Origin of the sequence: Actinomadura luzonensis, assembly GCF_022664455.2 — a bacterium.
GTDB lineage: Bacteria > Actinomycetota > Actinomycetes > Streptosporangiales > Streptosporangiaceae > Nonomuraea > Nonomuraea luzonensis.
In genome coordinates, this window is the sequence record NZ_JAKRKC020000001.1 from 2285673 (window position 1) to 2342093 (window position 56421).

At 71.4% G+C, this 56421-nt stretch carries 53 protein-coding genes, 1 tRNA gene and 1 pseudogene (1 of these 55 cut by a window edge); 28 read left to right on the forward strand and 27 right to left on the reverse strand.

Features of this window, described 5'->3' with window-relative positions:
• The first annotated feature begins 59 nt into the window (after positions 1-59).
• Genes MF672_RS10935 through MF672_RS10955 form a run of 5 tightly spaced genes read left to right on the forward strand, consistent with a single transcriptional unit; the run spans position 60 to position 2130 of the window.
• Entirely contained in the window at positions 60-413 is a 354-nt protein-coding gene (locus MF672_RS10935; RefSeq protein WP_242380747.1) for a hypothetical protein, read from the forward strand.
• Entirely contained in the window at positions 413-622 is a 210-nt protein-coding gene (locus MF672_RS10940; protein WP_242380748.1) for a DUF7620 family protein, read from the forward strand. The genes MF672_RS10935 and MF672_RS10940 overlap by 1 nt, the downstream gene beginning before the upstream one ends.
• Positions 615-962 (forward strand): putative phage holin, encoded by a 348-nt coding sequence (locus MF672_RS10945; RefSeq protein ID WP_242380749.1) that lies wholly within the window; start codon positions 615-617, stop codon positions 960-962. Before MF672_RS10940 ends, MF672_RS10945 begins: the two co-directional genes overlap by 8 nt.
• A complete protein-coding gene (locus MF672_RS10950) occupies positions 959-1735 on the forward strand; it encodes a peptidoglycan recognition protein family protein (protein ID WP_242380750.1) in 777 nt (258 codons plus the stop codon). The genes MF672_RS10945 and MF672_RS10950 overlap by 4 nt, the downstream gene beginning before the upstream one ends.
• Complete coding sequence (locus MF672_RS10955) at positions 1732-2130, forward strand: hypothetical protein (protein ID WP_242380751.1); 399 nt, start codon at positions 1732-1734, stop codon at positions 2128-2130. The genes MF672_RS10950 and MF672_RS10955 overlap by 4 nt, the downstream gene beginning before the upstream one ends.
• 107 nt (positions 2131-2237) lie before the next feature.
• On the opposite strand, the gene MF672_RS10960 is transcribed toward MF672_RS10955, so the two are convergent.
• From MF672_RS10960 to MF672_RS10985, 6 genes are all read right to left on the reverse strand, one after another.
• The gene (locus MF672_RS10960; RefSeq protein ID WP_242380752.1) at positions 2238-2663 is read right to left on the reverse strand and encodes a hypothetical protein; all 426 of its coding nucleotides are present in this window, start codon (positions 2661-2663) and stop codon (positions 2238-2240) included.
• On the reverse strand, positions 2663-2923 hold the full coding sequence (locus MF672_RS10965) for a hypothetical protein (protein ID WP_242380753.1): 261 nt from the start codon (positions 2921-2923) through the stop codon (positions 2663-2665). The genes MF672_RS10960 and MF672_RS10965 overlap by 1 nt, the downstream gene beginning before the upstream one ends.
• 104 nt (positions 2924-3027) lie before the next feature.
• Positions 3028-4356 carry a hypothetical protein gene (locus tag MF672_RS10970; protein ID WP_247815219.1) on the reverse strand — a complete coding sequence of 443 codons (1329 nt, stop codon included), beginning with the start codon at positions 4354-4356 and terminating at the stop codon, positions 3028-3030.
• Positions 4357-4641: 285 nt separating this feature from the next.
• Entirely contained in the window at positions 4642-5256 is a 615-nt protein-coding gene (locus MF672_RS10975) for a hypothetical protein (RefSeq protein ID WP_242383861.1), read from the reverse strand.
• Complete coding sequence (locus MF672_RS10980; RefSeq protein WP_242383862.1) at positions 5253-5501, reverse strand: hypothetical protein; 249 nt, start codon at positions 5499-5501, stop codon at positions 5253-5255. Before MF672_RS10980 ends, MF672_RS10975 begins: the two co-directional genes overlap by 4 nt.
• Positions 5498-5746, reverse strand: coding sequence for a hypothetical protein (locus tag MF672_RS10985; RefSeq protein WP_242383863.1), 249 nt, complete (start codon positions 5744-5746; stop codon positions 5498-5500). Before MF672_RS10985 ends, MF672_RS10980 begins: the two co-directional genes overlap by 4 nt.
• Before the next feature lie 91 nt (positions 5747-5837).
• On the opposite strand from MF672_RS10985, the gene MF672_RS10990 reads away from it, so the two are divergent.
• The 3 genes from MF672_RS10990 to MF672_RS11000 all read left to right on the forward strand — a co-directional run bounded on the left by MF672_RS10990 (position 5838) and on the right by MF672_RS11000 (position 9163).
• Complete coding sequence (locus tag MF672_RS10990) at positions 5838-6251, forward strand: TIGR03668 family PPOX class F420-dependent oxidoreductase (protein ID WP_242383864.1); 414 nt, start codon at positions 5838-5840, stop codon at positions 6249-6251.
• Positions 6252-6275: 24 nt separating this feature from the next.
• Positions 6276-7061 carry a GntR family transcriptional regulator gene (locus MF672_RS10995; RefSeq protein WP_242383865.1) on the forward strand — a complete coding sequence of 262 codons (786 nt, stop codon included), beginning with the start codon at positions 6276-6278 and terminating at the stop codon, positions 7059-7061.
• Positions 7062-8302: 1241 nt separating this feature from the next.
• Positions 8303-9163: an aminoglycoside phosphotransferase family protein gene (locus MF672_RS11000; protein WP_242383866.1), complete on the forward strand. Its 861-nt coding sequence runs from the start codon at positions 8303-8305 to the stop codon at positions 9161-9163.
• 57 nt (positions 9164-9220) lie between these two features.
• Here MF672_RS11000 and rpoB read toward each other — a convergent pair whose 3' ends face one another.
• Together rpoB and MF672_RS11010 are read right to left on the reverse strand one after the other, a co-directional pair.
• Entirely contained in the window at positions 9221-12673 is a 3453-nt protein-coding gene (gene rpoB, locus MF672_RS11005) for a DNA-directed RNA polymerase subunit beta (RefSeq protein ID WP_247815220.1), read from the reverse strand.
• A gap of 214 nt (positions 12674-12887) precedes the next feature.
• On the reverse strand, positions 12888-13250 hold the full coding sequence (locus MF672_RS11010; protein ID WP_242382017.1) for a MerR family transcriptional regulator: 363 nt from the start codon (positions 13248-13250) through the stop codon (positions 12888-12890).
• Between the two features lie 83 nt (positions 13251-13333).
• Here MF672_RS11010 and MF672_RS11015 point away from each other — a divergent pair, with 83 nt between their 5' ends.
• Entirely contained in the window at positions 13334-14215 is an 882-nt protein-coding gene (locus MF672_RS11015; protein WP_242382030.1) for an NAD(P)-dependent oxidoreductase, read from the forward strand.
• A gap of 211 nt (positions 14216-14426) precedes the next feature.
• Here the strand turns inward: MF672_RS11015 and MF672_RS11020 are convergent, their stop codons facing one another.
• Complete coding sequence (locus MF672_RS11020; protein ID WP_242382018.1) at positions 14427-15080, reverse strand: FMN-binding negative transcriptional regulator; 654 nt, start codon at positions 15078-15080, stop codon at positions 14427-14429.
• 35 nt (positions 15081-15115) lie between these two features.
• Here MF672_RS11020 and MF672_RS11025 point away from each other — a divergent pair, with 35 nt between their 5' ends.
• Complete coding sequence (locus tag MF672_RS11025) at positions 15116-16444, forward strand: aminotransferase class I/II-fold pyridoxal phosphate-dependent enzyme (protein ID WP_407654720.1); 1329 nt, start codon at positions 15116-15118, stop codon at positions 16442-16444.
• Here MF672_RS11025 and MF672_RS11030 read toward each other — a convergent pair.
• The 3 genes from MF672_RS11030 to MF672_RS11040 all read right to left on the reverse strand — a co-directional run bounded on the left by MF672_RS11030 (position 16424) and on the right by MF672_RS11040 (position 19120).
• Positions 16424-17821, reverse strand: a complete 1398-nt coding sequence (locus MF672_RS11030; RefSeq protein WP_242382020.1) for an MFS transporter — start codon at positions 17819-17821, stop codon at positions 16424-16426. The two genes, MF672_RS11025 and MF672_RS11030, sit on opposite strands and share 21 nt — an antisense overlap.
• Positions 17822-17927: 106 nt before the next feature.
• The gene (locus MF672_RS11035; protein ID WP_242382021.1) at positions 17928-18374 is read right to left on the reverse strand and encodes a VOC family protein; all 447 of its coding nucleotides are present in this window, start codon (positions 18372-18374) and stop codon (positions 17928-17930) included.
• Positions 18374-19120 (reverse strand): arsenate reductase/protein-tyrosine-phosphatase family protein, encoded by a 747-nt coding sequence (locus MF672_RS11040; protein WP_242382022.1) that lies wholly within the window; start codon positions 19118-19120, stop codon positions 18374-18376. Before MF672_RS11040 ends, MF672_RS11035 begins: the two co-directional genes overlap by 1 nt.
• A gap of 318 nt (positions 19121-19438) precedes the next feature.
• Between MF672_RS11040 and MF672_RS11045 the strand changes: the two genes are divergently transcribed.
• Positions 19439-21991 carry an FxsB family cyclophane-forming radical SAM/SPASM peptide maturase gene (locus MF672_RS11045; protein ID WP_242382023.1) on the forward strand — a complete coding sequence of 851 codons (2553 nt, stop codon included), beginning with the start codon at positions 19439-19441 and terminating at the stop codon, positions 21989-21991.
• Positions 21992-22011: 20 nt separating this feature from the next.
• Here MF672_RS11045 and fxsT read toward each other — a convergent pair whose 3' ends face one another.
• A complete protein-coding gene (gene fxsT / locus MF672_RS11050; protein ID WP_407654766.1) occupies positions 22012-24603 on the reverse strand; it encodes an FxSxx-COOH system tetratricopeptide repeat protein in 2592 nt (863 codons plus the stop codon).
• A gap of 220 nt (positions 24604-24823) precedes the next feature.
• On the opposite strand from fxsT, the gene MF672_RS11055 reads away from it, so the two are divergent.
• Entirely contained in the window at positions 24824-25003 is a 180-nt protein-coding gene (locus MF672_RS11055) for an FxSxx-COOH-like cyclophane-containing RiPP peptide (RefSeq protein ID WP_242382025.1), read from the forward strand.
• 70 nt (positions 25004-25073) lie between these two features.
• On the opposite strand, the gene MF672_RS11060 is transcribed toward MF672_RS11055, so the two are convergent.
• Positions 25074-27026 carry an nSTAND1 domain-containing NTPase gene (locus MF672_RS11060; protein ID WP_242382026.1) on the reverse strand — a complete coding sequence of 651 codons (1953 nt, stop codon included), beginning with the start codon at positions 27024-27026 and terminating at the stop codon, positions 25074-25076.
• A gap of 309 nt (positions 27027-27335) precedes the next feature.
• Here MF672_RS11060 and MF672_RS11065 point away from each other — a divergent pair, with 309 nt between their 5' ends.
• A complete protein-coding gene (locus tag MF672_RS11065; RefSeq protein ID WP_242382027.1) occupies positions 27336-29438 on the forward strand; it encodes a hypothetical protein in 2103 nt (700 codons plus the stop codon).
• Positions 29439-29507: 69 nt separating this feature from the next.
• On the forward strand, positions 29508-30803 hold the full coding sequence (locus tag MF672_RS11070; RefSeq protein WP_242382028.1) for an MATE family efflux transporter: 1296 nt from the start codon (positions 29508-29510) through the stop codon (positions 30801-30803).
• Here MF672_RS11070 and MF672_RS11075 read toward each other — a convergent pair.
• The 3 genes from MF672_RS11075 to MF672_RS11085 all read right to left on the reverse strand — a co-directional run bounded on the left by MF672_RS11075 (position 30793) and on the right by MF672_RS11085 (position 33921).
• Positions 30793-31479, reverse strand: coding sequence for a hypothetical protein (locus MF672_RS11075; protein ID WP_242382029.1), 687 nt, complete (start codon positions 31477-31479; stop codon positions 30793-30795). The genes MF672_RS11070 and MF672_RS11075 overlap by 11 nt on opposite strands.
• 236 nt (positions 31480-31715) lie before the next feature.
• Entirely contained in the window at positions 31716-33263 is a 1548-nt protein-coding gene (locus MF672_RS11080) for an ISKra4 family transposase (RefSeq protein ID WP_247815221.1), read from the reverse strand.
• Between the two features lie 70 nt (positions 33264-33333).
• On the reverse strand, positions 33334-33921 hold the full coding sequence (locus MF672_RS11085) for a hypothetical protein (protein WP_242384119.1): 588 nt from the start codon (positions 33919-33921) through the stop codon (positions 33334-33336).
• Between the two features lie 100 nt (positions 33922-34021).
• Here MF672_RS11085 and MF672_RS11090 point away from each other — a divergent pair.
• A pseudogene (locus tag MF672_RS11090) lies at positions 34022-34784 on the forward strand (transposase family protein).
• A 243-nt stretch (positions 34785-35027) separates the two neighbouring features.
• Here MF672_RS11090 and MF672_RS11095 read toward each other — a convergent pair.
• Together MF672_RS11095 and MF672_RS11100 are read right to left on the reverse strand one after the other, a co-directional pair.
• On the reverse strand, positions 35028-35648 hold the full coding sequence (locus MF672_RS11095) for a transposase (RefSeq protein ID WP_308210530.1): 621 nt from the start codon (positions 35646-35648) through the stop codon (positions 35028-35030).
• The gene (locus tag MF672_RS11100) at positions 35558-36103 is read right to left on the reverse strand and encodes a helix-turn-helix domain-containing protein (RefSeq protein WP_242383975.1); all 546 of its coding nucleotides are present in this window, start codon (positions 36101-36103) and stop codon (positions 35558-35560) included. The genes MF672_RS11095 and MF672_RS11100 overlap by 91 nt, the downstream gene beginning before the upstream one ends.
• 483 nt (positions 36104-36586) lie before the next feature.
• Between MF672_RS11100 and MF672_RS52080 the strand changes: the two genes are divergently transcribed.
• Genes MF672_RS52080 through MF672_RS11115 form a run of 4 tightly spaced genes read left to right on the forward strand, consistent with a single transcriptional unit; the run spans position 36587 to position 39466 of the window.
• Complete coding sequence (locus MF672_RS52080; protein WP_407654767.1) at positions 36587-36913, forward strand: effector-associated constant component EACC1; 327 nt, start codon at positions 36587-36589, stop codon at positions 36911-36913.
• The gene (locus MF672_RS11105; protein ID WP_247815222.1) at positions 36900-38345 is read left to right on the forward strand and encodes a caspase family protein; all 1446 of its coding nucleotides are present in this window, start codon (positions 36900-36902) and stop codon (positions 38343-38345) included. Before MF672_RS52080 ends, MF672_RS11105 begins: the two co-directional genes overlap by 14 nt.
• 39 nt (positions 38346-38384) lie before the next feature.
• A complete protein-coding gene (locus tag MF672_RS11110; RefSeq protein WP_247815179.1) occupies positions 38385-38930 on the forward strand; it encodes a winged helix-turn-helix domain-containing protein in 546 nt (181 codons plus the stop codon).
• The gene (locus MF672_RS11115; RefSeq protein ID WP_247815182.1) at positions 38855-39466 is read left to right on the forward strand and encodes a transposase; all 612 of its coding nucleotides are present in this window, start codon (positions 38855-38857) and stop codon (positions 39464-39466) included. Before MF672_RS11110 ends, MF672_RS11115 begins: the two co-directional genes overlap by 76 nt.
• Before the next feature lie 505 nt (positions 39467-39971).
• On the opposite strand, the gene MF672_RS11120 is transcribed toward MF672_RS11115, so the two are convergent.
• From MF672_RS11120 to MF672_RS11130, 3 genes are all read right to left on the reverse strand, one after another.
• Positions 39972-40044, reverse strand: a tRNA-Ala gene (locus tag MF672_RS11120).
• A 15-nt stretch (positions 40045-40059) separates the two neighbouring features.
• Positions 40060-40788 (reverse strand): HAD-IA family hydrolase, encoded by a 729-nt coding sequence (locus tag MF672_RS11125; protein ID WP_242382598.1) that lies wholly within the window; start codon positions 40786-40788, stop codon positions 40060-40062.
• Between the two features lie 15 nt (positions 40789-40803).
• Positions 40804-40923 (reverse strand): DLW-39 family protein, encoded by a 120-nt coding sequence (locus MF672_RS11130; protein WP_020542320.1) that lies wholly within the window; start codon positions 40921-40923, stop codon positions 40804-40806.
• Positions 40924-41315: 392 nt separating this feature from the next.
• Here MF672_RS11130 and MF672_RS11135 point away from each other — a divergent pair, with 392 nt between their 5' ends.
• From MF672_RS11135 to MF672_RS11145, 3 genes are read left to right on the forward strand one after another with little or no spacing between them, the layout of a single operon-like run.
• Positions 41316-41531 (forward strand): heavy-metal-associated domain-containing protein, encoded by a 216-nt coding sequence (locus tag MF672_RS11135; RefSeq protein ID WP_242382597.1) that lies wholly within the window; start codon positions 41316-41318, stop codon positions 41529-41531.
• Positions 41528-42463 carry a DUF8832 domain-containing protein gene (locus MF672_RS11140; RefSeq protein WP_242382596.1) on the forward strand — a complete coding sequence of 312 codons (936 nt, stop codon included), beginning with the start codon at positions 41528-41530 and terminating at the stop codon, positions 42461-42463. Before MF672_RS11135 ends, MF672_RS11140 begins: the two co-directional genes overlap by 4 nt.
• Before the next feature lie 31 nt (positions 42464-42494).
• Positions 42495-44705, forward strand: a complete 2211-nt coding sequence (locus MF672_RS11145) for a heavy metal translocating P-type ATPase (protein WP_242382595.1) — start codon at positions 42495-42497, stop codon at positions 44703-44705.
• Here MF672_RS11145 and MF672_RS11150 read toward each other — a convergent pair.
• The gene (locus MF672_RS11150) at positions 44688-45902 is read right to left on the reverse strand and encodes an MFS transporter (RefSeq protein WP_242382594.1); all 1215 of its coding nucleotides are present in this window, start codon (positions 45900-45902) and stop codon (positions 44688-44690) included. The two genes, MF672_RS11145 and MF672_RS11150, sit on opposite strands and share 18 nt — an antisense overlap.
• A gap of 67 nt (positions 45903-45969) precedes the next feature.
• On the opposite strand from MF672_RS11150, the gene pdxR reads away from it, so the two are divergent.
• Entirely contained in the window at positions 45970-47376 is a 1407-nt protein-coding gene (gene pdxR / locus MF672_RS11155) for a MocR-like pyridoxine biosynthesis transcription factor PdxR (protein WP_242382593.1), read from the forward strand.
• On the opposite strand, the gene MF672_RS11160 is transcribed toward pdxR, so the two are convergent.
• Positions 47332-47850: a universal stress protein gene (locus MF672_RS11160; protein WP_242382592.1), complete on the reverse strand. Its 519-nt coding sequence runs from the start codon at positions 47848-47850 to the stop codon at positions 47332-47334. The two genes, pdxR and MF672_RS11160, sit on opposite strands and share 45 nt — an antisense overlap.
• A 110-nt stretch (positions 47851-47960) precedes the next feature.
• On the opposite strand from MF672_RS11160, the gene MF672_RS11165 reads away from it, so the two are divergent.
• Genes MF672_RS11165 through MF672_RS51310 form a run of 3 tightly spaced genes read left to right on the forward strand, consistent with a single transcriptional unit; the run spans position 47961 to position 54144 of the window.
• A complete protein-coding gene (locus MF672_RS11165; protein ID WP_242382591.1) occupies positions 47961-51155 on the forward strand; it encodes a BTAD domain-containing putative transcriptional regulator in 3195 nt (1064 codons plus the stop codon).
• Between the two features lie 47 nt (positions 51156-51202).
• A complete protein-coding gene (locus MF672_RS11170) occupies positions 51203-51412 on the forward strand; it encodes a hypothetical protein (RefSeq protein WP_242382590.1) in 210 nt (69 codons plus the stop codon).
• A gap of 50 nt (positions 51413-51462) precedes the next feature.
• Entirely contained in the window at positions 51463-54144 is a 2682-nt protein-coding gene (locus MF672_RS51310; RefSeq protein WP_302893190.1) for a LuxR C-terminal-related transcriptional regulator, read from the forward strand.
• Positions 54145-54153: 9 nt separating this feature from the next.
• Here MF672_RS51310 and MF672_RS11180 read toward each other — a convergent pair whose 3' ends face one another.
• The gene (locus MF672_RS11180) at positions 54154-54873 is read right to left on the reverse strand and encodes a hypothetical protein (protein WP_247815223.1); all 720 of its coding nucleotides are present in this window, start codon (positions 54871-54873) and stop codon (positions 54154-54156) included.
• A 54-nt stretch (positions 54874-54927) separates the two neighbouring features.
• Between MF672_RS11180 and MF672_RS11185 the strand changes: the two genes are divergently transcribed.
• Together MF672_RS11185 and MF672_RS11190 are read left to right on the forward strand one after the other, a co-directional pair.
• Positions 54928-55386: a hypothetical protein gene (locus tag MF672_RS11185; RefSeq protein WP_242374154.1), complete on the forward strand. Its 459-nt coding sequence runs from the start codon at positions 54928-54930 to the stop codon at positions 55384-55386.
• Positions 55383-55973 (forward strand): cadmium resistance transporter, encoded by a 591-nt coding sequence (locus MF672_RS11190; RefSeq protein ID WP_242374153.1) that lies wholly within the window; start codon positions 55383-55385, stop codon positions 55971-55973. The genes MF672_RS11185 and MF672_RS11190 overlap by 4 nt, the downstream gene beginning before the upstream one ends.
• Positions 55974-56014: 41 nt before the next feature.
• Here the strand turns inward: MF672_RS11190 and MF672_RS11195 are convergent, their stop codons facing one another.
• Both MF672_RS11195 and MF672_RS11200 read right to left on the reverse strand, forming a co-directional pair.
• Positions 56015-56290, reverse strand: a complete 276-nt coding sequence (locus MF672_RS11195) for a hypothetical protein (protein WP_242374152.1) — start codon at positions 56288-56290, stop codon at positions 56015-56017.
• Positions 56290-56421: the 3' end of an ArsR/SmtB family transcription factor gene (locus MF672_RS11200; protein ID WP_242374151.1), read on the reverse strand. It continues 222 nt past the right edge of the window; the window shows 132 of its 354 coding nt (coding positions 223-354); its start codon lies beyond the right edge, outside the window — the gene reads right to left on this strand; it ends in the stop codon at positions 56290-56292. Before MF672_RS11200 ends, MF672_RS11195 begins: the two co-directional genes overlap by 1 nt.

Sequence of the window (56421 nt, forward strand, 5' to 3'; positions counted from 1 at the left end):
CTCACCAGAGCTGTGACGTCGCTTCGACGGCGCGGTCATCGTCGGAACAGGAGGAGCGGGTGGAGTGGATCCAGACGCCGATCGCGCAGCTCGGCGCGTTCGGCGGTTTCCTCGGCGTGCTGTGGCTGGTGGGTCACCTGGTGTTCCGCGGCCACCTGGTGCCCAAGACGTTGGTGCCCCGCTCGACGCTGGACGATGTCCGCGCCGACCGCGACGAGCGGGTGGCCGAGGCCAACGCCGACGCCGACGAATGGCGCCGGCTGTGGGAGATCGAGCGTGACGCGCACGAGCTCACCCGCCGCGCGCGCGATGAGGAGATCCGTGCCGCGCTGGCGGCCGCGACCGAGGGCGCGCACGTCGCCGCGTCCCTGCTGCGCGAGATCAAGTCGAGGCAGATCGAGGCGGGCCCATGATGCGTGAGCAGCCAGACGAGCGCCCTTCCCTGGACGACGCCGCCCGGCAGGCCGAGCAGTCCCGCCGCCGCGCCGAGGCCGACCTGGCCCGCGCCCGCGAGCGGGCCCGGGCCTCTCGCGGCATCGCCGATCGGCTACGGCGCATGCGCGAGGACAACCACTTCGCGCGCATGTTCGACGAGGCGCTCGGAGGGGGCCGGCATGGCTGAACTCGTGCAGATCGCCGGCAGCGTGCTGATCTGCGTCTGCGCCGCGATGGCGATCGCCAGCGCCGTGGTGTACGGGCTGTGGGCCCGCTGGTGGACCTCGGTGGCCGGCCGGCACCTGTTCTCCTTCACCAGCGTGCTCGCCGGCGGGCTGACCCTGTGGTCGGTCCGGCTGATCGGCTCGCCCACGTTCACCACGGCCGAGCCCGGCGCCTGGCCTTACATCCGGCTGGCCGCCTTCACCCCGTTCGCCTGGGTGATCGCCTGGCGGCTGGTCCTGATCATCCGCGCCCAGTACGCCGAGCGGGCCCGCCGGCGCGACCACGACCGGAGGCAGCCATGAAACTGGTGCAGGCCCGCTGGTACCACCGGGGCCGTATCTCCCCGATCCGGCTGATCGTCGTGCACTCCATGGAGTGGGTCGAACGTCCGACCACCGCCGAGGAGTGCGCGAAGATGTTCGCCACCATGAACCGGCAGGCCTCCGCGCACGCCTGCGTCGATGCCAACAGCGTGGTGCGGTGTGTCCGCGACCAGGACACCGCCTGGGCTGCGCCCGGCGGCAACGCCGACGGCCTGCAGCTGGAGCTGGCGGGGTTCGCCCGGCAGACGCGCGCCGAATGGCTGGACGCCTACGGCAAGGCGATGCTCGGCCAGGCCGCCGGCGTGATCGCCGGCTGGGCGCGCGCCCACAAGATCCCGGTCAGGCGACTGACCCGGGCGGAGCTGCGCGCGGGCAAGCGCGGGATCACCTCGCACGCCGACATCAGCGCCGTCTACCGCCGCAGCGACCACAGCGACCCGGGCGGCAACTTCCCGTGGGACGTGCTGCTGGATCTCGTCGCCGGCGAGCTCGGCGACGCCGCCGGCCGCGAGGAGGTCGAGGTGCCGGCGTGGAAGCGGCCGCTGTCGTGGCCACCCACCACCAAGGGCGACGACGTCAAGGTCTGGCAGCGGCAGATGCGCAAGCGCGGCTGGCGGCTCGACGTCGACGGCTGGTACAGCGGCGCCGACGGTGAGGCCTGCATGGCGTTCCAGGAGGAGAAGGGGCTCAAGGCCACCGGCGTGGTCGACGAGGCCACCTGGCGCGCCGCCTGGACCGCCCCGATCACGTGATCGACAGCTTGGCCTGGCTGTACCTCCTCCGGACGGCACGGGCCTTCACCTGCGGCACATCGCCGCAGGTGCCTGATTTCCGCCCCGAGATGAGGGGCACGTCCCTGAAGGAGGGGCATATGCATCCCACCCCCAAGGTTCCCTTCACCGTGCGGTATCCACTGCTGGTGCGTGGCGGCGTCGCCCTGCTGCTGATGGGGCTGACCAGGCTCGCGGTCGCGCTCGGGTGGATCCCGCCGGATTGGGAACTGGATGAGACGGGCGTCGAGCAGCTGCTGGACGGCCTGTACGTCGGCTGGGCCTGGGTCAGCGGTCAGAGAAAGGTCACCCCGGTGGCCGACCCACGCGACGACGATGGTCGCCCGATGGTCGTGCAGGGATACGTCGAGCGATAGCCCAGCACGCCGCGACACAGTTCACAGCGCCGCCGTGGGCGGCCTGTGAACGCGAGGAGCCCCCGCCCGGTGACGACCGGGCGGGGGCTCTTTCGTCGTGCGCGGGGTCAGAAGGGCGGCTCCTTGGACAGCTGCTGCCAGGGGTCGGCGTAGACCCAGCGCATCCACACCGCCTTGGCCGCGTTGTTGGCCAGCACCAGGGCCGCCTGCTCATCGGTCACCAGCTCGGCATCGGCCGGCGGCCCGGGGCCGTCGGTGACGGTGTACTCCGCCCGCATGGAGCGTAAATCATCCGAGCAGCGGCGCTGCTGCAGCTCGGCGATCACCGACGGCAGCATGTCGACCAGCAGCCGGGCGTCCTCGCCCAGCGATCGGATCTGCAGGTGCGCGGCGTCCAGCGCCGCCTCGACGGCGTCGAGGTCCACCGGCGGCTCCTGCTCGGGCTCCTCGCGCGGCCCCGGGTCGTGCATCGCGTCGACGTGCGCGTCCCACTCGCGGATCTCGGCACGGTCGTCGTGGTCGCGCTCGTCCATCACGCCGCTCCCGTCATCACGCGCATGCTGGCGGCGTCGGCCGCCGCGAGCAGCTCGTCGAGGCGCTCGTCCGTGAGGCGCACCATGATCTCGTCGTTGCCGCCGTAGACGAGGCGCACCCACCGGCCGTCGTCGCTCAGCTCGCGCTGGGCGAGGGCCAGGAGCCGGTCGAGGTCCTCGGCCAGCGCGTGCCGGCCGACGTAGCGCAACATGCCGCGGTGGTAGAGGATCACCAGCGAGACGATCGGGGGATGGGACATCGGGGTCTCCTTCGGTGAGCGCCGCGACCAGTCGCGGCGGGGTGGGCTGGCGCTTGCCGGGCGAGCGCCCGGCAAGCGGTCGGGCAAGCGGTCGGGCAAGCGGGTCACACCGCGGCGGGCGAGCGATCCGGCGAGCGCAGCTGGCGGACGTCGGCGAGCACGCCCTGGCGTTCCTGACGGATCTCGGCGAGCACCGCGCGGGCGCGCTGCTCCGACATCTGGCCGCCCTCGGCTTGGACGGCGGCCGCGGCCTCGGGCGCCCGCACAGCCGGGTCGGCTTCGAACAACCGCAGAATGATCTTCCGTTTCTCGCCGGCGGGCAGGTCGCCGGCGCGAGCGAGCCGGGCACGCGCGGCGCGCTCGGCCTCGGCCTGCCGCTCGGCCGCCTCCCGCTGGGCGCGGTCCCGCTCGGCGGCCAGGCGCTCGGCCTCGGCCAGCTCGGCGGCCGCCAGCCGCTCCGACTCCGCGCGCTCGGCCGCCAGGCGCTCGGCCCGGCGCGCTCGGCGGCCGCTGACGCTCGGCGGCGGCGCGGCGAGCGGCCGCCTCCTCGGCCGCTCGCTGCTCGGCCGCCGCTCGTCGGGCCGCCTCCAGGCGCTCGGCGCGCGCTTGCTCGGCCGCCGCCGTCTGCTGCGAGGCCGCTCGCTCGGCGCTCGCCCTCTCGGCCGCCGAGCGCTCGGCCTCCGCTCGCTCGGCCGCTGCCGCTCGCTCGGCCGCCGCTCGCCTCGGCCGCCAGACGCCTCGGCCGCCGCTCGCTCGGCCGCCGCTTGCCGCTCGGCCTCGGCCCGGGCGGCCTCTGCCTCGGCGACCGCTCGCCGCTCGCCGGCGAGGCGCTCGGCCGCCGCTTGGGCGGCCGCTCGCTCCGCCGCTGCTTCCTGCTCGGCGCGCTCGCGCTCGGCACGCCGCCGCTCGGCGGCCGCCCGCCGCTCGGCCTCCAGCGCCAGCACGCTCTCGCGGCGGTCGCGCGCGCACTCGGAGATCAGGTGCACCAGCGCGCCGAGCGCGATCGGCGGCACAACGCTGACCACGATGACGAGGGTCACCAGCACGCCGCCGGCTAACTCGATCACTTCGGCCTCGACGAGGTGGTAGGCGGCGTTACCGATCACGCCTACACCGATCGCGATGCCACTGTGCACCATGGCGTGCTGGCGGGTGGCTTCGGCGTAGGAGCGGTTGGTCGCGATGCGCGCTGCCACCGCGCCGTAGGCGTCGATGCACAGTGGCAGCAGCAGGCTCATCTTGAAGCTCACGCCGATCAGCGGCAGCTGCCAGTCGGCGAAGCCGGCGTGGCCGCCCAGCCCCTGCAGGGCGCTGAAGGACAGCACCACCGCAGCGGCGACGACAACCACCAAGCCGCCGCGCTCGATCAAGTCCGGCTGCTGCTGCGCGGGGCGGCTTGGCGTGGTCCCCGCGCTGGTCATAAGGTCTGACACGTCGGTCTCCTGGGGAAGGGGGATCGATCATCACGGGCGCCCGGCGGAACCGGGCGCCCGTTTTGTCGTTCGAGAAGGCGGCACGCTACCGCGCGGCCGCGCGCCGGTGTGGGAGGCGCGGCCGCCGGCGGTATTCCTGAGGGGCGGCGCGGGGGTGGGTGGCATGGGTCCGCGCCGCCCCGGTCTGGTGGATGGGTGACCTCCGCCTGGCCCCTCCCGACCGAGGCGGAGGCCACCCGCCCGGCGCGCCGCCATTCCGCAGACGGCGCGCCGGGAGTCTTGAACTCAGCTCACGGCCTTCATGCCGTGCAGCTCGACCACGCGGCAGGTGGCCAGCGCGCGGGCCTGATCGCGGATGGCATCCCACGCGATGAAGACGTTTCGCTTGTCGAGCGCCGGCCACTGCGTGCCCAGCAGCGGCTCGTACAGGTCGGCCAGGACGCCCGCGCTCGTGCGTCCCGCGACGGTGTAGAGGGTGTAGTCGAGCTGGAGCATCGGGCACTGCTCCAGGGCCTTGGGTATGCAGGTCCAGCAGGTCGGCGGTGCGTTGGTGCGGCCGGAGTCGGGACCGGTCTGCTCGAGTACGGTGCTGGTGAGTAGCCAGGGGATCCGTCCGGTGAGCGGGTCGGTGGCCGGGTGGCCGCAGACCTGGCATAGCGCCCGGTCCATGCAGAGCTCCTGCCTCAGCCGGTTGAGCTTGCGCATGCGCTCCGAGCCGCGCCGATCTTGCCAGTCGCGCAGGTCGAGCACGCGGGCGTGCAGGATGCCGTGCACCCAGTCACGGCGGCGCGGTTTGAGGTAGGTCAACCGCATCTCGTCAGCGTGCCGTTCGAAGGCGATCGGGTCGCTGACCAGCTCGTTGGCGTAGGCGATGGTGTAGGGGACGATCGAGTATGTCACAGCCGCGCCCCCGCGTTCGCCTGGAACATCGCCAGGTTCAACATCCCGGCGTTCTCGCACGACAGCGACTGCACGCCGGCGGGCCAGTCTTCCCGGCGGGCGTACCACTGAGGGGTAGAGCGGAACGTTCGGTCGGTCCCGAGCCGCCAGACCGTCCACCCCGGATGCGCTCGCATGAGCAGATCGATCATGGACTGTGCGTGATCCGGGTCGTCGTAGTAGGTGATCGTCTCCGCCGGCGTCATGACCCGCCCGCCGACTGCAGCAGCCAGATGCGCACCCGGTTACGGACCGCCGCCTGGGTGAGTTCTAGCCAGGTCGGCGCGGTGACCTCCTGCTGGCACTCCTTCGCCAGCAGGGCCGGCGGCAGCGGTTCGATCCAGCGCGCGTGAAACCCGCCGCCCTGGTCCTGGGACACGGCGTAGTTCAGCAGAGCGGGCCGGACGAGAACGCCATAGGCGCCCGCTGCTTCCTGGTCGGGAGGAGCCATCGTGCCCGCCTCTCGCGTCCAACTTGGATATGCATGTTTGACACTAGACTCGGGGAACATGGATATGCAAGCTGTCTGGGGAGAATGACGCATGGAACCGGATCGAGCCCGAGCGCTCTTCGCTAACGAACGCATCGCCTGCCTCGCCACCGCATCAGCGGGCGCTGTCCCGCACGTCGTACCCGTCACGTTTGCCCTGGTAGATGACCAGATCGTGATCGCCATCGACCACAAGCCCAAGAGATCGACGAACCTTCGACGCCTGCGCAACATCCACGAGAACCCGCAGGTCAGCCTGCTGGCCGACTACTACGACGACGACTGGAGCCGCTTGTGGTGGGTGCGCGCCGACGGCGCCGCCGACATACATGAGGACGGCCCCGAGAGGGAGAGGGCCCTTGAGGCACTCGCCGCGAAGTACGAGCAGTACCGTCAGCACATCCCTGCAGGACCTGTCATCGTGACGTCGGTCGGCCGCTGGTCCGGCTGGGCGTACACCGAGTAGGACAGGCACAAGTGAGGAGCACCGATGGTGCCACCATTCCGGCGGATCGCCGACGACCTCCGCACCGAGATCCTCGACGGCCGGCTCGCGCCGGGCGAAAAGCTGCCGTCCGAGAACGACCTGGCCAGCCGTTACGACACCACCCGGACGACCGTACGCAAGGCGATAGCTCTGCTGCGTGCCGAAGGGCACGTGGTGAGCTCCCAGGGCGCGAAGACGCACGTCCGCAAGCGGCCGGCGATCATGATGGTGTCGACGGGCACCCAGTGGCGGTCACGCCGAGAGGGTGGCATCGCGAGCCTCAACGTCGAGCTCGCTGATCAAGGGTTCAACGCTGAGCAGCGGCTCGTCGAGGTCACGCAGGAGCCGGCCAGCGGCGAGGTGGCCGCTGCGCTCGGCCTATCCGGCGGGCAGGCCGTCATCGTGCGCCGTCGCGAGGTGCTCGTTGACGGAGAACCGATCCAGCTCAGCGACGGCTACTATCCCGCCGACCTCTTCGCTCGGACGCCGGTGGCCGAGGCCCGGCGCATCAAGGGCGGTGTGGCCGGCTACTACGAGGACGTGATGGGCGGTCGTATCGCGCGGTTCGTGGAGCAGGTGTCCATCCGCATGCCAACTCCCGGTGAATCGGCCACCCTCCGCATACCGCCGGGTGTGCCCATCGCTCGCACCCTGCGAATCGCGTACGACGGCGAGGGCCGGGCCGTCGAGCTCCTGGACTCGGTGGTGCCGGGCGACGCGATCACGTTCGAGTACGTCATTGACGTGCCACCGCCGAAGCGTGCTCAGGAGGGATCCGCAGGGGAGTGATCACGGTTGGGCCTTTGGGAGATTTCTGGGAGAGACGATCATGATTGGGAGAAACTGAAACGAAGCGAAATGCATCAGAACGGATGCAGAAATCGCCTCTACCAGCGCGTTTCTTGATCGCCCAGGTCAGGAAGATCCGGTGACTTATCTGATAAGGAAGAGGTCCCAGGTTCAAGTCCTGGTAGCCCCACCCAGCAAAAAAGGCCCGTTCCGGTTTGTCGGACGGGCCTTTGTCGATTACCTGTGCCACCGAGGTCGGTCGGCTCAACAGGCCCGCCTGTGCGTGATCCGGAGTCTCGCCATTTCTCGCCGGCTCCGCGCGCTTGGCGTTGGCTTGCACGTCGGCCTGGTCCGCTTGCCGGCAGCGGGCTTGACCGGGTACCCGGACGAGCTTGCCCTTGCATGGCCAACGGGGCAAGCACACGCTGACCATCGAGTTGCTGGCAAAGAGCGCCAGGACCGGGGTCCGATCCGAGTCCCCTGCGTGCGGGAGGCGGAGCGTTCATCGGCCTGCCACCGTTGGGCGCCACGATCGCCCTGGCGTGCAGGAAGTAGGCCATTCGGCCGGAACCGGCACTGCCACACGCGCAGACCGGTCAGCTTGTCCTTGGACGGGGTTTGCTCGCCCGTCCGGTCGTCGTAATCCTCGCCCTCCCTCCGGGGCCCGATCTTCCCACCTGTCACGTCCAGGCAGAGCCAGGGTGGAGGAAGGGATGGAGCTAAACGACCGCTCCCGAACCGCGAGAGGGCTTCGGGGGACGCTGAAGGCGCGCTACAGACCTGGGTACGAAATAGCAGGTAACGGCTGCCAGCACCCACGCAGTCCCGAGACCGATGCCGATCCACGAGATCATAAGTGGTGTCATGAAGGATGCATCGGCTTCGGCCGGCTCGACCGCCCGGGCATGCGCCCAGCTCTCCTTCACGCCCATCTGCATGAGGATGCTAGGAATGAGGATCAAGAGCCCGATCCCCATCAGCACCCGGCTGCACGCCCGTAAAATCATTCATTTCCCTGGTCGATCAGAGTGTTCGGCCAGGGTAGCGCGACAGGTCCCCAGGAGAAAGTGACGGCACCGCCACCGCACGATCCCGCATGATCTCAACTGTCCGCACCAGGCTTTCCGTGACGTGCGCCCCACAACATGACGAGTGATCATGCGGATGAGGTGCAAGTCCTGGTAGCCCCACCCAGCATGAAGGCCGTCCAGTGCGAGTTCGTCGCGGACTATCGTTGCGGCATGAACACCCCGGCGGCCGAGGCCGACATCGACGGCGATCTCGTCGACCGCCTGGTACGCCGGCAGCATCCCGATCTGGCGGGCCCGCTCACCCTCGTCGCCAACGGCTGGGACAACGTCATCTACCGCCTGGGGACGGACCTGTCCGTACGGTTGCCGCGCCGTCAGGTCGCCGTCGACCTCATCGTCAACGAGCAACGCTGGCTGCCGGTCCTGGCCCGTCACGTCGACGTCGCCCTGCCCGTGCCGGTCAGGGCCGGGGCGCCGGGCGAGGGCTACCCGTGGCCGTGGACGATCACGCCCTGGTTCGAGGGGCGCACGGCCGCCGACGTGCCGCCGTCCGAACGCTCCGGCATCGCCGGGCCGCTGGCGGACTTCATGACCGGCCTCCACCGGCCCGCGCCGCCTGAGGCGCCCCGCAATCCCGTCCGGGGCGTTCCGCTGGCCGCCCGGGACGAGGCGGTACGGCGGCGGATGCCGTCCATCGCCCGGTCGGCGGAGCTTCTTCCGGTCTGGGAGAAGTCGCTCGCCCTCCCGCCCTGGCAGGGCCCCGCGCTGTGGCTGCACGGCGACCCGCATCCGGGAAACCTCCTGCTCGACGGCGAAGGGCTGGCGGCCGTCCTCGACTTCGGCGACCTCACCAGCGGCGATCCCGCCACCGACCTGGCCGCCGCGTGGCTGGTGTTCGACGAGAGCGCCAGGGAGGTCTTCCGGTCGCGGGTGGACGCCGACGAGGCGACCTGGGAACGCGCCCGCGGCTGGGCCCTCGCCATGGGCACCGCTCTGGCCGCGAACTCGGGTGACCACCCGACCATGGCGGCCATCGGCGAGCACGTCCTCGACCAGGTGCTCCTCACCTAGCAAGGGGTGGAGCCGGGCTCCGGCGGCGCTCGCCGGAGCCCGTGCGGGTCGTGGTGGTCAGATCTCCTCGACGCTGCTCGGCTCACGCCGGGACAGGTCGATGCCGAGCTCCTCCGCGGCGCGGAAGACGTCCTCGTCGGTGTCGCGCATCTCGATGGACATGCCGTCGCTGGAGAGCACCTCGACGTTGAGGCACAGCGACTGCATCTCCTTGATGAGGACCTTGAAGGACTCCGGGATGCCGGGCTCGGGAATGTTCTCGCCCTTGACGATGGCCTCGTAGACCTTCACGCGGCCGAGGACGTCGTCGGACTTGATGGTCAGCTGCTCCTGCAGGGCGTAGGCGGCGCCGTACGCCTCCAGCGCCCACACCTCCATCTCACCGAAGCGCTGGCCGCCGAACTGGGCCTTACCGCCGAGCGGCTGCTGGGTGATCATGGAGTAGGGGCCGGTCGAGCGGGCGTGGATCTTGTCGTCGACCAGGTGGTGCAGCTTGAGGATGTAGATGTAGCCGACGGCGATGGGGTACGGGAACGGGTCGCCGCTCCGGCCGTCGAAGAGCCGGGCCTTGCCGCTGCGCGCCACCAGCCGTTCCCCGTCGCGGTTCGGGAGAGTGCGGTCGAGCAGGCCGACGATCTCCTCCTCGCGGGCGCCGTCGAAGACGGGGGTGGCCATCGTGGTGCCGGGCTCGACCCGTTCGAGGCCCTTGTCGCGCAGGCGTTCGGCCCAGGCTTCCTTGATGCCGGTGATGTCCCAGCCGCGGGCGGCGATCCAGCCGAGGTGGGTCTCCAGGACCTGGCCGATGTTCATCCGGCCGGGCACGCCGAGCGGGTTGAGGATGATGTCGACCGGGGTGCCGTCCTCCAGGAACGGCATGTCCTCGACGGGCAGGATCTTGGAGATGACGCCCTTGTTGCCGTGCCGGCCGGCCAGCTTGTCGCCGTCGGTGATCTTGCGCTTCTGGGCCACGTAGACGCGGACCAGCTCGTTGACGCCCGGCGGCAGCTCGTCGCCCTCCTCGCGGGAGAACACCCGGACGCCGATGACCTTGCCCGACTGGCCGTGCGGGACCTTGAGCGAGGTGTCGCGCACCTCGCGCGCCTTCTCGCCGAAGATCGCGCGCAGCAGCCGCTCCTCCGGGGTCAGCTCCGTCTCGCCCTTGGGCGTGACCTTGCCGACCAGGATGTCGCCCTGGACCACGTCCGCGCCGATGCGGATGATGCCCCGGTCGTCGAGGTCGGCCAGGATCTCCTCGGAGAGGTTGGGGATGTCGCGGCTGATCTCCTCCGGGCCGAGCTTGGTGTCGCGGGCGTCGACCTCGTACTCCTCGATGTGGATCGAGGACAGGACGTCGTCCTGCACCAGCCGCTGCGAGAGGATGATCGCGTCCTCGTAGTTGTGGCCCTCCCACGGCATGAACGCGACCAGCAGGTTCTTGCCCAGCGCCAGCTCGCCCTGCTCGGTGGACGGGCCGTCGGCGACGACCTGGCCCGCTTCCACCCGGTCGCCCTCGGCGACGATGGGCTTCTGGTTGAAGCTGGTGCCCTGGTTGGAGTGCTTGAACGTGGCCAGCCGGTACGTCGTGCCGGTGCCGTCGTCGTTCCTGACGGTGACGTAGTCGGCGCAGACCTCCTCCACCACGCCCGGCTTGCCGGCGAGCACGAGGTCACCGGTGTCGGTCGCGGCCCGGTACTCCATGCCGGTGCCGATCAGCGGCGCCTCGCTCCTGAGGAGGGGCACCGACTGGCGCATCATGTTCGCGCCCATGAGCGCGCGGTTGGCGTCGTCGTGCTCCAGGAACGGGATCATGGCCGTCGCCACCGACACCATCTGGCGCGGTGACACGTCCATGTAGTGGACCTCGGTCGAGCGGACGTACTCCGTCTCGCCGCCCTTGATGCGGACCATCACCCGCGGCTCGGCGAACCGGCCGTCGGCGGCGAGCGGCGAGTTCGCCTGGGCGATGACGAACCTGTCCTCCTCGTCGGCGGTGAGGTAGTCGATGCGGTCGGTCACCTTGCCGTCGACGACCTTGCGGTAGGGCGTCTCGATGAAGCCGAAGGCGTTCAGCCGGGCGAAGCAGGCGAGGTAGCCGATGAGGCCGATGCTGGGGCCCTCAGGGGTCTCGATCGGGCACATCCGGCCGTAGTGGGACGGATGGACGTCCCGCATCTCCACGCCCGCCCGCTCGCGCGACAGGCCGCCGGGCCCGACCGCGGTCAGCCGGCGGCGGTGGGTGAGCCCGGTGAGGGGGTTGGTCTGGTCCATGAACTGGGAGAGCTGCGAGGTGCCGAAGAACTCCTTCATGGACGCCACGACCGGGCGGATGTTGATCAGGGTCTGCGGCGTGATCGCCTCGACGTCCTGGGTCGTCATCCGCTCGCGCACGACGCGCTCCATCCGCGCCAGGCCCAGCCGGACCTGGTTCTGGACCAGCTCGCCGACGCTGCGCACCCGCCGGTTGCCGAGATGGTCGATGTCGTCGACCTCCAGGGGCAGGCCCTCCGCCTCCTCGCCGGCGTGCAGCCGCACGAGGTACTCGACCATCGCGACGATGTCCTCTTCGGTGAGGGTGCCCTGGGTGATCTCGGCGTCGACCCCCAGCTTCTTGTTGATCTTGTAACGGCCGACCTTCGCCAGGTCGTACCGCTTGGCGTTGAAGTACAGATTCTCCAGCAACGTCTGCGCCGACTCCTTGGTCGGCGGCTCACCCGGCCGCAGCTTGCGGTAGATGTCCAGCAGAGCATCGTCCTGACCGGCGGTGTGATCCTTCTCCAGGGTCGCCCGCATCGACTCGTACTGACCGAACCGCTCGAGAATCTGCTCGCTGGTCCACCCCAGAGCCTTGAGAAGCACGGTGACGGCCTGCTTGCGCTTACGGTCGATGCGCACACCGACACTGTCACGCTTGTCGATCTCGAACTCCAGCCAGGCCCCCCGCGACGGGATCACCTTGCACCCGTACAGGTCCTTGTCGGAGGTCTTGTCCACGGTGCGCTCGAAATACACACCGGGCGAACGCACCAGCTGCGAGACCACCACACGCTCGGTGCCGTTGATGATGAACGTGCCCTTCGGCGTCATGAGCGGGAAATCCCCCATGAACACCGTCTGGCTCTTGATCTCACCGGTGGTGTTATTGATGAACTCCGCCGTGACGAACATCGGGGCGGAGAAGGTCATGTCCTTGTCTTTGCACTCATCGACGGAGTACTTCGGCGGCTCGAACCGGTGATCGCGGAACGACAAGGACATGGTCCCCGAGAAGTCCTCGATGGGACTGATCTCTTCGAAGATCTCTTCGAGGCCCGACTGGGTCGGGACGTCCTTGCGCCCGGCCTGACGAGCCGCCTCTACCCGGGCCTTCCACTTCTCGTTTCCGAGCAGCCAATCGAAAGACTCGGTCTGCAGGGCCAGAAGGTCAGGAACTTCGAGAGGCTCCTGGATACGCGCGAAAGACACGCGACGGGGACCAGCGGGTACGGCGGAGGCGTTGCGCGAGGCTGCCAACAGATGTCCTTCCGAGGGCTCGCGGCGGACTGGCTGCACGCATGCCGGACGCCCCACGACGCGAGCGGGCATCGGAGGGTCGTCGAAAAGAAGGCAGCGTGGAAGCACGAGCGTACTCGCTTCAAATGCATTTGTCCACGCTTACGCAGACCCTGCCTCTCGGGTCGCATTTACAGGATGACGTATGGGATGCCGCTTGTCAACCCTCTTTTTCTCAGGCGCCGACGCGCCGCTCGGTGGTCTCCAGGACGCGGCGGAGGACGCCGCGGGTGCGGGTCAGGGTGTCGATGCGCTCGTCGAGGCTGCCGAGCCGGGTGCGGAGGGTGTCCAGCAGCTCGGGGCAGGGTTCGAGCTCCGGATCGGCGCCGGTGGCGCACGGCAGCAGGAACTCGATGTCCTCGGTGGACAGGCCCGCGTCCAGCAGTTTCCTGATCTGCGTCACGGTCAGGACCGCGTCCTCGCCGTACTCGCGGTAGCCGTTCGCGCCGCGGGCGGGCCGGAGCAGGCCCTGGGACTCGTAGTAGCGCAACTGGTGGGTGTGGACCCCGGTCCGCCGGCTCAGCTCACCGATCAGCACGCGCGCTCCCCCTTGACCTTCATACCGGTGTGAACGTTGAGGATTCTGCCATCACCATCGATCCGTACAAGGGGGCCGCAGTGATGGACAATTCCGGCGACGACCGCACGCCCGTGTCGGTCATCGGGCTGGGCATGATGGGGCAGGCGCTGGCCGGCGCGTTCGTGCGGGCCGGGCACCCGACCACGGTGTGGAACCGCACCGCGGGCAAGGCCGATCAGCTCGTCGCGCTCGGCGCGCGGGAGGCCGGCTCGGTGGCGGAGGCCGTCGCGGCCGCCCCGCTGACGGTCGTGTGCGTGCTGGACGAGACCGCGGTGGGGGCGCTCGTCGAGCCGCTGGAGGCGGTCGTCCGGGGGCGGGTGCTGGTCAACCTCACGTCGGGGACGTCGCAGGGGGCGCGGGAGCTCGGCGAGCGGGTGGAGCGGTGGGGCGGCCGGTACCTCGACGGCGCGATCATGGCGGTGCCCCAGGCGGTCGGGACGGACGAGGCCGTGCTCGTCTACAGCGGGGCGCGGGACGCGTTCGACCGGCACGCGGAGGAGCTGCGAGGGCTGGGCGGATCGACGTACCTGGGGGCGGATCACGGGCTTTCGTCGTTGTTCGAGGCGGCCGTGCTGAGCCTGATGTGGAACCTCCTGAACGGGTTCCTGCACGGCGCCGCCCTGCTGGGGGCGGCCGGGGTGCCCGCCACGACGTTCGCCCCGCTGGCCAGGACGGCGATCGGGACGGTGACCGGGTGGCTGCCCGACTACGCGCGGCAGGTGGACGAGCGGTCCTACCCGCCGCTGGACTCCACCCTCGACACGCATCTGGCCGCCATGGGCAACCTCGTCAAGGAGAGCGAGGCGCTCGGGGTCGGCGGCGAGCTGCCGCGGTTCGTCCAGGCGCTGGCCGAGCGGGCGGCGGCGAGCGGCCGCGGCGGCGACGGGTACGCGGCGCTGGTGGAGCAGTTCCGCGAGCCCTGAGCGCCGTCTTCGTCCACAGGCTGTGGGTGAACGGGCTCCTCCACCGGTGGATCGGGGTGCGGGCCGGCCCTGTCGCCTCGCCGGAGCGCTGGAAGTCCTGTCTGTACTGGGATGACGCGGAGGTGTGGGCGGTTATGGGTGCGGTGGGCAGGGGTGCGGCGTTGGCTGGGGATGCGGTGGTAGGCGGCACGTTATCCACAGGTGGGGTCGGTTATCCACAAGCTGTGGGTGACGGGTCCTGCCGGGCCGCCATCCGCCTGAGCTGCTGGGCCCGCGCGCCGGCGTCGCCCGGCAGGTCGCGGGCCGCCAGCCCGTCGGCGACGCGCTCGCGGAGGGCGGCCGGCTTGTGGTCGTCGTACTTGAACTTGGCCCGCACCCCCACCACCTGGAGCCGCAGGCCGCGGATCGCGGACAACATCTTCCGGTACGGCCCCTCGTCGGCCGCGACGAGGCCATGGCCGCCGTCCGGCTGGTGGTGGGCGAGCTGGCGGCGCAGGATGTCGGCCTTGCCGTCCTTGTCGTCCACGATCCTGGCCGAGCAGGTGAGCTGCACCGAGGCGTAGTAGCTGGTCGGGACGCCGCTGTCGGGGGAGTCGGAGCGCCAGGTGGACGGGATGTAGGCGTAGTCGTCGTGCACGCTCACCACCACGGCCGGATCGGCCTCCAGCGCCGGCCAGACGGGGTTGGGGCGGGCCAGGTGCAGCAGGATCGCCTCGTCGTCCGGGTCGAACAGGAAGTGCGTCGGCACGACGACCGGCGGGCCGCCGTGCACGCCGTTCACCGCCAGCAGACCGAAGTCGCGCGTCCGCAGCCAGTCCCGCCACTCGTCGCCGTCACGGGCGGCGTCCCAAGGATGAATGAGCACCCCGAACCCCTTTGTATTAGTACATAATGGCTTTTGTGCCAGGAAAATATCGGATCACCGGCGAGACGGCCAGCGAGATAGCCGCCGCGGTCGAGTCCGCCGTGTCCGGCGGGCTGCTCCCGCCCGGCACGCCGCTCCCCCCGGTCCGTGAGCTGGCCGGGCAGGCCGGGGTCAGCCCGGGCACCGCGGCGGCGGCGTACCGGCTGCTGCGCGAGCGCGGCCTGGTCGAGACCGCCGGGCGGCGCGGCACCAGGATCAGGCCCCGCCCGGCCACCACCGCCAGGGAGGACATCCGCATCGAGGCGCCGCCCGGCGTCCGCGACCTGTCCCAGGGCAACCCCGACGCCGCCCTGCTGCCGCCGCTGCACGCCGCGCTCGCCGCCGCGGCCCGCGCCCACCAGGAGCGGCCCGCCATGTACGGCGCCCAGGACGACGCGGACCTGCTCGCCCTGGCCGCCGCCCGCCTGCGCCGCGACGGCGTGCCGCCGGGCGACCTGGCGATCACCTCAGGCACCCTCGACGCGCTCGAACGGGTCCTGTCCGGCGCCCTGCGCCCCGGCGACCCGGTGGCCGTCGAGGACCCGGGCTGGTCCGCCCTGCTGGACCTGGTCACGGTGCTCGGCCTGCGGCCGGTGCCGATGCGCGTGGACGACGACGGCCCGCTCCCCGACGAGCTGGCCCGCGCGCTGCGGACAGGCGTCCGCGCGGTCGTGGTCACCGCCCGCGCCCAGAACCCGACCGGCGCCGCCGTCACCGCCGGACGCGCCGCCGCCCTGCGCGAGCTGCTGGCCGCCCGCCCGGACGTGCTGCTCGTCGAGGACGACCACGGCGACGGCTTCGTGGACCTGCCCCTGCACCCGCTGGCCGGCGTCACGTCCCGGTGGGTGCTCGTCCGCTCCACGGCCAAGGCGTACGGTCCTGACCTGCGGCTGGCCCCGGTCACCGGCGACCCGGTCACGCTGGGCCGGCTGCGCGGGCGGCAACGGCTTGCCGTGGGTTGGGTGAGCCACCTGTTGCAGCGGGCGGTGGCGCACCTGATGCGGACCGGCGCGGTGGACACGGCGGCCGTGGCGGCCTCGTACCGGGAGCGCAGGGACGGGCTGGTGACGGCGCTGGCCGAGCGGGGCGTGCGCGCGCACGGCCGCAGCGGCCTCAACGTGTGGGTGCCCGTCGCGGACGAGTCCGCCGCGATCACCCGCCTGCTGGCCCGCGGCTGGGCCGCCGCGCCCGGAGCCCGCAACCGGATCCGCACGCCGCCCGCGCTCCGCCTGACCGTCTCCACGTTGTCGCCGGCCGACCTGCCGCGCCTCGCCGACGACCTCGCCGCCGCCGTCCGCGCGCCGTCAGGCGGCCGGTACGGCTAGCTCCTCGGATTCACGTGAATCATCGAGCCGCCGCCGCGCGCGGATGACGCAGTGCCCGAGCACCCCCAGCGCCATCACCACGCTCACCCCGATCCCGGACGCCGCCGCGTCCCCCCATCCGTCGCCGAGCGCGCCGAAGAACGCGGCCCCGGCGAGCGTCCCCCCGATCACTCCCCCGGCCTCCTGCACCGTGCCCAGCACTCCGGCCGCCGCGCCGCCTCGCCCACGCGGCACCACGGACGCCAGCAGCGGCGACATCAGCAGCCCCATCCCGGCCCCGGCGACGGCCAGCGCCCCCGCCACCGCGGCCGCCGTACCCCAGCCGGCCGAGCCAGCGGACGCCGCGTCCCGCCCGGCCAGCGACGCCAGCAGCACCAGCCCGCCGACCAGCGTCAGCCCGCCCGCCACCCGCGGCACCCGGTGCGCGCGGAACGACGCCACGAAGAACCCCGCGTTGAGCGCCGTGGTCACGCACCCGGCCGCGAGCGGCCCGAGCCCGAGCCCGTCCTGCAGATACAGCGCCATCACGAACGACAACCCGGCCGACGTCCCGAACAGCAGCCCCACCGCCACCAGCCCCGCCGCGAACCCGCTCGCCTCGAACACCCGCAGGTCCAGCAGCGGCGTCCGCCCCCGCCCGGCCAGCGCGCGCTGCCGCCGGGCGAACGCCGCCAGCAACGGCGCCGCCGCCCCGAGGCACGCCCACGTCCACCACGGCCACCCCTGCTCCCGCCCCGCGGCCAGCGGCAGCACCACCGCGACCAGCCCGCCCGCGACGAGCGCCGCGCCCGCCCGATCGAGGTCACGCCGGTCACCGGTCGCCGGGACGCGGGGGAGCACCCGCACGGCGAGCACCGCGGCCGCGATCCCGATCGGCACGTTGACCAGGAAGCAGGCCCGCCAGCCGAGCCCCATCGGGTCGGCCGCGACCAGGAGGCCGCCGATCGCCTGCCCGCCGACGCCCGCGACGCCGACCGTGGTGCCGTACCATCCGAACGCCCGCTCCCGCGCCGCGCCCTGCCGCAGGACGCCCAGCAGCACGAGCACCTGCGGGGCCAGCAACGCCGCCGCCACGCCCTGCGCGACCCTGGCCGGGACCAGCGCGGCGGTCCCCGGCGCGAGGCCGCAGAGCCCGGAGGCCGCGGTGAAGAGCACGAGCCCGATCACGAAGATCCGCCGGTGGCCGTACAGGTCGCCGAGCCGGCCCGCCACGATAAGGCCGGCGGCGTAGGCGGTCCCGTAACCCGCGATCACGAGCTGCACGGCGGCCTCGCCCGCGCCCAGCTCGGCGCGGATCGACGGGAGGGCGAGGTTGGCGACGAAGAAGTCCAGCGTGGTCAGGTAGACGGCGACGAGCACGACGGGCAGCGCGAGCATGCGGGAGCTCCAGGGGGAGAGGCACAGGCAGGTGAGAGAACACCGGCGACGGCCGGCCGGTTGCTCCCACCCTGGAGCTCAGCGGTTATGGTCCCCTGCGGATCGGCTACGGGCGCGCCGGCTCGAACAGCTCGACCACGTTGCCCGAGGGGTCCTCGACCAGGATCTGCCGGCCGCCCGGCCCGGTCACCACGTCGTTGCGGAAGAGCACGCCCTCGGCGCGCAGCCGGGCGACCTCGGCCGCGAGGTCGGGCACGATGAGGTGGATGCGGTTCCAGCCGCCCGGCTCCGGGACGCGGCCGTCGGGCATCGGCCGGCCCGCCGAGCTCTTCGGCCCGGCGAGCAGCAGGCGCAGGGCGCCGCGGGTGACGTCGGCGAAGGCCGGGGCCGCGTCGGTGCGCAGCGTGAAGCCGAGGTGGCCGGTGTAGAAGGCGACGGCTTCCTTGACGTCGTCGACCATGTAACGGACGCCGACCATGTCGGCTGTGCTGGTCATGTCGGCCGTGCTGGTCATGTCGTGCGGGCTGGTCATGTCGTGCGGGCTGGTGGTCATCAGACCTCCTGGACATGTGCGTGGACGGGCGCCGCGCCGGCCGCGGCCAGCCAGAACCCGATGCGGGTGTCCAGCTCGGCCGCCATCGACTCGAACGCCTGGAGACCGCCGTCGCCGGCGGCCGGATCGGGGATGCTCCAATGCAGGTGCGCGGGATGCTCGGGACAGATCTCCCGCACCCGGTCGCACAGGGTGATCACGGAGCAGAAGCGGCGCCCGGCGAACTCGTCGAGATGCTTCGGCCGCTGACCGGCGAGGTCGATGCCGCGGGCGGCCATCACCTGCTCGGCGTACGGGTGCAGCGGCTTCGGGCGGCTGCCCGCGCTGGCGGCGGCGATCCGGCCGCCGGACCGCGTCCTGGCCAGAGCCTCGGCGACCTGCGAGCGGGCGCTGTTGCCGGTGCACAGGAACAACACGCTGCACGGAGGCGGCTCGCCGGCCGGCGCGCGGCCGCCGAGCCCCGGGTGCAGGGCCGCGCCCGCCGCCGCCAGCGACTCGGCGCAGCGCGCCAGGTCGAGGCGGTAGTAGGTGTCACGGCCGTCGAAGCTGCTGCGCCGCGTGGCGACCAGGCCGCTCGCGCGGAGCTGCTTCAGGTGGTAGGAGACGAGGTTCTGCGGCCGGCCGACCAGGGCCACCAGCTCGCGGACCCGGCGGTCGCTGCGGGCGAGCTCCTGGAGGAGCTGCCAGCGCAGCGGATCCGCCGCCATCCGGGCGAACGGCGGCGGGCCTGACCGGGTGCCTGCCATGTTCCGGACAATACATCAAGCTGAGTTGATGGACCAGACAGGTTCGCGTCCTGCCTGCCCCGCGCGACCGGTTATTCGTTCGAGACACGATCGCCATGATTCAGCGATAAGATCGCGACGTGTTGCGGTAGTGATGCTGGAAGAAGCGCACGACCTGCGGCGGAAATAGCACATCAGCCTTCATGCGGCGAATATCCCATTCGCAGTCGCCGAATAGTCGATGAACGGATTTTGGTGTCGAGTGCTCCAATCTCCCCACAGGGGACGGCGGGCCTGAGTTCGGAGTCCGCAGAGGCCGGGCCGGGCCTGGAATGGCCCATGGATCTCAACATCAACGCCCTGCTGGAGAGCGGCTGGCGTCCCACGCCCTTCCAGCAGTTCGTACTGAAGATCCACAGCCGGTGCAACCTCGCCTGCACCTACTGCTACATGTACGAGATGGCCGACCAGGGCTGGCGCCGCCAGCCCCGGCGCATGTCGCAGGCGACGATCGACGCGGCCGCGGCGCGCATCGCCGAGCACGCGCAGGCGAACAACCTGTCCAAGATTGACGTGATCCTCCACGGCGGCGAACCCCTGCTCGCCGGCGCCGAGCACATCCGCCACGCGGTGGAGACCATCCGGCGCGCGGCCGGCGCCGGCGTGACGGTCAACGTCCAGGTGCAGACGAACGGCGTGCTCCTGGACCCCGTCTTCCTGGAGACGTTCGCCGACCTCGGCGTGCTCGTCGCGGTCAGCCTCGACGGCGACCGCGAGGCCAACGACCGCCACCGCCTCGGCCCGGCGGGACAGGGCAGCTACGACCGGGTCCACGACGGGCTCGCCCAGCTCACCTCCCCCGCCCACCGGCACCTGTTCAACGGGCTGCTGTGCACGATCGACCTGCGCAACGACCCCGTCGGCACCTACGAGGCGCTGCTCGCCCACGCCCCGCCCACGATCGACTTCCTGCTCCCGCACGGCACCTGGGAGACCCCGCCGCCCGGCCGCCACCCCGACCGCGAGGACGCGCCGTACGGCGACTGGCTGATCGCCGTCTTCGACCGCTGGTACCACGCACCGCGCCGCGAGACCCGCGTCCGGCTGTTCGACGAGATCATCCGGCTCGTGCTCGGCCGCCCCTCGCGCAGCGAGGCCGTCGGGCTGTCCGCGGTCGCCGTCGTCGTCGTCGAGACCGACGGCGGCATCGAGCAGGTCGACAGCCTCAAGTCCGCCTACGACGGCGCCACCCGCACGCCCCTGCACGTGAGCACCCCCGGCGCCTTCGACACCGCGCTGATGCTGCCCTCCATCGCCGCCCGGCAGATCGGCGAGCGCGCGCTGTCGCCGGAGTGCCGGGCCTGCGACATCCGGCGCGTCTGCGGCGCGGGCCTCTACCCCCATCGCTACCGCCCCGGCACCGGCTTCGCCAACCCGAGCGTCTACTGCCGCGACCTGTTCCGGCTCATCACCCACATCCAGCAGACGGTGAACGTCGACCTCGCCGCGGTACGCGACCGCAGCCGACGCCGCCGGCTCACCGACTCCGCAGAGAGGCACCCGGACACCATGACGCTGGCACCTCACAGCCTGCCCAAAGAGGTGTTCTTCGAGCTCGCCGCCGGCCGGGGCGGTCGCGACGCCGTCGAACGCCTGTGGGCGGCGCAGGACAGCAAACGCCTGCTGCTCCTGCGCGGCGTCCGCGACCTCGCGAGGGACGACGCGCGGGTGCGGCAGGCGTACGAGCTGCTCGCCGACATCCAGGAGGCCTCGCCCGAGGTCGCCAGGCAGGTGCTCCGCTACCCGACCGCCGGGTCCTGGGGGCTGCGCACCCTGCAGGCGCTCGGCGGTCACACGTCCCCGGCGCCCTGGGCGACCCCGTCCGGGCTGGCGTCGCTGGCGGCGGTCGCGGCGATCCGATCGGGGCGCGGCGCGACGATCGAGGTGCCGGTCCTGGACGGCGCGGCCGTGCTCCCGTCCCTGGGGCGGGCGCTCTTCGACGGCGACGACCGGTTCGCCGTCGTCCGCACCGGCGACGGCGAGGCGGAGATCACCGCCGGCGGGGTCACCGTGCGCGTCGGCGAGGGCCCCTCGTGGGAGGGGCTGCGCCGCATCCGGGCCGCGCACGGCGGCCTGACGGCCGAGTTCGTCGTCGACGACCTGGATCCGGGACGGATGCCGGGCGCGCAGCACGCCGAGGGCCGGCTCAGCGCGGCCGACCTGCACCGGTGGGAGTCCACGCTCCAGCCGGCCTGGGAGATCCTGGCCGACCGGCACCCCCAGGTCGCCGAGGAGATCGCCGCCGTGGTCACGGTGCTGACGCCGCTTGCCGAGCCGGCGCACGGCACCGCGAGCGCCACGTCCAAGCTGGCCTTCGGCAACATCGGCATCTCCACGCAGCCCGACCCGCACGCGTTCGCGGTGACGCTGGCGCACGAGTCCCAGCACGCGAAACTGAGCGGCCTGCTCGACCTCATACCGCTGACCCAGCCGGACGACGGCAGCCGGTACTACGCCCCCTGGCGTGACGACCCGCGCCCGCTCGGCGGCCTGCTGCACGGCGCGTACGCGCACCTGGCGATCGCGGCGTTCTGGGGCGTGGAGCGGCAGCAACCGCACGAGGATGAGCTGCGGCTCCGCGCCCACACCGAGTTCGCCCGGTGGCGCGACGGCACGGACCTGACGATCCGCACGCTGCGCGCCAGCGGCCGGCTCACCCCGGAGGGCGACCTGTTCACCGCCGAGATGGCCGGCACGATGGCCGCGATGTGCGCGCAGCCCGTCCCCCCGGAGGCCGCGCACCGGGCGGGCGCCTCGGCCGACCGGCACCTGGCCGGCTGGCGCCGGCGCAACGGTGAACCGCCGGCCGGCCGGCTGCCGTCACCGGCCTGAGATGCCCGGCCCCGGACAGGTCAGATCGGCGGCGGGTCGAAGTCGAGGTCGAGGTGCCGTTCGGCGAGGAAGGCGGCGGCGTCGGGATGCTCAAGGCCGAGCCTCTGCGCATACCGGCTCCGGGTGTCCTCCCGGAGCAGCGCCCCCTCTTCGACGGCCTCCGGGGTGCCGAGGCGTTTGAGGTCGATCGAGAGATTGGCGGCACAGGCCAGGGCCATCGGATGGTTCTCGCCGACGAGCTCGACCAGGCGGCGATGGGTGTCGCGGCCACGCTCGACGGCGGCCTCGTACTGGCCCAACGCCGCGAGGTCGCTCGCCAGGTTCGTCGCCACCGTGAGGTAGTAGTGGTGGTTGCGTCCAAGGCGCTGCTCGATGCTGTGCAGCGTCTCCTCGTTCAGCTCGCGGGCCTTCGCCGGCTCCTGGCAGGTGCGGTACAGCAGCGCCAGGTTGCCCTGGCAGGTCAGGTAGTACGGGTGATTGGTGCCGTAGACCCGCGGATACCGGTTGACGGTGTCGGTCGCCAGCTCCAGCCCTTCCTGCTCCTGACCGTTGTTGCGCTGCACGTTGGCGAGGGACATGGCGGAGGCCAGCGTGTCGGGATGGTCGAGGCCGTACCTCCGCACGTAGCGGCCGTGCACGTCGGTGGACATCTCCAGCGCCTTGTCGAGCTCGCCGAGCCTCCGCCAGGCGATGGAGAGGTCCTTGGCGGTGTAGAGGTACATGGGATGCTCGCCGCCCAGGTATTCCAGGCCGTAGGCGAGCACCTCCTCGCCGATGTCGCAGGCCTCGGCATAGTCACCGTTGAGACGCACGGCCCGGGCAAGCGCGTTCCAGCACCCCACGATGGTCGCCGCGCCCGACTTGGTGTCCCGGATCTCCAGGAGAGTGTTCTCGTGCAGTTCGCGGGCCTGCTCGAAGCGGCTGGTGAGGCAGTAGTCGAGGCCCAGGTTGTTCTTCGCGCGCAGGGTCCGGTGATCGCCCGGGCCGAAGGCCGCGGCATGCCGTCGTACGGAGTCCTCGTCGTGTTCCAGGGCGGCGGCGAAGTCACCGCGCGCCCGCAGGTCGCCGCCGATGCCGCTGACCAGGAGCAACAGCTCGTCGTCGGGGGTGCCGACGCGCCGCATCTTGGCGAGGGTTTTCTGGTTGAGCTCGTAGACCTCGTTGTACCTGCCCAGCTGACGCAGGATGTTGCCCTGCTCACGATAGGCCCTCAGCACGTGGGGATCGTCGGGGCCGGAGTCCTTCTCCCACTGGTGGATGAAGAGGTTCACGAACTCCTGGGCGTAGCCGTCACTGGACATGAAGAGGTATCGGGCCAGGCTGAGCGCGAAGTCACGCACCCTCGCGTCCTGGCTCTCCTGCAAGCGGGAGGGCACGACGTGCGCCAGGACACCGCCATAACGGCCCCAGTTGACCGACTCGTCCGGGTTGCCGAGGTCCAGGCCCGTCAGCAGGTGGTGGACGTCCGCGAGATGCGTGGCCCGTTCCTCCGGGTCGAGCTCGTCGCGGACGAGCGCCTGGATCAGCCGGTGCACCTGGATGGTCCGGCTGCCGGGGTCGATGCGCGCGAGGGCGAAGCGGCCGAGCTCCCCCATCGACCGGCTCAGCTTGATCGGGTTGTCGAGCAGCTCGGCCAGCCCGGGGCTCAGGCCGGTGCCGCGCTGGCTGAACACGTCGCGGGGGATCGGCTCCGGCCCGAAGAACGCGCAGCAGCGCAGCAGGTCGACAGCCTCCGGCCGCCGCTCGCTCAACCTGCTCACCGAGAGATTCCAGGCCGCCGTCATCGAGATCGGGTACTCCGTCGGCTTGCCCTCGTCGAGGAGCTGGCTCGTGTGCTTGTTCAGCAGCTCGATGTACTCGTCGACGGGCATGCCCGTCTCGGCTTGGAGGGCGCCGGCCTGTTCCAGCGCCAGCGGGAGGTCGCCGAGCTGTTCGGCGAGCCGGTCGGCGTCCTCGGGCGCGATCGCCCTGCGGATGCGCTTGCTGAGGAACGCGACGCTCTCCTCCCGCGCGAAGACGTCGACCGGGACTGCCTCGACGACGTCCTCCCAGCGGTGGTTGCGCGAGGTGATCAGGACGTGACCGGGTCCGTTCGGGATGATGTCGAGGATCTCTTCCGGCTCGTCCGCATTGTCGAAGATGAGCAGCCAGCGGTCGTACGGCTTGCCGCGGCGCAACGCGTCGAGCGCGGCGTTGGCGGCGTCCTCGACGCCGATCGCCGCCGCGTCGGGAAGGCCGAGATGGGGAGCGAGCGAAGCCAGCGACGACCGGATCAGCACCCGCTGGTCGGCCGAGATCCACCAGACGAGGTCGTACTCGCCGCGATACCGGTAGGCGTACTCCACCGCCATCTGTGTCTTGCCGACGCCTCCGAGGCCGTGCAGCGCGTGCGGGAGGACCTGCGGAATGACCACGGTGACCTGGCCGCGGGCCTCGGCGGTCATTCCCGCCCGCAGTTTCTCGAGGAGCTCTTGCCTGCCGGTGAAGTTCTTGTTCCGCGGCGGAACTCTGCCCCACACCTCGGGGGCCGTTGACCGTCGTCCTTCGCCTGGCTGCGTACCGGCCACGAGGCCACCTCCGGATCGCGCGTCTCCAGCCTCAACGTTGACCATCGGGTCGATACAGGTCAATGGTGGGCCTGGATATGGCCACGTCATATCCAAACGCCAGCACAAGAATAAGGACCCTTGTGCGCGACAATTCAGAGTAGACGTGTGATCGGCCGGGCGGGTCTCGTGCTGGTAACCATTCCAAGATCGCCACAGCGGGTGCCGTCGAGCTTGTATGCTGGCGCGGTAACTGCCTCGTATTGCGTCAGGCTGGGAGTTCGGCATGCAGCAACAGGACAACGAGCTGGCGGGTCAGCTGCCCAATTTCTCCGGCCTGTCCCTTCGTGACCTGGACGGACTGGACGAACTCGGCGGCTCCGCCCTCGCTCTCGCTATCAGAAGCCTGACGGCGCCCGACATCCGGGATACCGAGGCGATCGCCCGATTCACGAACTCGGTATGACCTTTCCGGCGACGAATAAGACATACGCCGCATCTGGGCATAAGGGATACTTTTCCCCGCTTATTAAGCATTAGCGTCTCGACAGGATGTCCTCCGCCTGTTTGCGGTGGTGCTGAGTCAAGCGGGGATCGGTGGCGCGGAGAGCTTCACCGGCGAGCTCGGCCGCGAGCGCCAGGTCCCCGCGCCTTCTCGCCGACCGGGCGAGGTACAGCAGGACCAGGCCATGCGTCCGCCCCTCTGCGCGAAGCTCCTGGATCTCGTGCTCCGGGACGGGAGCATGATGGCTTCTCGCCAGGATGCACGCGGCCCGGGCCGACGGCGGGGCGGCCACGGCGACGCTGTTCAGGTCGTCCAGGGCCTGCTGTGGCCTGTCCCAGTCCGCGTAGATCTCGCCGCGGATGCGCAGCGCCTCGACATGCCCCGGATCCCTGTTGAGCGCCGCGTTCACCTCCCTGATCGCGGCCCGGTGCCGGTCCGTGTGCCAGAGAGCCTGGCCGAACTCCAACAGCGTGATCGTCTCGCCGGCGGGAATGACCCGGCCGGAACGCGCCTGGTCGAGTGCGCTGGTCGGATCCCCCCTGTGCAGGTGCACCCGCGCGAGCGCGGCGAACAGATAGGCGACCGTGGGTGACCTGGAGTCCGCTGTCCGCGCCACGGCCTGCTCATAGGCACTCAGCGCGGTCTCGTGCTCGGCCCGCAGGTAGGCGATGTCACCCAGGATCGTCTGCGCGGCGATACCGATCTCGCTGTGCCCCCTCCCGATCAGCGCCAGCGTGGCTCGCGCGTACTTGTCGGCGAGCTTCAGATCACCCGCGGACATCGCCTGCTCGGCCTCGCGCAGCAGATCGCCCGCGTGCAGATCGGGCAGCGCCGGCGACTCCTCCCCGAGCCGTTGGAGCGCGCTCGCCAGCCGTGGGTGCTGGAGTTGGAAGCCGTCCCCGCCGGGCAGCCGGCAGGGCTTCAGCAGATGCCGGTTCTCCACCGCGCGGACGACCGCGTCGGTGATCACCTGCGGCCGGTCGCTCTGCAGCGCGGGTACGGCCCGGTGCGGTGTGTTCACGTCGGGCGCGACGGTGAAGGTCCGGCGCATCCAGCCGCCGATCTCGCAGGTCGGCAGACCGTGGTCGGACGTCAGCTTGAACAGCGTCCGGGTGCAGTGGTCGGCCAGCACCCCGTCCACGTCGTCCAGCACTCTCCTGGCGGCGGCGGACAACGTCTCGCCTCGGAGCAGACCTCGCCTGAGCTCGGCGCACAACACCTGCAGCAGGACAGGCTCCACGCGTGGACCGACGGGTGGCCCGTGATCCACCGTGAGAGTGGCGACGATCTCCGCGGGCACGCCGTCGTCGAACTGCAGGTGCTGCGTGAGCGGCGGCCGCCGCAGGGCCTCGATCGCGGACGACGGCTCCAGCGGCGGCAGGACGTACTCGGCCGTGCTCGCCCCCAGCGCCCGTCCGAGGTCGCGCGCCTGCTGGGCGCAGTCCGGCCGCAGCGACAGCAGCAGGTGGACGTCCGGGAAGGCCCGGAGCGCGACCTCCAGCTCCTCGCGGAGGCGGCGGTGCTCCGGGCTCGACGTGGCAGGGCCGCGGAGGGCGTACTCGGCGCCGTCGATCGCCACCAGGATCGGCCGGCCGGACGGGGCACTGGCGGTCCGCCGCCGGAAGACCTCCGTGACCGTCAGGCCCACGGTGCGGGCGGGATCCTCCTCGGGCTGCCACGACGACAACAGGGCGAACAGGGCGCGTCCCCGGGCGGTGATCACCGGCGCCGGCAGGATCATCCGGTAGCTCAGGTCACCGATCGGCAGCACGCGCGCGCCGTTGCTGGCCAGCACGGGAACCACCCCCGCGTGCAGCAGCGAGGTCTTCCCGACGCCTGGATCGCCGATCAGCAAGGTCAGGCGATGTCCCTGCCAGAGGCCGGTCACGTCATCGATCTCAGTGCCGCGGCCGTAGAAGTCGGCCTGGTCGTCCTTGCCGAACGGCCGGAGCCCGACCCACGGGCCGGTGCCGTGCGGGATCACGAACGAGTTCCCGCCGCCGCCCCGATCTTTCGCATCACGCTCTCCCGTCCCCATTGCCGAAGACAAGAACGAATGCCCGCTGGCGCACACGTCCTGCCTGTCGTATACGCGTGGCCGTCCATGTCGAGGCTCCCCATGATGGCGACCTTGGCCAGATATCCGGCGTGATAATGACGCAATCATCCAAGGAAGTCATCCGTCATGCTATATCTAGCGCTGGAAGTCCTTCTCGGACGCAAGCAGAACCTCCCTGCCGGGAAAACCCTTTCCTTTACTCCTGGCCCACAACCGGATTTATGGTGACCTCAATTGTCGCCCCGGATCGCCGTCGTGGGGGTGCAGATGGGCGCGAAAGCTGATCGGCTGTCACCCGAGGAACTGGCCCGGGTCGCGCACGAGCTGCTGCGGCACGACGCCGAGCTGAGGTGCGACCCGGAGCTCCACCCCGACATCCTGGGCGACGTCAGGAAACGAGCCGACCAGATCCTCGCCCCGCTCGTCGATGAGATCGCCAACGTCGACGAAGCGCGCCGCGCGTGGCGCCGTCCGTGGGCCGTCGCCGCCCTGGTGCTCCTCGTGGCGGCTCTCCTCGTCCTCCGAGCTGTCTCCGGAACCGCCGTGCTCCCTTCGTGGCCGAGCGCGGCCGTCATCACCTTCGCGGTCGCCCTGGTGGCGATGGGCTGCTTCGCCTTCGTGAGCTGGTGGAACGTGACCCGGCGGCGCAACAGAACCGCCGACGTCGAGCTCCGGGCGGCGCTGCTCCCGCCACTGCGCGCCCTGCTCCGCCTCATCATCAGCGAGCTGCAGGACGACGAGGCCCGCTGGTCCGGCACCCTCAGCACGACCAAGGCCCCCGCCCTGGTGGAGCTCAACCTCCAGGACACCATCCCCTCCCGCACCTATGAGCGGCTGCGGACCTTCATCGCCGAGCACGAGTCCTCGGCCACGGGCGTGGCCGGCGCCCGTGGCTCCGGCAAGACCACGCTGATGCGGCGGCTGTCGCTGGACGACACGCTCGGCTGCCACGTCGCCCTGGTCAGCACGCCGGTGAAGTACGCCGCGGTGGAGTTCACCCGCCTCATCCACGGCGAGCTGGCGCGCGCCGGTCTCAGATCCAGCGCGGCAGGCCTCGCCCGCCGGCACCTGGCGGCGCCGGCCCTGCGGGTGGCGTTGCGGACGCTCCTCATGGCGGCTGCGGCGCTCCTCCTGGTCACCTTGTGGCTCTACGACAAGAACCGTCCCGTGCCGACCTCGTTCGACCTGGGCTGGACGGGTTTGTCCGCCGTCGCGCTGGGCGCGCTGATCCTGGGGTTCGCGCTCAACCGGGCATGGGCCTTCTTCCGGATCCGCGCCGGGATGAGCACCTTCCCTCAGAGTACGCGTGAGCTCTGCCTGCAACAGCTCGAGTTCCTGCGCTGGTCCACGTCCGTCGAGAGGAGCGCGAGCGCCGCGATCAAGGTCAGCGGCTCCGGCTTCGAAGGCGGCAGCAAGCTCTCCCAGGCCGAGCGCGAGGTCACCCACGCCGACGCGGTGCAGGCGCTGCGGCAGTTCGTCGAGCAGCTGCTCGCGCTCGGCGGCAGACCTGTCGTCATCTGCGTGGACGAGCTGGACAAACTGGCCGATCCGGCCGAAGCCGTCGACGCGATCAACGGGCTCAAGGACCTGTTCCACGTGGCCAAGGCGCACTTCGTCCTGTCGGTGTCCACGGACGCCATGCTCAGCTTCGCCGCGCGGGGCGTGCCGATGCGCGACGTCTTCGACTCGGCATTCGACACCATCATCTCGGTCGCACCCCTCTCCCTGGACGAGTCGCAGACTCTCATCTCCCGGCGGGCCCGTGACTTCTCCCGGGTCTTCGTCCTGTTCTGCCACGCCTGGTCCGGCGGCCACGCCCGCGACCTCATCCGGACCGCCCGTTCGTGCGTGGACCTCAAACGCGACCTCCAGGACGGCGAACAGGCCGACATCGCGCTGCTGTCCCGGCGGGTGCTGCGCCACGACCTGCGCGAGGTGGTGGACGCGACCGTGGAGAAGCTGCGCGGCGACGACGGCGACCTCGCGAAGACGATGCTGGACCCGGTCCTGGCGTTCCAGGAGGCGCTCGAGGACGACGCCGCGAACCTGCACGACCTCCTCAAGAGGATCAAGTTCCCGCCGGACGCCGGGATGGCGGCCATGGCCGCCGAGGCCCGGCCGGCGACCACCTTGGCCCCGTACGCCCGGATCGCCGCCCTCTGCGAGCGCCTGTTCTCGATCTCCCGCCCGCCCGCGGCCTGGCAGGCGGAGGCGATGAGCGACGCGGTCATCGCGCTGGCGGAGGCCCGCGCCGCGCTCGGCCGGCACCCGCGGGAGATCGAGCGGAAACTGAGGCGCGCGGCCGACGCGTGCGCGCTGGCGGACGTCTCCGGGTGATTTGCATCTCGGGTGCGATAGAATATGAGGTACATTCCGAGCGGCCGACCGCCCGGGATATTTCTTTTCGTGCCTTTTCCTCATCGAATTGTCCTGACCGCTGCGGTGCCCCTGTTCGTTTCCATGAGTGCCGGTGTCGTCGCGCAACTCGTCAGCACCTCCCTTCTCGGCCGGCAGGCCACCGCGCAACTGGCGGCCTTCACCCTGGCGAACGCGGTGCTCAATCCGGTTACGGCCGCGGTGGCGGGCGGCCTGCGGGGGATGGCGCCTTTCATGGCCGCCTGTCGCGACCGCCCCGCCGAGGCGTTACTCGTCCTGAAGGACGCGCGATGGCTCTCGACGGCCCTCGGCGCGGTCGGCGCGGGTGTCATGCTCGCCGTTCCTCTCATCGCGCATGTCAGCGGCGCCCCGCATGCGGCGACAGCCGAGCTCGGCGCTCTGCCGCTGCTCCTGGCGCTCCATGTGGTGCTGTACGCCGCGGGCAGCGGGGCCATCGGCATGCTGATCGCGCTGGGACGCAGCCGGCTGGTGCTCTGGTCCGGCATGTCGAGCACCGGCATGCAGGTCGTCCTACTTCTCGTCCTGGTGCCTGGAATGGGCGTCGATGGTGCGGGTGTCGCGCTCGTGGCATCCACCGTCGTCGCTGTCGGCGTCTCCAATGTCCTCCTGCTGCGTCTGCCCGAACTGGCGGGACGATCGCCGTGGCCAGGGCGTCCACGGCTGCGGCAGGTCGTCCGCATGGCCAGGGTCGGGATCCCGATGTCCGCCGCCCTGATCGTCAAGTTCACCGTCATGGGCGGTGTGGCCTACACGGCCGCCCGGACGGGAGCGCAGGAGGCCGCCGCTCACGCGATTCTTCTGTCGCTGGACGGGTTCCTGGGATTGGCGGCCTTCGCCGCGGCGCAGGCGGTGACACCGGAGATCGCGACGGTCCCCTCCTCCCGCGAGGCCCGCCGGCTCGCACAAGCGGCGGTCACGATCGCCGCGCTCGGCGTGCTGGCAGGTGGGCTCGCCCTGTTGCTGTCCGGACAGGCGATACTCGGGCTGTTCACCTCGGACGCCGCCGTGCTCGCCCTCGCCGCATCGCTGCTGCCGCTGCTGGTGCTCTTCTCCTTGGCCGGCAACTGCGGGGCCGTGATCGCTTTCAGCCTGGCCGGGCTCAGGCGCACGACCTGGAATCTGGCCTCGGCCGGCACCGGATATGGCGTGCTCGCGCTGACCATGACTCCCGTGGCGTCCGCCTGGGGGCTCACGGGTCTGTGGATCGTATTGAGTGCGAGCAGTGTGCTGATTGCCGGGACGAATGTGCTCGGCCTCGTGAAACACCTCGATGCCCGGTCACAGCGGAGGCTGCTCAATTCGTGACTGTCGCCTCGCGGACGCGGAAGTAGTTCCAGTGGTCCTTGTGCAGATAGCGCTGGAACTGCGCGGCCTTCGCCTGGGCCGTCTTGTCGGCGGTGACGACCGTGAGGAGAACGTACGTCTTGGTCGCGCCAGAACTGGTCTTGCCGTAGACGTATTTGCTGAGCATCGTGTCCCGGCGCCATTTCACCGCACTGGACGATGTGGCCAGACGCGCGGCCGTGGCCTTGGCGGCTTTCACGGTGGGGAAGGACATGATGACCTGGACCGCTGTGAGATGCCCTCGATAAGCCGAATAGGCCAGCTGCACGGCACGCTCGCACTTGTTCCTGGCCAGCACGCCCTGCCTGTCGATCGATTTACAGGAGTCGTACGTCCAGCCACCCACCTTCTTCGCCTTAAAAGTGACGTTCCCCAGGCGGAAGTTCCAGTCGCTGAAATCGTCGTCATCCATCGGCGAGCCCGCGCGCTCGTTCTCGCTCTCGCTGGGACTCGGCTGGGCCGGCTCGGGTCCGGGTTCCTCGGCCGGCAGGGCCGCGGTGGTGTCCGGCGCGGAGGCGTTCAATCGTTTGTAGACGCTGAACGCGAAGCCGCCCGGCAGCAGCACCACCAGGATCGCGACCATGGTGGTGACCAGGCCGGGGTAGTCCCGCAGGTCAGGTTGCCGAGGCTGTCCCATGCGTCACTATTGTGCTGGACCTGGTCACCGACTGCCCCATTCATCCCCATAGTGAGGCTTTTCCAACCTGACCGCGCTGGTCAGCAGGGACGGCGCCGGCACGGGTTGGCATGAGAAGAGGCTCCCGGTAAGACAGCAGTCGACCAAGATCCGATGCCTCTACCGGAGAGCCTCGTTGCTGTCATACCGTGCCGCGATCCCTCTGGGGTGTGGCTCTTTCTCGGTGAGTGCAGCGATCAAGCCGTGAGGGAGTATCCGTCCTGGTAGTCGCTCTGGTGGACACGTTCGTGTTGCCGGGCGAGGTGAAAATGCCAGTACTTCTCAAGATGACCGTTCGCGATCAGAGCGCGGAGTTTCAGCACCGCTTCTGCTCCGGCCAGACCCCAGCGTGCCCCGGCCAGGTCGAATCTGTCTGCGATCAGATGACGGCACGCTCCCTCTATCACGCCGGTCGCGATCGGCCATCCCGCTTCGAGTACCTGGTCGTAGCGCAGGTGCTCGAAGTTGTTGGTCAGGTAGCGGATGCAGGCGTCGATGCCGTCGCGGCGCTGCGCGCCAGCTGTGCTGGCCTGCGCGGTTAGCGCGGTGATGACGTGGCCGGTGTGCCCGGCCAGCAGGGCAAGGGCGTGGCCGGCGACCCAGTCCTCCGCGGCCGGAGCCGCGGGCGGATGCAGGCTCCAGGCGGCAGCCCATAACTTCTCCAGGACGTGCACGAAATCGATCACGACATGGACGCCGATGCCGCGGCGGGCGGCCTCCGCCGCGATCAGATCGAGCTGGTGACGGGCTCCGTCGACGAGCACGACCCAAGGACGGGCATGGCCGGGGTCACGGGCTTCGGCGTGGTCGAAGACCTTGGCGATCACCGGGCCGGGGCCGGTGACGATCGAGCCGCACAGCCACTTACGCATCGCGGACGGCCTGGCCCGTGGCAGGCGCTGCCCGGCCCGGCCGCCAGGTACGGCGATCACATCGTGCGGCCGGCGGGGCGCGGGCTCGGCGTCGTAGACCACCCCGAGGGTGGCCATCCGCTTGCGGGCCGGTTTCTCCCCTGCCGCCAGCCGGGTCCGGAAGGTGGCGCGGGCGCGGGCGGCCTTGGCAGTCGCCGGCCGCAGCGCCTCGGGGCGCATCGCGATGCCCTTGCCGTCCACGCTGATCGCCAGCACCGTGGACGCGATGCACGGAACGGGCGTCTGCGCGGCGTAGAAGGCATCGACATCGACCGCGGCCGCCACGATAGCCTGCTCGATCTGCCGTTTGCCGATCACGCTGCCGCAGCGCGCGACGAGGGAGGCGTGGGCGGCGTCGAACGAGCCGCGCACCGTCTCGATGACCGCCAGCCTGGCCAGCCCGGCCGAGTGCCGCACCGCCGGCAGCGACAAGGCAACATCGGCCGGGTATACGTTGCGCACGCCGGGGGCGCGCCAGGCACATCGGGTGACCGTCACCGTCCCCACGACGGTGGCCAGCAAGCGGTGATGCCCGCTCTCCAGCCGCCGCCGCGCCACGCCGTCCGGCCCGGTCACTCCGGCGGTCGTGGCGTCCTGGCGGTCCTGGCGGGCGTGGTGCGCCTGCTGCCGCTCGCGCAACGCCCGCAGATCAAGGTGTGCTTGCAGCATCTGGCGCTGCAGCTCACGGCCCTGCTCGACGATCGTCTCCTCCAGCCGGTCATGGGTCAGCGTCGCGGACGCCGTGCCGGTGAGCTGTCCGATGAGACAGTTGAAGGTGTTCCTCGCCTCCGCAAAGACGTCAGTGGTGACCTCGGTGTCGTACGGTGCCTGCATAGGGCTCTTCTTCCGCCGGGGACATGTGGTTGGCACCTTTGAACCTGACGGCGGAAGAGCCCTGCCGCAATCACCCGCCCGGTGACGAAGCAGATGACGCCGCGATGCCGTCCCGTGACCATCCGTCGCCCTGCCCGGACACCTCACGCGCCACCGGCTCGATCACCATGAACAAGCCCGGTCCTTCCTCCCGGGCCCAGCCGCGTTCCACCAGGCGCTTCAGTTTGGAGCGCAGTCCTTCCCGCTTGGCGGCCTCATCCGGCAAGCCCATTGCCACCGCGATCTGCCCGGCCCGCATCGCCCGCCCGGCATCGGCCATGATCTCCACCGCGTCCCGGTACGCGCGCGGCAGCATCGCCGCACTCATGCCCGCCTGCCACGGCGGCACCGTCACCACACCGAGCACCGCTGGCCGCACCGGCACCGCACCGGCCGCGCTGATCGGGGCCGTTTCGCTGGGCTCAGCGGCCAATTCGGCTGCCTCACCCAAGATCTCCTCCACCGTCTCCCGGGTGATTGCCAGCCGTGACAGCCGATCGTGCTCATCCTCCAGCCGTGACTCCAACGCGGCGATCTGCTCGCGGATCTCCTCGATCCGCTGCCGGGCCACAGCCTCACGCCGTGCCAACTCCTCGAGCAACGAGCCCATCGTCACCACCGCCTCACCGTCTGCACTCACAGTAGAAGGCGGTTCTTGGACGAAACAGTCACGGCCACAAAAGTCCAGCTCAGGCACTCACTGAGAAAGAGCTACACCCATCCCTCTGTCCAATCACACCCTGATCCGCCTGGCCGAGCTGATCCGCGCTCAGCGTGCCGAGCGCCGCTGCCGATGGCGACGCCTGGACCCAGCCCGGCAAGCCCTGCTCGTACTCGCCCACCTGCGCAACGGCGACACCTACGCCCGCCTGGCCGCCGGCTTCCACGTCGGCACCAGCACCGCCTGGCGCTACGTCCGCGAAGCGCTCGACCTGCTCGCCACGCTCGCCGACGACGTCCAAGCCGCCGCCTTTATGCGCCGCCCGGCTGGCCTACGTCATCCTGGACGGCACCCTGCTTCCGATCGACCGACTGGCCGACGAACGCCCGTACTACTTCGGCAAACACCGACGCCACGGCGTGAACGTGCAGGTCCTGGCCGATCCGACCGGCCGGCTTATCTGGGCCTCACCTGCGCTGCCCGGTGCCACGCACGACCTGACCGCGGCCCGTGCCGTCGGCCTGGTCGACGCGCTGACCATCGCAGGGGTGAAGACCTTCGCCGACAAGGGCTATCAAGGCGCGGGCGGCAGCATCCGCACCCCGTTCAAAGGCCATCGGCTACGGCCGCCGCTGTCGCGCCATCAGCGCTCGATCAACCGCGCACACGCCCGCATCCGTGCTTGCGGCGAACGCGCCGTCGCCACCTTGAAGACCTGGAAGGTCCTGTCCCGGCTGCGCTGCTGCCCGCACCGCGCCACCACGATCGTGCAGGCCATCCTCGTCCTGCAACTCATCGAAGAAGGCCGCTACTCAGGATGAAAAGAGCTCAGTGATGCTTGATGGTGGAGCGCTTCGCGTTGACAGCTCACGGAGAAGGCGTACCTCGTGGGCGGAGGAGAGGTGCCAGGTCCTGACCCGTCGGCGAGCCGCGCTCGACAAGGTCAGGACGCAGCTCACCGGCCCGCAACCGCCGCGCAGACGCCTCCGCCCCCCCCGTCGCGGCATCTCACCGATCTCGAGCCTGGGGCGGTGCCGGCCTACAGAGGTCGAAAGTTCGGGGTTTCATGTCGATCTTGGGTTCATGATCAGGCCGGTGTGTGCCAGGAACGCATTCAGGAGACCTGGGCGGTACTGCAGCTGCTTGAGTCGGCTGCGGATGATCGCGGCGAGGTCATCAAGGGTGCAGGGGGCCAGGTTGCCCAGGCCGCCTTTGAGGTGCGACCACACCATCTCCATCGGGTTGAGTTCGGGCGCGTAGGCCGGCAGGTGGACCACCGTCAGCCACGCGCGGGTGTCGATCAGGCTGCGCATCAGGGCGTCGACGTGAATGTTGACGTTGTCCCAGATCAACACGATCGGCCCGCCGAGCTGCTGGTGGGCGGCGCCCAGCAGGCGCGCGTAGTCGGTCTCGTTGAACCCTTTGCGTTCGTACTTGCGGCGCCGGTAGATCATCATGCGGTAGATCAGCCGGGTCCGCTGCCCCGGCTTGCAGCAGATCAGCCCGGCCAGGTTGACGCGTCCGGAGCCCTTGCCCGAGACGGTGACGATCGGCGTGCATCCGCGGCGGGACCAGGTGCGGGCCTTGAGCGGCCTCAGCGATTGTCCTGCTTCGTCGGCGAAGCAGATCCACGCGTCCTGATCCCGCGCCGTTGTTCCGCCGACGGCCAGGTGTCCTTCACCCAGGTGGCGACGGCCTCCTCGTCACGTTCGGCGGCGCGGCGCTGAGGCACCTGCGGGCTCCAGCCCAGCCGATGCAGCAGATAGCAGATCCCGCGCGGCGTGTAGGAGATGTGGAACAACCGGCCGACCAGGGTAGTGACGCGCGCCAGGGTCCAGCGCTGATCCTCACTCCACCCCCACACGGCCGGACCGGCGTCCAGCGCCGCCTCCAACCGCTGCACCTGCGCATCGCTGAGCCGGCAGCGCTGCCCGCCCGGCCCCTTCGACTCCAGCGCCTGGGCCCCGGCGGTGCGCCAGGCCTTGTGCCAGACGTAGGCCGACTTGCGAGAGACCCGTAGCTTCCTGGCCACCTGAGGCGGCGCCATGCCCATGGCGAACAGCCCGGCAGCCTCTGAGCGGACCTGTTCACGCTTGGCTCGCGCCGCCGGAGTCAGACCACCACCATCCGGATAACGCATCCCACCGGCATACTCCCGAACCCCGCCACGAGCACGCAACCACGCGGTGACACCTCAGTCTTTCAACCTCTGTACACACCTTAATGGCCGCTTCCCCACGGGGAGCGGCCTTTAGCGCGACACCTGAGATTTGATCTTCGGAACCCTCACTACGATCGGTGTACATTTTCCTTAGACGTGGTGGGCAGCCGCCATAAACTCAAACACTGGACGAGGATATCGCATAAGTAGATCAAGTAATGAGCGGGATAGAGCACTGGAAGAGGCCTGGGCTGATGGACATCAAACCACTCATGAGACGTGCCAATACAGGGGGAAGCATTGAAGCAGCTTCCTTGAACACCTGCACAATCTTGCGATTTACTGGAAGGGTTCGCCTTGAAGTTGAGATCACGGGCCTTAGCTTCACGCGTCTCTGGGGCGCCCCTGCCCGGAGGGGAGAAGGGTGTGCAGGCCGAACTGCGGATCATCGGTGATAACGTGGTGGACGACTTGGTGTCGCTCACCACGTGGTTACAGAGTCAGCGCGAACTGCAGGGCCGTATACGCCCTGTGACGAGACCGCCTGACTCGGAGGAACTAGGCGGAGCCGTCGACCTGCTCACAGTCGCGCTAGGCTCAGGCGGTGCCCTGGGAATGGTATTGGCGCGAGCCCTTACCACTTGGCTGACCAACCGCCGCTCCGATGTGAGCCTTACGATCACCACCCTAACTGGAAGCGTGACCGTGGAGGCCAAACGGGTGAGCGATCCACTACCACTGTTGCAAGAGGTCCTCCAGCACGAAGCCGGCCACCATGACAGTCCTTGAGCCAGCCGAGTGGCGGAGTTCTCAGGCAATTCTGATCGGGGTCGCTGCCTATGATGATCAGCGTCTGCCTGACATCCCAGCCGCAGCCAACAGCCTCGCGGAATTGCAGACAGTTCTGACCGATCCACAGTTATGCGGTTGGCCAAACACCAAGGTCGTCGTTCTGGCTGATCCGCATGACAGTCGGGCTGTGGCCACGCGTATCCGGCGTCTGGCTCAAGGGGTCAGCGATGTCTTGCTGCTGTACTACGTCGGGCACGGCACGCTGACCCCCAGCGGGGAGTTGTGCCTGTCTCTCACCGACACCGATGCCGAGGCACCCGATCTAACGGGGTTAGAGTATGGCCGCATTCGATCGGCCTTCCGTGACAGTCCCGCGCGTGTCAAGGCTGTGATCCTCGACTGCTGCTATTCGGGCCGCGCCATCGAAACTCTCGCTGACCAAGCCGCTCTGGTAGCCGATCAAACCGACATTCGAGGTGTCTATACCCTCACCGCAAGCGATCTGGCGGCGCATGTTCCGCCCCCCGAGAAGCAGGCCGATGCCTGCACCTCCTTCACTGGAGAACTGGTCGAGTTGATCCGCATAGGTATCCCCGGCGAGGGAGATCAACTCAGTCTCGGAAACATTTATCTGGAGTTGCGCCGCCGCCTGCGCATACGTGGACTACCCGCTCCCAACCAGCGCGGCACCGACACCGCCCACAGCTTTGCCTTCACCAAGAACGCGGCCGCGGGACCTCCTGTTCCCAAGAAGGGGAGGTCGCAGACCTACACCGTACAGATCCCCATCGAACTCACCTCGACCCACAACCAGAATCTTCAGCCGTCGTACCGGCATCTGTGGCGCCGGGCACTCATAGCAGCGGTCCTTGGTATGGTGGTGAGCTTCTTGACAAGAGACTGGCGCCTTGGAGTATCGGTTGCCATCTTCGCGGCCATAGCCGAAGCGATCTATGAGGCATGGTCGTCCTCGTCTGTGCCCGCGTGGCGGCATGTCTCGGCGATGCAACCACGCACTGAAGCCAAGCTCAGAAGATTGGAACGCAGCGGCTACCGCATGCTGCATGCCCGGACAATACCTGGCACAGGGGTATTGATCGACCATATGATCATCGGACCCACTGGGGTGTACACGGTGACCTCCGAGAAGTGGAACAAGCGGTTGACGGTCCGCACGCAATTGCAAAGTGAGCTTTGGCGCGGGCCGTTCAGCCAGAGATCCCGCCTCGACGAGGTCCGCTCGACCGCGATCCAGGCTGGCGACCGTATTAGCGCGGCACTTGGCCTCCGGATTACGGTCACGCCATCCTTGTCGATCTACGGTCCGTCAACGCCGTGGAAGACAAACACGATCCGCGACGTCGCCGTATTTAAGAGCTTCCGCGTGCGCAAGTGGATCACTACACAGGTTGAATGCGTAGTGTCTTAGCCTCGTGACGGATCGCTTCGGGCGAGGTACGACCGGAGCATGCGGTACGGGCAAAGGGGTGGGTACACGCCCGCAGAGCAGGAACGGCGGGAGCGTGTACGGCTGCAGGCGGCCGAGTGGTTCAAGGCCGGGGAGTCGACCAGGGCGATCGCGGTGCGGTTACGGGTGCACGAGCGGTCGGTGACACGCTGGCGCAAGGCCTGGCGCGAAGGCGGTGGTGCGGAGGCGCTGCTGTCGAAGGGGCCGGTCTCGAGGGAGAAGCTGTCGGCCGCTCAGTGGGCACGGCTGGATGCCGAGCTCAAGCGCGGGCCCCTGGCCTGGGGCCATGTCGAGGATCAGTGCTGGACCTTGGGCCGGGTCAAGACGCTGATCGGGCGGTTGTTCCACATCGGCTACACCATCGAGGGGGTGGGCAAGCTGCTGCATCGGCACGGCTGGTCGGTGCAGGTGCCGGCCCGGCGCGCCATGGAGCGGGACGAGGAAGCCGTTGCGCTGTGGAAAGCCGAGGTGTGGCCGGCGGCAAAACCACCGCGGCGGACCTGGGTGCCTACCTCTGCTTCGAAGACGAGGCCGGGCAGGGACTGAGGCCGCCGAAGGGACGTACCTGGGCACCGGTCGGCGCCCGTCCGGTGGTGACAGTACGCGGCAGAGGCTCCGGCCGCATCAACATGGCCGGCGTCGTGGCCTTCCGCGACGGCGAACGGCCGCACCTGTTCTACAAGCTGCACGTCTACCACGGCCGCAAGGGCGAGCCGAAGACGTTCTCCTGGAGCGATTACCGGGACCTGATCGTGGCCACCCACCAGCAGCTCGGCGCACCGCTGGTCTGGTGCTGGGACAATCTCAACGTGCACCTGGACGGCCGGCTCGCCGCGTTCGCGGCCGAGCACGCCGACTGGCTGCGCCTCGTCCAGCTGCCCGCCTACGCGCCCGAGCTGAACCCGGCCGAGGGCGTGTGGTCGCTGTTGCGCCGTTGCCTGGCCAACTTCGCCGTCACCGACCTGTCCGGTCTCGCGCGGATCATCAAACGCAAGCTGAAAAGGATCCAGTACCGGCCCCACCTGCTCACCGGCTGTCTGACCCAGACCGGCCTCACCCTCGACACCCCGACAAAACCATGACCGACTCTACGAATTCAACCGGTGTAATCGCAAGCACACACTCACCGATGCCGACATCGTGAAAATCTATGAGACGGCAGAGCGGGAGCTTCCCTCTTACTATTGGCAGCGACGAACCGAGTAGAAAGTCGAGTCAGTTCTCCTCACCCTTCTGCTGATCGTCGAGATTTGGATCAGCAGGTGGATGAGACGGCGCAAAGTAACGCGTGTCTCACTCGACCCGGGTCGTATCTGCTCTGCGGACGTCCAGGCCCGCATCCGCAACTTCATCGAAGTGGCGAGTTCCGCGACGCTGTCGAGCTGATCCGCAAGGAACCCAAGGTCTCTGGGCGAACCGCGTTGGATGTCACAGAAACACTGCACGCTGGTGGGTCCGCTGAGTCGCTCACCCTCTAGGCAAGCAGGCCGCGAGCCACAAGTGAGTCATCACCGTAGCTGTACTTTGCAGCTGTACAAGATCGAAAAGGCCACCTCCCGATCAAGGGAAGTGGCCTTCAACGTGCAGTGGAGCCTAGGAGATTCGAACTCCTGACTTCCTGCTTGCAAAGCAGGCGCTCTGCCAACTGAGCTAAGGCCCCTTCGACGAAGATAGCTTACCGGGCCGATGAAGCCACCTGCGTCGAACCGAGGTCGTCGCTCAGGATGAGTCCTGGGAAGTCGATGATCGAGTCCAGGATGTGGGTCGCGCCGCCCTTGAGGAGGCGTTCGCGGCTGTGGACGCCGGTCATGAGGCCGGCCACGACCGAGGCGCCGGCGCGGCGGCCGCAGAGCATGTCGCTCTCCGAGTCGCCGACCACCGCCACGTTGCGGACGTCGTTCACGCCGAGGCGGAGGACGGCGTGCAGGACCATGTCGGGCCAGGGGCGGCCGCGGCCGCCCGCGTCCTCGGGGGAGATGGCCAGGTCGATCTTGTCGTGCCAGCCCAGCACGCCCAGGATGCGGCTCAGCGTGGTGCGGCTGAAGCCGGTGATCAGGGCGAGCTTGATGCCGGTGCCGCGGAGCTTGTCGAGGACCTCGAGGACGCCGGGCACGGGTTCGAGACCTGCGCGCTCCAGGGCGCCCTCGTAGGAGCGCTCGAAGGTCAGGTTCGCGGCCTGGGCCTGGGCCTCGTTGCCGGGGAAGATCCCGCGGAAGACATCGATCTTGGGGCAGCCCCGGGACCGGTGCACGTGAACCATGGCACGCGCGTAGGCTCCGGTCCCGGGCACTATGCCCTGTGTCGCGATCGCCTCGGCGAAGGCGCGTTCGACCATGGCGATGTCACCGACCGTGGTGCCCGCTAGATCCAGGCACACCAGCTTGATGGGGACGATGTCACTCATCGCCTCGCCGGTCGGTTAGTTCTCGCTGCCGGTCGCCTCGGTCCAGAGATCGAGCTCGGCGCGGTCGGCCTGCACCTTACGCCAGATCAGCAACCCCCCGAGGGCGATCAGCGCCAGAACGAGCAGCTTCTTCACGGTGTGACCCCACTTCTTCGACGGCCTCACCTGCCGGGGTGAGACCCAACGGTTGACAAGCAGCCTAGCAAGGGATGGCTGCGGTCCTTGTGTTGTGCGCGGACCAGATGTGTGGATTGGGCGGTGAGATGTGTGGATTGGGGGATGGGCTTGTGTTCAAGGGCCCACCATATCCAGCCCCCGGGGGTTCCATGTCCTGGTGGTTCGGTTCGGCGGCCGGGAAGGGTTAGACATACCCTCAGGGGGTATGTTACGTTCGTGGTGAGCGAACAGGGCGCCGTCGGGGCGCTCTCGTCCGTACGTCATAGGAGAGCCGGGTCGGCGGCATACCCTAGGGGGGTACGGTGTTAGACTCGGAAGAGACGAACGCGAGCATGGCTGAGGAGACCGTGATGACCATTACCGCCACCTACACCGTCAAGGGCATGACCTGCGGCCACTGCGTCAGCTCGGTGAAGGAGGAGGTCGGCGAGGTCGCCGGCGTCACCTCCGTCGAGGTCGAGCTGGAGAGCGGCCGGCTCACCGTCGGCAGCGACGAGCCGATCGACGAGGCGCGGATCGCGGCCGCCGTGGAAGAGGCCGGGTACGAGCTGGCGGGCCGGTCGTGAACGCGGCCGGCCGGGTGGGCGCCTACGTCCTGGGGCTGGCCGTGGTGTTCGGCGGCGCGCTGGGAGCCGGGCGTGTCGTGGGGGGCGAGCCGAAGCCCCAGGTCCAGGCCGCGGCCCAGCCCCAGGGCGACGGGCACGGCGAGGACGGGCACGGCGCCGGGCAGGACGAGGCGGCCGGGCAGCAACAGGTCAAGAGTGATACCCCTGGGGGGCTCCAAGTGTCGCAGGACGGGTACAGCCTCAATCTGCTCACCACACCGGTGGCGGGGCAGCCGGCGGACCTCACGTTCCGGATCACCGGTCCGGACCTGAAGCCGGTCACCGCCTACAAGGTCGAGCACGACAAGAAGATGCACTTCATCGTCGTCTCCCGTGATCTCACCAGTTTCCAGCACGTGCACCCGGAGATGGCGGCCGACGGCACCTGGAAGGTCCGCCTGGGCCTGCCCGCGGCGGGCGCCTACCGCGCCTTCGCCGACTTCGCCCCGGAGGGCGGCGCGAAGCTGACGCTCGGGGCGGATCTGCAGGCCGCCGGCGACTACCGGCCGCAGCCGTTGCCGCACGTCAGCCGTTCGGCGACGGTCGGCGACTACACTGTGAACCTCGCCGGGAACCTGGTCCCCGGCCAGTCCAGCAAGCTCACGCTCACGGTCAGCAAGGACGGCAGGCCGGTCACCGACCTGCAGCCCTACCTGGGCGCGTACGGACACCTGGTCGCGCTGCGCGCGGGCGACCTCGCCTACCTGCACGTGCACCCGGAGGAGAGCGAGCAGGCCGGGCCGGAGATCACGTTCTACGCGGAGGTGCCCAGCACCGGCACCTACCGCCTGTTCCTCGACTTCCAGCACGACGACCAGGTCCGGACGGCGAGCTTCACCGTTCCGGCCACCCTCGCCGACGGCCACGCGCCGTCGGCCACCCACAGCCACTAGCGATACAGGACGCAACGGAAGGAGAGGTGACATGTCCCCCATAACTGGCGAGGACCAGGCTGTCGAGCTCACGATCGGCGGCATGACCTGCGCGTCCTGCGCCAACCGCATCGAGCGCAAGCTCAACAAGCTCGACGGCGTGACGGCGACGGTCAACTACGCGACCGAGAAGGCGAAGGTCACCTTTCCCCGCGACCTGGACCCGCGGGAGCTGATCAGCGAGGTGGAGAAGGCGGGCTACACCGCCGCCCTCCCCGCCCCCCCGAACACGGAGGAGGGCGAGGAGGGCGAGGCCGACGAGCTGCGGCCGCTGCGGCAGCGGCTGGTCACCTCGATCGTGCTCGGCGTCCCCGTGGTGGCGATGGCGATGATCCCGCCGCTGCAGTTCGCGAACTGGCAGTGGTTGTCGCTGACGCTGGCGGCGCCGGTCGTGGTGTACGCGGGCTGGCCGTTCCACAAGGCGGCCTGGACCAATCTGCGCCACGGCACGGCCACCATGGACACCCTGATCTCCATGGGCACGCTGGCCGCGCTCGGCTGGTCGCTGTGGGCGCTGTTCTTCGGCACGGCGGGCATGCCGGGCATGACGCACCCGTTCGAGTTCACGATCGAGCGCACCGACGGCTCGGGCAACATCTACCTGGAGGCCGCGGCGGGGGTGACGGCGTTCATCCTGGCCGGGCGCTACTTCGAGGCCCGCTCCAAGCGGCGGGCGGGCGCGGCGCTGCGGGCGCTGATGGAGCTGGGCGCCAAGGACGTGGAGCTGGCCGACGGCCGCCGCGTGCCGGTCGAGCAGCTCCAGACCGGCGACCGGTTCGTGGTGCGGCCAGGGGAGAAGATCGCCACGGACGGCGTGGTCGAGGAGGGCACCTCGGCCGTGGACGCCTCGATGCTGACAGGCGAGTCGGTGCCGGTCGAGGTCAAGCCGGGCGACGCCGTGACCGGCGCGACGGTGAACGCGGGCGGCCGGCTCGTCGTCCGGGCCACCCGGGTCGGCGCCGACACCCGGCTCGCCCAGATGGCCAAGCTGGTGGAGGAGGCGCAGACCGGCAAGGCGCAGGTGCAGCGGCTGGCCGACCGGATCTCGGGCGTGTTCGTGCCGATCGTGATCGCGCTGGCCGTCGGGACGCTCGGCTACTGGCTCGGCACCGGCAACGGGGCGGGGGCGGCGTTCACGGCCGCGGTGGCGGTGCTGATCATCGCCTGCCCGTGCGCCCTGGGGCTGGCCACGCCGACGGCGCTGCTGGTCGGCACCGGTCGGGGCGCGCAGCTCGGCATCCTCATCAAGGGCCCGGAGGTGCTGGAGTCCACGCGCAAGGTCGACACCGTCGTCCTGGACAAGACCGGCACGGTCACCGAGGGCCGCATGACGCTGACCGGCGTGCACCTGGCCGAGGGGGAGACCCGCGAGGAGGTGCTGCGGCTGGCCGGGGCGCTCGAGCACGCCTCCGAGCACCCGATCGCGCAGGCCGTCGCCCGCGAGGCGCGCTCCGAGGCGCAGGTCGAGGACTTCGCCAACGTCGAGGGGCTCGGCGTGCAGGGCATCGTGGACGGGCACGCGGTGCTCGTCGGCCGGCCCCGGCTGCTGGCCGAGTGGCCGCAGCACCTGCCCGCGGACCTGGCGGCGAAGCTGGAGGAGGAGCAGGCCAAGGGGCGCACGGTCGTCGCGGTCGGCTGGGATGGCAAGGCGCGGGCGCTGCTGGTGGTGGCGGACGTGGTCAAGCCCACCAGCAAGGAGGCGATCGCGCAGCTCAGGGCGCTGGGCCTCACCCCGGTGCTGCTGACCGGCGACAACGAGGCCGTGGCCCGCACGGTCGCCGCCGAGGTGGGCATCGACGAGGTGATCGCCGAGGTGCTGCCCGCCGACAAGGTGGACGTGGTCAAGCGGCTGCAGAACGAGGGCAAGGTCGTGGCCATGGTGGGCGACGGGGTCAACGACGCCGCCGCGCTGGCCCAGGCCGACCTGGGGCTCGCGATGGGCACCGGCACCGACGCCGCCATCGAGGCCAGCGACCTGACGCTGGTGCGCGGCGACCTGCTGGTGGCCCCGGACGCCATCCGGCTCGCGCGCCGGACGCTCGCCACCATCAAGGGCAACCTGTTCTGGGCGTTCGCCTACAACGTGGCGGCCCTGCCGCTGGCGGCGCTCGGCCTGCTCAACCCGATGATCGCGGGGGCGGCGATGGCGTTCTCCAGCGTGTTCGTGGTGAGCAACAGCCTGCGGCTACGTCGCTTCAGCTGATCCTGACCGGGCGGACGCCCAGCGGACGGCCGGCGCCATCGCGGCGCCGGCCGTCGCGAACATGGCGCCGATGACCAGCCAGCCGGCCGTCCCGCCGTCCAGCACGAGAGCGGTCAGAACGGCCGGGCCGAGCATCCGGGCGACGGCGGTGCCGGTGCCGAAGAAGCCCTGGTACTGGCCCTGCCGGTCGTCGGGGGCGAGGCCGAAGCCGATCTCCCAGGAGCCGGCGGCCAGCAGCATCTCGCCGCCGACCAGCAGGGCCGCGCCGAGCAGCAGGAACGGCCAGCCGTACGGGGCGAGCGCGAACACCGCGCAGGCCGCCAGCATCACCAGCCCGGCCACGCGCACCGACGAGCACGCCTCCCGCAGGTCGCGCACCCGCCGGGCCACCCGCACCTGGAACAGCAGCACGCCGCCGGTGTTGATCAGCAGCAGCGTGGCCACCGCCCAGGACGGGGCGGAGGTGCGCCCGGCGATCCACAGCGGGACGACCACGCTCAGCAGCGGCATGTAGAACAGCAGGACCGCGTTGATCAGCGTGACGAGCGCGTAGGGGCGGTCCCTGAGCACGCCCAGGCGGGAGCCGGTGGCGGGGGCGGGCGCCGGGCGGACGGCGGGGAGCCGCAGCAGGAGGGCCGCGGCCACGAGGAAGCCGGCGGCGTCCAGGGCGAAGAGCGCGGTGTACCCGGCCGGGGTGTCCAGCCACAGCGCGACGCCGCCGAGCCCGGCCCCGACGGCGAGGCCGCCGTTCAGCGTGGACTGGAGGACGGCGCGGGCCGCGGTCCGCCCGGCGGGCGGGACGAGGGCGGCCAGCAGGGCCTGGCGGGCGGCCGACAGACCGGTCTGCGCGATGCCGTACAGGCAGGCGACCAGCAGGAACGCCTCGAACGAGCGGACCAACGCGAACGCGGCCACGGCGGCGGCGGTCGCGACCGCGAGCGCCACGGCGACGCCGCGTGGGCCGCGCCGGTCGGCGAGGTGGCCGAGCGGGACCCCGGCCAGCATCCCGGCCGCCCAGCCCACCGTGAGGCCGAGGCCGATCTGGGCGGGCGGCAGGCCCACGACCTTCGCGAAGTAGAAGGCGGAGACGACGAGGTAGGCGCCGTCGCCGACGGAGTTCGCGAACTGGGCCTGCGCGAGCCCGCGCCGGCTGTCCCGCCGGAGCGGGCGCGCGGTGGAGGTGGGGAGCGGGGTCATAGGACCATCGTGACGGCGGACTTGTCCCGAGATAAGCTCCAATTTCTGGCTAAACGATTGGGCCAAGATGGACGTGCACATCACCCTCCAAGAGGGCAGGACGAACCTGGCCGCCCAGGTGTACCGCCAGCTCCTGGACGCCGTCCTCGACGGCCGCCTCCGCTCCGGCGAACGCCTGCCCCCCACCCGCGAGCTGGCCCGCCGCCTGGACATCTCCAGGAACACGGTCGCCCTCGCCTACGACCGCCTCGTGGCCGACGGCTTCCTCGTGGGCCGGGCGGGCGCGGGCACGTTCGTCGCCGCCGAGCCGGTACGCCGCCGGGCCGCCCCCACGGGCGTCATCCGCCCGCGCGCGGTCTGGCGCGACCTCCGCCCGCCGGAGCCCGTCCCGCCCGCGCCGTACGACTTCCGGATCGGCACGCCCGACGCCCGCCTGTTCCCCATGCAGACCTGGCGCCGCCTGCTCGCCCGCGAGCTGCGCGCCGGCGCGGGCGGCTACGCGGACCCGGCCGGCCACGAGCCGCTGCGCGAGGCGATCTCCCGGCACATCGGGCTCAGCCGCTCGGTGCACGCGGGACCCGGCGACGTGCTCGTCACCAACGGCGCCCAGCAGGCCCTCGACCTCGTCGGCCGGGTGCTGATCGAGCCCGGCGCGTGCGTGGCCGTCGAGGAGCCCGGCTACTGGCCGGCCCGCCTGCTGTTCCGCTCGCTCGGCGCCCGCGTCGCCACGGTCCCGGTGGACGACGAGGGCATCGACGTCGCCGCGCTGCCGGGCGCGGCCCGCGTCGTGTACGTGACGCCGTCCCACCAGTTCCCGCTCGGCACGCCCATGTCCCCGGCCCGCCGCGCCGCCCTGCTGGCCTGGGCCGAGCGGCGCCGCGCGGTCGTCATCGAGGACGACTACGACAGCGAGTTCCGCTTCGGCGAGCGGCCGCTCGAACCCCTCCAGAGCCTCGACCGGGCCGGCCGGGTGATCTACGTGGGCTCGTTCTCCAAGACCCTGCTGCCCATGCTGCGGCTCGGCTTCCTCGTCGCGCCCGCCTCGCTCGGGCCCGCGCTGCGCGAGGCCAGACGGCTGTCGGACTGGCACGGGGAGCTGCCGACGCAGGCGGCCCTCGCCCGCTTCATCGACGAGGGGCTGCTGGCCCGGCACATCAGGAAGGCGACCCGCGAGTACGCCGCCCGGCACACGATGATCGCCGGGGCGCTCGGCGCGGACGACCGGCTGCGGTTGGTGCCCTCCAGCGCCGGGCTGCACCTGTGCGCCCGGTTCGCGCCCGGCGTGTCCGCCGAGCCGGCGCCGGGGCTGGCGGTGGAGCGGCTGGAGACGTACTGCGCGGAGGGCGCGCCCCAGCCGGGGCTGGTGCTGGGCTACGGCGGGATCTCCAGGGACCTGATCCCCGAGGGGCTGCGGCTGCTGCGGCGCTCGCTACGGGTGCCGGCGGCTCCAGAACCGCCGGCTGCGGTCCCCTGACAGCTCGGGGTCGTCGGGCGCCGACGGCTGCTGCACGATCACCACCGTCGTCCGCGCGTGCCGGGCGCAGTACATGCTGGTCGAGGGCAGGAAGATGCGGCTGAGCAGGCCGCGTCTCCCCCGGCCGAGCACCAGCAGGTCGCCCTCGCGGGCGAGATCGACGAGGTGGTAGCCGGGGTCGCCGACCCGGCCGATCGCGGCGGTCGTGAGGTCGTCGGGCACCCCGCCCGCGACGTCCTCGAACGCCGCCGTGATCACCTCGGCGCAGCGGGCCTCCTCGCCCGCCCGCACCGCGTGCTGCACGGGCAGCGCCTCGGGGAAGGGGTGGACCGGCGCGCGGCTGACGTGCACGGCGACCAGAGCCATCCGGTGCAGCCGGGCCGCCCCGATGGCCCAGGCCAGCGCCCAGCGCGAGGCCGGGGACTCGTCCACCCCCACGATCAGCCTCGCACCGCCGGGCAGATCCTGTTCCACGGTGCCTCCTGATGAGAAGTACGACCATAGTGCGCCACCCGGCCGGTTACCGGGAGGTGGCACTTTGCGAACTCTGGAGTCGCTCGCGACGGTGGGCGTAGCATGCGGGGGTGGACCGAGGGTGGGTGCGACCCCGTCCCGCCCTCGACCGGCGACTGGACGGGGCGCTGACGCACAGGCTCACCACGCTCGTCGCGTCCACCGGCTACGGCAAGTCCGTGGCGCTGGCCGGCTGGAGCGTCGCCGTCGGCGCCGTCCTCCACCTGCTCGGCCCGGCCGACCGCGACCTGCCCACGCTGGCCGGCTCGGTGGCCCGCGCCCTCGTTCAGGCGGTTCCGGGGCTGCCCGCCGACCTGGTGACGGTCGCGCAGGCGCCGCTCGGGCCCGACGCCGACGAGCTGTCCAGGGCGGCGGCGCTGGCGGGCGGGCTGGCCGAGGCGCTGTCCGGGCGGCTGCGGCGCTCGCTCGCGCTGGTCTTCGACGGCGTCGAGGCGATCGCCGGCGCGCCCGGCTCGGTGCGGTACGTGGAGACGCTGGTCCGCGCCGCCCCCCGGCACCTGCACGTGGTCACCGCCTCGCGCGCTCCCCTGCCGTTCCCGACCGCCCGGCTGCGCCAGGACCACGAGGTGCTCGACCTGGACGCCGGCGACCTGGCGCTCACCTCCGAGGAGACCGCCGCCTGGGCCCGCGAACGGCTGGGGGAGCCCGGCGCCGCCGTCGCGCCCACCCTGCACCGCGCCTGCGCGGGCTGGCCCGCCGCCGTGGTGGCCGCGCTCGACGCCCTGGCCCGCGACGACCCGGCCACCTGGCCGCGCACCGCCGCCGGGCTCGCCGCCACCTCCGCCACGCTGGAACGCCTCACGCTGGAGGCGTTCAAGGACCTGCCGGCCGCCATGCGCGAGCTGTTACGGGCCGCGACCGTGCTGCCCGTCCTGAGCGAGGGCCTCGCGGCGGCGCTCGGCGCGCCGGCCGGCACGCTGGAGTCGCTGGCCGGGCGCGGGCTGTTCCTGGAGACGGCGGAGGAAGGGCACCGGCTGACGCGCACCAGCGCGCACGTCCTGGCCGCGCACGCCCCGCTCGACCCGCACGAGGCCCACGACGTGGCCGCCGTCGCCGCCCGCTGGTACGCCGGGCACGACCGCCCCGAGCTGGCGCTGCGGGCCGCCGTCGCGACCCGGCACCCGGGCCTCGCGGCCGGCCTGCTCGACTCCTACGGCCTGCTGCTCGCCGAACGCGGCGACGTGGTGGCCGCGCTGACCCTGCTGCCCGAGGCGGTCCGCGGCTCTCCCCCGATGCTCAAGCTGGCCGGCATCGCCGAGCAGAGCCGCGGCCACTGGACCCGGGCCCGCGCCCTGCTCGCCCGCGCCGCCGAGGGCCCGGCCTTCGACGCGTTCGTGGCCCGCCGGCTCGCCTTCATCGACCACCTGCGCGGCGACTACGACACCGCCTACGCGATGTACCGGCGGGGCCACGAGCACGGCTTCCCGCCGGCCGACGCCGCCATGTGCGCCGCCTCGATGGCCTCCGTCCTGTGGCTGAAGGGGGAGCGGGCGGCCTGCGCCGAGCTGGCCGACCGGGCGCTGGAGGAGGCGTCGGCCGTCGGCGACCCGGCCGCCCTGGCGATGGCGCACACCGTGCTCGCCATGCTCGCCGCGCTCGACGGCGACCGCCGCGCCAACGACGCCCACTACCTGCGGGCCCTGGAGTACGCCGCGCGCGCCGGCGACGCCGTCCAGCTCATCCGCATCCACGCCAACCGTGCCTCCCGCCACCTCGACGAGGGCGCCTACGCCGAGGCGCTGGCCGAGACCGACTCCGCCGCGCGGCTGGCGGACCAGGTGGCCTTCGCCCCGTACGCGGCGCTCAACGCCTCCAACCGGGCCAAGGCGCTGATCGGGCTCGGCCGTCTGGAGGAGGCCGCCACCGAGGCCGCCGCCGCGCTCGCCGCCTGGGAGGCGATGGGCTCGCGGCTGGTCGGCTACGCGCTCGACCGGCTGGCCGAGGTGCACGCCCTGCGCGGCGACCGGGTGACGGCGGCCGTGCTCTACCGTCGCAGCGTCGCCGAGACCCCGCCCGACGACGTGCAGAAGTTGTCCAACGCGCTCAACGGGCTGGCCGGGCTGCTGGCCGGCGACGACCCTGAGGAGGCCGTCCGGGTGGCCGAGCGCGCTCTGGAGCACGCCGGCGGCATCGCGGGCGTCAGCGCGCAGGTCGTGGCGGCCCGGGTGGCGCTCGCGGCGGGCCGGCCCGGGCGCGCCCGCGAGCTGCTGGACGCGGTGGAGCCGCAGGCGGTCCGGCGCCGCGACCACGCCGCCGAGGCCGCGATCGTCGAGCTGCGCGCCCAGCTCGACGGCGACGCCGCGCAGGCCGACGAGGCCGTGCGCAGGTGGGCCGCGCTCGGCAACCCCGTCGGCCAGGCCAGGGCCGAGCTGATCAGGGCCGCCCTCGCCGACCCCGCCACCGGCAGGGACGCCGCCGTGCGGGTCCGCGAGCGGCTGCACGCGATCGGCTGCCGGGCGCTGGACGACCGCGTGGACGCGCTGATCGCCCGCGCCGCCCCCCAGCCGGGCGCCCGGGTCCTGGTCGAGACCATGGGAACGTTCCGGGTGCTGCTCGGCGGCGTGCCGGTGCCGCGTACCGCGTGGCAGTCGCGCAAGGCCCGCGACCTGCTGAAGATCCTGGTGAGCCGGCGGGGGAGCGGCATCAGCAGGGAGCGCCTGGTCGAGATCCTCTGGCCGGAGCAGGAGGACGAGGCCGTCGGGCTGCGGCGGCTCAACGTCATGGTCTCCACGCTGCGGGCGGTGCTCGACCCCGGCCGCGAGCGCCCGCCGGACGACCTGGTCGTCTCCGAGGAGGGCGCGCTGCGCCTCGACCTGTCCCGCGTGGACGTGGACGTCGAGGTCTTCCTCGGCCTGACCGCCGAGGCCGCCCGCCTCGACCAGGCCGGGCGGGCGGCCGACGCGCTGGAGCGGTGGGCGGCGGCCGAGAGCGCCTACGGCGGCGAGTTCTGCGAGGAGGACCCGTACGCGGACTGGGCCGTGGGCCTGCGCGAGCAGGCCAGGCTGGGCTACGTGCAGGCCGCCGCCCGGCTGGCCGCCGCCCGCGCGGAGGAGGGCCGCCACGAGGAGTCGGCACGCTACTGGCTGCGGCTGCTGGAGCGCGACCGCTACGACGAGCGCGCCCACCTGGGGCTGGTCCGGGTGCTCGACCTGGCCGGCCGCCGCGGCGACGCCCGCCGCCGCTACCACCTGTACGCCGAGCGGATGCGCGAGCTGGAGGTCGAGCCCGCCCCGTACCCGTCCTGAACGCCGCCTGAACCAGACCTGAACCGGGCGGCGAGATGGTGCCCCATATGAGAACGGTCATCGTCCGGCTGGTCGAGCCCGAGCAGTCCGGCGGCCAGCTCCGGGGGCTGCTCGAGGAGATCGGGGGCGAGCCGGTGCCGTTCAGCGGGCCGGAGGCGCTGCTGCATCTGCTGCGCACGGCGGCCGGCATCGACGGCGCGGACCAGGACCCGACCGGTGACCCGACCGGTGACGCGGCCGGTGATGGGGCCGCCTGAACCGGGCGCGAACCTCTCCCCTCCACCATGACGGTTGGAAGGAGGGGGCGATGAACGGGCAACTGGGAGGCTGGCCGTTCGCCGGGCGGCGGGGGCCGCTGGCGAGCGTACGGGAGGCGCTGGCCTCGGGCACGGGCGTGATGATCGCCGGTGAGGCGGGGGTCGGCAAGAGCAGGCTGGCGGCGCACGCGCTCGCCGGGCTGAAGGGGTACGCGGTCGTGCGGGCACTCGGCACGGAGACCGCGGCGATGATCCCGTTCGGCGCGTTCGCGCACGTGCTGACGGGGCCGCCGGCGGGCGGCGAGAACCTGCTGCGCTGGGCCGCGCGCCACCTGCGCGCGGCCGGGCCCGGCGAGCTGCTGGTGAGCGTGGACGACGCGCACCGGCTGGACCCGGCCTCGGCGGCGCTGGTGCACTACCTCGGCGAGGGCGGCCAGGCGCGGCTGCTGGTGACGGTGCGGAGCGGGGAGCCGCTGCCGCAGCCGGTGGCCGCGCTCTGGAAGGACGAGCTGGTCCCGCGGATCGAGCTGCCGCCGCTGAGCGAGGACGAGGTCGGCCGGGTGCTGGCGGGCGCGCTCGGCGGCGCGGTGGCCGCGGAGACCGTCAGGCACCTGGCAGGGGTGAGCGGGGGGAACGCGCTCTACCTGCGCGAGGTCGTGCACGCCGGGCTCGCGTCCGGCTGCCTGACCGAGCGGGACGGCCAGTGGCGCTGGCGCGGCCCGCTCTCGGTCTCCACCCGGCTGCGGGAGCTGGTGAGCGAGCGCATCGGCCACCTCGACGAGGACGAGCGCGAGGTGCTGGAGCTGGTGGCCTTCGGCGAGCCGCTGGGCACCGCGCCGCTCGCCGCGCTGACCTCGGCGCGGGCCGTCGAGCGGGTGGAGGACCGCGGGCTGGTCGCCGCCACCGGCGACGGCCGCCGCGAGCACCTGCGGCTCGGCCACCCCCTGTACGGCGAGGTGGTCAGGGCCGGCTGCGGCACCCTCCGCACCAGGCGGCGGCTGCGCATGCTGGCCGAGGCGCTGGAGGCGACCGGGCTGCGGCGGCGCGAGGACCAGCTCAGGGCGGCCGTGTGGCGGCTGGACAGCGGCTCGGCCACCTCCCCCGGCACGCTCGTCGCGGCGGCCCGGCTGGCGTGGGGCCGCGAGGACCCGTGGCTGGCCGCGCGGCTGGCCAGGGCCGCGATCGACGCGGGGGCCGGGGTGTCGGCGGTCGCGCTGCTCGGCGAGGTGCTCATGGTGCTGGGCGACGCGGACGCGGCGGTCGAGGAGCTGCGGCGGGCCTCCACCGAGGCGGCGACCGAGGGGGAGCGCGCCCTGCACGCCTGCAGCCTCGGCATCAACCTGGCGTGGGCGGGCGCGGACGCCGAGGCGTGCCAGGTGCTCGACCTGGCCGCCGAGCAGGCGAGCGACCCGGTCTGGCGGCAGGAGGCCTACGTGTACCGCTGCGTGGCCGAGTGCTTCGCCGGGCGGCTGTCCGGGGCGGCGCGGGCGCTGGAGCTGGCGCGCGAGAACGGGCCGCTGACCGTGCGGTCGGCGGCGCACGCCGACTCGATGGAGGCGTGGGTGGCGGCGTACAGGGGGCGGACCGCGCACGCCCTCGCCGTCGCCCGCCGGACGATGCCGGAGGCGGACGGCTGGAAGGACGAGGCCCCGCACGCGCTGCCGTCGTTCCTGGACGCGATGTGCGCGGCGCAGGTGTTCTCCGGCCGGCTGGCGGGCGCGGCGCGGACCGCCGAGCAGGCCATGGAGCTGCGGGCGGCCGAGCTGTCGGTGTCCGGGTTCGGGGCGCACCGGGCGATGGTCGGCCGGCTGCGCGGCGAGGTCGCCGAGGCGGTCAGGTGGTGCGCGGACGACCTGGCGCGGATGCCGGTCCGGGAGCCGTACCCGGGGCGGGTCCTCGCCGAGCAGGCGCACGCGCTGGCCTTGCTCGGCCGGGTGGAGCAGGCGGGGGAGTCGCTGGCGCAGGCCGAGGAGCTGGCCTCGCGGTGGCCGTTCACCCGGCAGCACGTGCTGCACGCGCGGGTCTGGGTGCGGGCGGCGGCGGGCGACCTCGACGAGGCGGTCCGGTTGTGCCTGGAGGCGGCGGCGCACGCCGAGCGGCACGAGCTGGCGGGCGGGCTCATGTTCGCGCTGCACGACCTGGTGCGGCTGGGCGCGGCGGGCGCGGCCGCCGGCCGCCTGGCCGCCCTGGCGGGCCTGGACGGGGCGGCCGCCGCAAGCGACCTGCGGGTGGACGGACCGGACGCGCCGAACGGGCTGCGGGTGGACGGGCCGGGCGCGTCGGGCGGGTTGCGGGTGGACGGGCCGCTCGCGCCGCTGCTGGCGCGGCACGCGCGCGCGGTCGGCGATCCGGCCGCGCTGGCGGCGGTGGCGGCCGAGTTCGAGCGGCGCGGCCTGCTGCTGTACGCGGCCGAGGCGACGGCGCAGGAGGCCGCCGCCTACCGGGACGCCGGGCGGGGCACCCTCGCCAAGGGCGCGCGGACCAGGGCGTGGGCGCTGGCCAGGCGCTGCGCGGGGGTGGTCACCCCGGCGCTGGTGGAGCTGGCCACGCCCGACCTGACGCCGCGGCAGCGGGAGTGCGTCCGGCTGGCCGCGGCGGGGCTGACGAACCGGCAGATCGCCGACCGGCTCACGCTCTCCACGCGGACGGCGGCCAACCATCTGCAGGCCGCCTACGACAAGCTCGGCGTCAACGACCGCACCCAGGTCGGGCGGCTGCTGACCGCTCTGTGAGCGGTGTCGTCAGACGAGCTTGAGCAGGCCGTCGTACAGGGTCTCGCGCTCCCCCGCGGACAGGGCCCCGTACGGCGCGCCCGCCCGCTCGTTCGTCTCCAGCTCGACGCCGGCGCGCAGCGGGCCGTCCCGCAGGCCGACGATCTCGGCCGCGGACAGCCCCGCCGCCCGCCAGGCGGCGGCGTGCGCGTCGGCCCGGTGGTAGCGGAGCGCGGCCAGGCGGTTGAGCAGCAGCACGCCGGGGGGCGTCCCGGCCGGCTCGTACGGCGGCGCCACCAGCTCCAGCGCGCCTCCGGGGACGCGTTCCGCGTGCGCGAGCACCCGGGCCGCCAGGCCGGCGAGGGGCGCGGGGTCGTGGGCGGCCCAGGCGCGGGCGGCGGCGGCCGCGTGCACGTCGTACAGGCGGTGGACGTAGGCGAGGCCCCGGTCGGTGAGCCGCAGCAGGCCGTCGCCGTCGTCGGTGAGCGTGCCCTCGCGCAGGTGCGCCAGGACGTCGGCCGCGCGGGCCGCCTCGTCGTGGTAGCGGCGGATCGCGGCGAGGCCGGACCGGGGCAGCGGGCGCAGGGGGAGCGCGAAGCGCAGGTCGGACAGCAGGCCGGGGGTGACGCCGGAGGTCTCGGCCAGCTCGGTGGCCGCGCGGTGGGCGGCGGCGAGCACGTTGACGTGGGCCGCGTTGATGACCGGGGCGATCGCCGCCGCATACTCGGACAGAGCCTGATATTTAGGCATCGGCGGCCATTATGCCGTGGCGAGCCGCCCGGCAGGTCGGAGATCATGGTGTTCGTGGCGGTCATCCGGTACTTGGCCCTCGGCCTGCTCTGCGGCCTGTTCGGCGTGTTCGGCGCGCCGCGCGGGGAGGGCTTCGAGCACGCGCGGCTCAGCGCGATCATGGGGATGGAGCTGGTCCAGCTTCTCACGGTCCCGCTCGGCCTGGTGATCGGCCTCATCGTCGCGGTCACCCGCCGGGGACGGCCGCCCGGCCGTCCGCTCGCCGCCGTCATGATCGCCTTCGGCGTGGTCCTCTTCACCCAGGCGGGGGCGACGGGGGCCTGGGTGGACACGGACCCGCCGGGGATCGGCGACCCGGACGGGGAGGCGGTGGTGGCGATGCTCGGCCGGCTCGAAGGGCTGTTCGCGGTGTTCGTCGGCCTGGTCGTCCTGGTCGTCCGGTGGGCGCCCGCGGTGCTGGGCGCCCCCCGGCGGCGCAGCCGCGGCGCTCCGGCGCGGGCGGGGGACGCGTGAGCGGAGGGATCATCGGGCAGGCGGCGGGCCTGTTCGCGGTCACGAACGTCGACGACCTCGTGCTGCTCGCCCTGTTCTTCGCCCAGGGCGCCGGACGCCGGGGCGCCGCCGCGCGGGTCGTCCTCGGCCAGTACCTCGGCTTCGCCGCGATCCTCGCGGTGTCGGTCGCCGCCGCGCTCGGGGCCACGCTGCTGCCCGCGTCCGTCGTCCCGTACCTCGGCCTGCTCCCGCTGGCCCTGGGCGTCAAGGCGGGCTGGCGGGCGTGGCGCGACCGCGACGGCGAGGACCATGAGGGGCCCGCCCGGCCGGGCGGGCCGAGGGCGCTGGAGGTGGCCGCCGTCACCCTCGCGAACGGCGGCGACAACGTGGGCGTGTACGTCCCGGTGTTCGCCACCGCCGGCGCGGGCGGCATCGCCGCCTACGCGGCGGTCTTCCTCGTCCTGGTCGGCGTCTGGTGCGCGGCCGGGCGCTTCTTCGCCACCCGGCCGGTGGTCGCGCGTGTGCTGAGCCGCTGGGGGCACGTGCTGCTGCCCGTCGTCCTGGTCGGCATCGGCCTGGCCATCCTGGTCGGCGGCCTGACCGCGTGACGGCGGGCTGTTCGACCATGCGGGCTGTTCGACCATGCGGGCTATTCGACCGTGCGCAGGATCTGCTCGATCGCGGCGGCGCGGGAGCGCAGCTCGGCCACGTCGGCGGCGGTGCGCTGCTGGGCGTCCAGCGACCCCTCGGCGAGCTGTTCGTAGCGGCGCACCAGCCGGCGCAGGTCCTCGGCCTGGTCGGCCTGGAGGCGGGTCTTGCGCCAGTCGAACAGGCCCACCACGACGATCGCGATCAGGAAGGTCACCAGCACCAGCACGCCGAGGTAGAAGATCGCCTCGGGCCAGGACATCGTGCCATCCGGCATCAGGAGTGCTCCTCGGCTCCGGGACCCTTCGCCGGGTCCGCCTGGGTGAGTGTCTTCGCCGCCTCGGCCAGCGCCGCGGCGGTCAGGTGCAGGTCGAAGTCCGCGACCTCGTAGAACTTCATCGCCTTGCC

Coding starts and splice junctions, on each gene's coding strand:
- MF672_RS10940 (WP_242380748.1), top strand. CDS start 413: ATGCGTGAGCAGCCAGACGAGCGCCCTTCCCTGGACGACGCCGCCCGG.
- MF672_RS10945 (WP_242380749.1), top strand. CDS start 615: ATGGCTGAACTCGTGCAGATCGCCGGCAGCGTGCTGATCTGCGTCTGC.
- MF672_RS10950 (WP_242380750.1), top strand. CDS start 959: ATGAAACTGGTGCAGGCCCGCTGGTACCACCGGGGCCGTATCTCCCCG.
- MF672_RS10960 (WP_242380752.1), bottom strand. CDS start 2,663: ATGGACGAGCGCGACCACGACGACCGTGCCGAGATCCGCGAGTGGGAC.
- MF672_RS10965 (WP_242380753.1), bottom strand. CDS start 2,923: ATGTCCCATCCCCCGATCGTCTCGCTGGTGATCCTCTACCACCGCGGC.
- MF672_RS10980 (WP_242383862.1), bottom strand. CDS start 5,501: ATGACGCCGGCGGAGACGATCACCTACTACGACGACCCGGATCACGCA.
- MF672_RS10985 (WP_242383863.1), bottom strand. CDS start 5,746: ATGGCTCCTCCCGACCAGGAAGCAGCGGGCGCCTATGGCGTTCTCGTC.
- MF672_RS10990 (WP_242383864.1), top strand. CDS start 5,838: ATGGAACCGGATCGAGCCCGAGCGCTCTTCGCTAACGAACGCATCGCC.
- MF672_RS10995 (WP_242383865.1), top strand. CDS start 6,276: ATGGTGCCACCATTCCGGCGGATCGCCGACGACCTCCGCACCGAGATC.
- MF672_RS11000 (WP_242383866.1), top strand. CDS start 8,303: ATGAACACCCCGGCGGCCGAGGCCGACATCGACGGCGATCTCGTCGAC.
- MF672_RS11015 (WP_242382030.1), top strand. CDS start 13,334: ATGGACAATTCCGGCGACGACCGCACGCCCGTGTCGGTCATCGGGCTG.
- MF672_RS11030 (WP_242382020.1), bottom strand. CDS start 17,821: ATGCTCGCGCTGCCCGTCGTGCTCGTCGCCGTCTACCTGACCACGCTG.
- MF672_RS11035 (WP_242382021.1), bottom strand. CDS start 18,374: ATGACCACCAGCCCGCACGACATGACCAGCCCGCACGACATGACCAGC.
- MF672_RS11040 (WP_242382022.1), bottom strand. CDS start 19,120: ATGGCAGGCACCCGGTCAGGCCCGCCGCCGTTCGCCCGGATGGCGGCG.
- MF672_RS11045 (WP_242382023.1), top strand. CDS start 19,439: ATGGATCTCAACATCAACGCCCTGCTGGAGAGCGGCTGGCGTCCCACG.
- fxsT (WP_407654766.1), bottom strand. CDS start 24,603: ATGGTCAACGTTGAGGCTGGAGACGCGCGATCCGGAGGTGGCCTCGTG.
- MF672_RS11055 (WP_242382025.1), top strand. CDS start 24,824: ATGCAGCAACAGGACAACGAGCTGGCGGGTCAGCTGCCCAATTTCTCC.
- MF672_RS11075 (WP_242382029.1), bottom strand. CDS start 31,479: ATGGGACAGCCTCGGCAACCTGACCTGCGGGACTACCCCGGCCTGGTC.
- MF672_RS11080 (WP_247815221.1), bottom strand. CDS start 33,263: ATGCAGGCACCGTACGACACCGAGGTCACCACTGACGTCTTTGCGGAG.
- MF672_RS11100 (WP_242383975.1), bottom strand. CDS start 36,103: ATGCGTTATCCGGATGGTGGTGGTCTGACTCCGGCGGCGCGAGCCAAG.
- MF672_RS11105 (WP_247815222.1), top strand. CDS start 36,900: ATGACAGTCCTTGAGCCAGCCGAGTGGCGGAGTTCTCAGGCAATTCTG.
- MF672_RS11110 (WP_247815179.1), top strand. CDS start 38,385: ATGCGGTACGGGCAAAGGGGTGGGTACACGCCCGCAGAGCAGGAACGG.
- MF672_RS11125 (WP_242382598.1), bottom strand. CDS start 40,788: ATGAGTGACATCGTCCCCATCAAGCTGGTGTGCCTGGATCTAGCGGGC.
- MF672_RS11135 (WP_242382597.1), top strand. CDS start 41,316: ATGACCATTACCGCCACCTACACCGTCAAGGGCATGACCTGCGGCCAC.
- MF672_RS11145 (WP_242382595.1), top strand. CDS start 42,495: ATGTCCCCCATAACTGGCGAGGACCAGGCTGTCGAGCTCACGATCGGC.
- MF672_RS11150 (WP_242382594.1), bottom strand. CDS start 45,902: ATGACCCCGCTCCCCACCTCCACCGCGCGCCCGCTCCGGCGGGACAGC.
- pdxR (WP_242382593.1), top strand. CDS start 45,970: ATGGACGTGCACATCACCCTCCAAGAGGGCAGGACGAACCTGGCCGCC.
- MF672_RS11170 (WP_242382590.1), top strand. CDS start 51,203: ATGAGAACGGTCATCGTCCGGCTGGTCGAGCCCGAGCAGTCCGGCGGC.
- MF672_RS51310 (WP_302893190.1), top strand. CDS start 51,463: ATGAACGGGCAACTGGGAGGCTGGCCGTTCGCCGGGCGGCGGGGGCCG.
- MF672_RS11180 (WP_247815223.1), bottom strand. CDS start 54,873: ATGCCTAAATATCAGGCTCTGTCCGAGTATGCGGCGGCGATCGCCCCG.
- MF672_RS11195 (WP_242374152.1), bottom strand. CDS start 56,290: ATGCCGGATGGCACGATGTCCTGGCCCGAGGCGATCTTCTACCTCGGC.